The sequence below is a fragment of the Streptosporangium sp. NPDC023963 genome, assembly GCF_040639135.1.
GTDB lineage: Bacteria > Actinomycetota > Actinomycetes > Streptosporangiales > Streptosporangiaceae > Streptosporangium.
The window spans coordinates 49,909-103,640 of record NZ_JBEZZK010000022.1; the positions used below are offsets into that span (position 1 = coordinate 49,909).

Genomic DNA, 53,732 nt, shown 5'->3' on the forward strand with positions numbered 1-53,732 from the left:
GCATTCGACCGCGAAGTACTGCAGTCGATCATGCTCAAACAAGGTCAACGTCGCGAACATCGTTGGAGCTAAGCGGCCTCGGCGATACAGTGACCAGGAAATTCTCCAGTTACTCTCCAGCCTGGCCATGGAGTTGGGGCGCACCCCCAGCAAGCGGGACGTAGACACACGCTTGAAACTGAAGAGCGGCGCGATAGCTCACCACTTCGGCACCTTCAACAGGGCCATTGAGATGGCTGGCCTAGCGCCAAACCTTCCGACACCACCGGGCATTGCTGATGATGAACGGCTGGTCGGATGGGCGCTGCGGTTTCACATCCTCTCTCGCGACGGGTTCAGATGCGTCTACTGCGGAGGAGCGCCCGGTGACGGGTACATCCTGCACATCGACCATGTGACTCCGAAGAGTCGAGGTGGGCTTACAGAGGAAGGGAACCTCGTTACTGCGTGCCATGTCTGCAATATGGGCAAGGGTGCGCAGGTCATCGGGTGGTAGCTCAGGCTGGTAGAGCGCTCGTACAAGCCCGCCGCCGACTCTTGACCTCGGGGAAGAACAACTTGATAGCACCTTCCCGGTGCGACGACAGCGGTTACTTCAACACGGGTTCGATTCCCGCTGGCAAGCTCCCGTAAGGGCTCGCTTCCAGCCGCTCATGGCGAGCAGTCGGCTTCGGCCGATCGAGACAAACCGTCGTCATTTTGATCTCGGGAGGGAACAACTTCAGAGCACGCTCGGTGCGCAGGCAAACGGTTACTTCTCACTGCTAATGAGACATAGGTAGGTTCGACACCTGCACTCGGCTCCGGCCGAGGGTCCTGGGACAAGTCCGTCACCGTCGCCGACTTGATCTCGGGCGTGAACTCTTGAACGAGGCCCCTCTCGAACGACCATGAGAGGGGCTTCGTCATGTCCAAGTTCAACACCACGGCCACCCGCCCGGCAGTCTCCAGCCCGATCACCACCGAGCGCACCCCCTCCGGCCGTACCCACGAGGGCGCCCCCGGATACGCCCGCGACGCCAAGGGCGAGCTCTTCCTCCTCGCGGTGTCGAACATGGTCGGCGAGAACACCTTCTACGAGAAGGCCGGTGACCGCGACGACCGGTTCCGCCGGCTCGTCCACCGGGTCGCGGTCGAGGACGGCGAGTGGATGGCCCGCTTCCTGCCGTGGCTGCGGAACGAGGCGAACATGCGGACCGCGCCGCTCGTCGCTGCCCTGGAGTCCGTCAAGGCCCGCCTTGCCGTGGGCGAGCATGGCCTGAACCGGCAGCTCGTCAACAGCGTCATCCAGCGCGCCGACGAGCCTGGCGAGGCCCTCGCCTACTGGACGTCCACGTATGGGCGGGCGATCCCCAAGCCCGTCAAGCGCGGCGTCGCCGACGCCGTCCAGCGCCTGTACACCGAGCGGAACCTCGCCAAGTACGACAGCGACAGCAAGGGCTTCCGCTTCGGCGACGTCATCGACCTCATCCACCCCACCCCGCACGACGACAAGCGGCTCTGGCAGGGCGACCTGTTCGCCCACGCCCTCGACCGCCGGCACGGCCGCGACAAGCCGATCCCTGAGTCGCTGCGGATGCTGCGCTCCCGCGCGGAACTCCTCGCCCTGCCGGTGGGGGAGCGGCGCGCTGTTCTGGCGAACCCGGAGTGGCTGAAGTCCGCGGGCATGACGTGGGAGGCGCTGGCCGGCTGGCTGCAGGGCCCGATGGACGCTGAGGCGTGGGCTGCGGTCGTGCCGTCGATGGGTTACATGGCGCTGATCCGCAACCTCCGCAACTTCGACGAGGCGGGCCTGCCTGATGAGGTGGCGGACCGGATCATCGCCAAGATCGCCGACGCCGACGAGGTGGCGCGGTCGCGGCAGTTGCCGTTCCGCTTCTACTCCGCGTACCGCAACGCGCCAAGCCTGCGATGGGGCCACGCCCTCGACAAGGCGCTCACCTTGGCGACGGGCAACGTGCCCTCGTTCGGCGGGCGCACCCTCGTCCTCGTGGACACGTCGGCGTCGATGACGTCTGGTGCGGTCTCCGAGCGCTCCACCGTCACGCCTGCCCAGGCTGCGGCGCTGTTCGGGGTGGCGCTCGCATCCCGCGGCGAGCAGGTCGACCTGTACGGCTTCGCTGACGGGGTGTTCCGCCACGACGTCGGCAAGGGCGCCTCCGTCCTGAGGGAGATGGACCGGTTCTGCGGGCGGATCGGCGAGGTCGGCCATGGCACACAGATCGCTGCGTCAGTGCAGCGCACCTACAAGGGTCACGACCGGGTTGTCATCCTGTCCGACATGCAGACCATGAGCGGGTACTACGCAACTGGCGTCACGGAGTCGGCGCCCAATCACATCCCGATGTACGGCTTCAACCTGCAGGGGTACCGGCACGCCGCCATGCCCACCGGTTCAGGTAACCGCCACGAGTTCGGGGGCTTCTCCGACGCGTCGTTCCGGCTGATCCCGCTGCTGGAGGCGGGAAAGAACTCGGGATGGCCGTTCTGACCTGCTGAAACGCCGTACTTGTGACACGGACTTGCAGATTTCGCCGTGACGCGTCATGATCTGTCACGGAGACTTATGCCCCCATCCAGGAGAAATCCCGGGTGGGGGCTTTTTTCGTGTTCGGAGGTGACTCCTTGGCCGAATACGACCCCGAAACGGTGTACGTGACCACGAGCCAAGCGGCCGAGTTGTGTGGCGTGAAACCCGATGCGATCCGCCAATGGGTGCGACGGAAGCATCTCGCCCCGGTCGGCAAGGACGTTCACGGCCAGATGCTGTTCACTCAACTCGACGTCGCCAAGGCGGAGTTCAAGACCCGCAAGCACGCGCGCCGGCACGAGAACGTCGCGGCCTAGATTCCCTTAGATTTCCCGATCGGCGCCCCTCTGGCGGGTGGGCGCCGGGCTCCGCGGTGCTCCCCGTGCCGTGTCGAGCCCCCGGGGTTGGTCGGCTGCGCGCGAGGCGCCGGCCAGCCCCTTCAAGACGCACACCCTTGCCCTGGCGGGTGGGTGTGCCGCGCGACTGCTGAACGTGGGAGTCCCCCGACGAACACGATCGCCGCGCACCGTGGTCCGGCTCTCCTGTGCGGGGGGTCGCCGGAAGAGCCGGACCACACAAACGTCCAAACCCCCTTGGAGAAGCAATGAACGCAGTGAAGCCGTACCTCGTCGTGGGCGTCCCCGAGGACTTCGGCCTCGAAAGCACGCCTCCGTATCTGGCGGTGCTCGACTGGCTTCGGTCGGAAGGCATCGATCCCGATAGCGGCAACCGGTGCGAGGTGTACGAAGGCGGCGACAAGCCGTACGCGAAGGTGACGGTGTTCACCCTCGACGCTGACGGCGAACGAGTCGTAGACGCGGCGCGTGAGGAGTTCGTCACCCACGTCGAGACCGTAGCTCTGTCCTCGCTGCCTCCCGTCCGAGACGAGTGACCGATGCGGATCCAGATCCTTCCCCTGCCCTCAGTCGTCGTCGGCGATGACGTCCAAGAGCCGTTCGCGCTCGTCGTGGACCAGTGGCGGTCGCCGCTTTCGCCCGATGAGTTCATGGCGGGCTGGCACAAGTTCCGCGACGAGTGCGGGGCCAAGGCAGTCTTTGTCACTGAGGACACGGCCGAGGTCGTAGACCGGTACGCAGAACCCGCCGAAGCTGGGTTCGCTGACCGTGAGGTCGCCCGCCTGGAAGACTTCCTCACCTCGCAGTTCCCGCTCCCGCACGGCGTGCCCGGACCTGATGACACCCCGGTAGACGTAGCGATCAACCTCTTGCGGGTGGAGGCGCTCCGGGCGGACTTCAAGAACGTCAGCGAGAAGCTTCGCCCGGTGTTCAAACAGTTCCGGGAAGCTGGGCAGCGGGTCGAGGAATCGAGCGAAGGTGAACCCGTAGAGCTCGCCAGCCTGCCGCCCGAAGTGATCACCCTCACCCGCGCTGTTGACCGGATGCGTGACGAGTGGGCCGAGGCTGACGTCCACGCCCGCTACGAGCTGTGGATGGCAGTGCATGACGCCTCGGACGCCGTCTACAAAGGGCCCTACCGAGAGACGTCGGTTGCGAAGAGACCGCCTGACTACATCGGCCCCGACGGGCGAGAGGGCTGGATGTGAGGCTGTTCCGCCGCCACCGAGGCTCCCAGACCGACGACGTCACCCCGAACTACGAGATCCACGTCGTCCCGCCCAACGGAGATCCCGCCGAGTTCGAGCGGATCGCGAGAGCCGCCTTCGCTCGCCAGAGCCGACCCGCGCCGAAGCAGCCCAGCATCGAGCAGTCCATCAGCGTGCGCTGCTCCTGCGGAAACGACATGTCCCCGTCCGCGCTTCTCTCAGCGACGGAGAACAGCAGAACGGTCCGCATGACCTGCGGCGGCTGCACTGACACGGTGGACATCACCTTCCTGGCGGTGGCCAAGTGAGCGCCAGGACCACCCACCCCGACGAGGACCCGGGCGTGGCATCCAACAGGCTTGCGATGCTCGTCAGTTTCTACCGGGGGCGTCGAAGCGCCCGCGCCGTGACACCGTCGCCCAAGCTGACCGCCCGGCAGGTCCTCACCGCCTCCCTCCGAAAAGCCGACTTCCTCGCCGAGGGCCACGTCCAAGCCCTCGCAGACGGCATCCTGCTCGACCTCGACGAGCACGGGCTGACCATCGTCGCGAGCGGAGACGTCGAGTGAGCGTCCTCCGTCGTGCTTGGCGGGTCCTCGCAGACCCGCCCACCAGCGAAGCCGCCAGCTTCATCCGCGTCATGGTGCCGATCTGGGCCCTCGCGGCGCTGCTCAGCCTCGTACCGGGCTGGCCGGTTCCGCTTGCTCGACTGGTTGATGTGCTGTGGTTGTACGTCGTGCTGGTCGTGGTGAGGCAGCGAGACGAAGCCCGAGCCGACGCCCGCCAGGCTGAGCGATCTGCCTGCACCTGATCCATTTTCCTGGGCATATTGCTCAACCAGAATGCCCGGGAAGCGGTTTTCGGCCCAGTTCGCGGCACCTCGGACTGGTAGAATTTGGACAACAAAAAAGACCCCGACAGGCGTTTGTGATAGGCCGCCCGTCGAGGTCAGTCGCCAACCTGGGAAAGCAGGCTGACGTGCATCAGCGTACTTACTCTCTCGCCGGTGTCGAATGGACGGGCTGGTCCCTTGAGGATGCCCACCCCATCCAGAGTGACCCGCAGCGCAAGAACGCAGGCTTCGTTTACATCGTCGAGTTCAGCGACGGATGGATCAAGGTAGGGCACGCGCTTGATGCGCGACGTCGGCTGGCTTCTTACCCCAAAGAGGCGCACCTTCGTAACGCTCGTGTCAGCCGGGCTTACATCTCCAAGCCGCACAAGGATCGCTGGTCGAACGAAGCCAAGATGATCGACTTCTGTGCCAGGAACGCACGCCCGACCGGTCGGGAGTACTTCCAGGGAATCAGCTACGAGCGGGTTCTTCGGTTCACGGAGGGCTTGCCTCAGGAACTCGCGACCTTCGAAGAGATCGCTGAGAACGAGCGCAAGGCGGAAGCCTTCGTCGAAGGCTTCCAGAGGGTTGCGTGGGAGTCGTCGCGGCCGAAGGATGGCGCTGTCAATCAGTGGCACGGTAATGCAAGTCGGTACATCGCCGAACTCTTCGGGCGACGACCTGATGGTTCGTACAACTACGGTGTGCGCTCTGCCGAGACCGACCCAGGCACCCCCGAAGCAGCGAATGCTCTCTGGGATGCGTTGTGCGAAGTCGCCGACGCCAAAGGATGCTGCCTGGAGTGCGTCCTGGCCATGTCTCCCATAGACATGATCGAAGATCTCCTCATCACGATGGTCCAGACCGAGGCGCTCCGCCTACGCAACCACGCCCGCGAACATGGGCACTCTGGCCCCAACGAGCCAATGGGTGACGCCATCAAGCGGGCGCTCCCTGCCGATGACCCCAGGTTCGACACCGAGCGAGACCCAGACAGCGACTACTGGGACTTCGACCCCGAGATGGGGCACCGCAGGTGGACGAAGCAGGGCGACCTCGTCGAAGTGGTGGAGGAACTCCCTCCCTGCCTCTCCTAGTCGCACGATCTTCGGCCCGACCGTACAGGTCCACATCTGGCGCGGTCGGGCCGAGCAAGTTCCGGGCGGGCGGCAAGGCAGGACACGGATGATCACTAGAAGGTCTTTGTGGCCGTTGCGGCCTTCGCTGGGCTCGCTGCCCGCCCGGCACCACCCCCGACCCCCTGGAGATCGCGATGAGTGCCTCGCATAACCAGACCGCCGAGAACGTCGCCCGTGCCTTTCACGAGGCGTATGAGCGTCTTGCCCCCAAGTTCAACTACAAGACGCGTGAGGCGAGCGCGGTCCCGTGGGAGGACGTGCCAGCCGCGAACAAAAACCTGATGATCGCGGTCGTGGACTCTCTCCTCACTGACGGTCTGATCACGACCGCCCAGAGCGAGCCGAAAAGCTTGAGCGGGGCGGCTTCACCCAAGGTCATGCTGAACATTCAGCCGAAGGAACCCGAGTCCCGGGTGGTCTTCGTGACTGATCCCCGGATACGCGCCTGACCCCCTTCCCGTCCCCCAGGGAGCACGCCCATGACCCGCCAGAGCAGTCCGATCGTGGAGTTCATCACCGCCCGCCTCGACGAGGCTAAGCGGGACATCAAGCAGATCGAGGAGTACGGCGGGTGCTGCTCCGGTTGTCACTGCGGATGCGCTGACCCTGCGCGCCTGCTCCGCGACCTCGGCGCCAAGCGGCGGATCCTCGCTGAGTTCGAGCGGTGCGGCCCGCACACGCAGGGGTATCCCGGTCTGAGGTTCTCGGTGTTGATACTCGCTGAGGTGTGGGCGGAGCACGAGGACTACGTGGCTGCTGTCGGCGCCCAGGACGTGGACTGATGGACGACAGCAGCGTCCGCGCTTACTTCGTGCCCCGGGCACACAACCCCGACGCGCCCACCGTTGAGGAAATCGCCGCAAGCACCTTCCTAGGCGTCGTGGTTGACGATGGTCTCCAGTTCACCCGAGACGAGAGCGCCGACCGCGTACAGGTCCTCACCCATCAGGGACGCCGCTACCGGGTCATCCGCCATCTAGACGGCTCTGTTGACGTGCTCTACGAGGGCACCATCTGACCTCGGCTTTTGTCGGCGCCCACCCATAGTCTGCGCTCGTGGACGAGTCAGGGCTACCGCCGCGCCCGCCGATGGTGTTGTTCCGTGACCGGGTGGCATGGGTGCGAGCCCGCCGCCTGACGGACGCCGACACCTGGCTCGCCCTCATCTTCTGGGACACCATGATCGGCCCGACCCGGCACGTCAACGAGCGGTGGGTACCGCTGGACGACATCCTCCGCTTGCCTGGCGAGAACTACGACCACGTCCCCAAGCTGACCTGACCCGATCCCCCTGAAAGGCCGTCCACTGGGCGGCCTTTTTGTCGTGCGCCGAGGAGGTCCCCGTTGGCTCTCTCGCCCACCGCCTGGACCCCGGAGACGGGCCTCACCTACGCGGAGTGGCTGCGGGACAAGAGCCCGCAGACGCGCCCTCAGGGCTGGAGCAACGCCACCCGAGACGTGGTCCGCGAGGGCTACGGCAAGGACGGCCGGCGCTTCAAGGCCACGACCGACCAGCTCGGTAACGACGTCGTGCAGCACGGCGCCGACCAGCAGTCAGTACGCATCCGATCCGTGGAGACCGTCCACGCCTCCATTCCCGCATCCGCACTCCAAGGGAGCACCGATGTCCAGCGCTGACCGCGCCGCCCAACTGCGAGCAGAGGCCGACGCCCTCGAAGCGCTCGCCGACCTCGAAGCTGACCTGCTGGCCGCTAAGGCGTCCGGCGACAAGGAAGCCGTGAGAGCCGCCGCTGAGGCCCTGCGTGAGGCCCGATCTCTCACCCGCGCTGAGGAAGTCACGGTCGGCGGCGACGCCTTCGTCAGCAACACCACCGAGGAGGGCTGACGGATGGCGATCTCTGCTGGCATCTTCGTCAACAACATCATCGCTGCGCTCGGTTCCGCGAACCTGGACATCGACCTGGAGTCGGAGACCGAACTCAAGGTTGCCCTGTTCACGAACAGTGTGACTCCGGACTTCGACGCATCCACTGCGAACGCCGCGTACGGGGCGGGCGTGTGGAACGCCAACGAGGTGTCAGGCACGGGCTACACCGCAGGCGGCCTGGTCATCACCTCGACCACGCTCACTGGCAGTTCGGGCGTGATGACGTTCGACTCCGCTGACCCGTCCTGGGCGTCCTCGACGATCACGAACGCCCGAGGCGCGCTCATCTACAACAACGTGCTCTCGCCCAAGAGTGGGATCGTCGTGGCCAACCTCGGCGCCGACTACAGCACGTCCAACGGCACGCTCCTAATTCAGGTTGCCGCTGGCGGATGGTTCAACGTCGACCTGGTCCCGTGACCTGCGTAAACGTGTCGTAGCCCTTGCCACCTCCGGGTGGTTTTTTGTTGCCCGGCCCCGAACGGTAGGGGGGTCCGGGCGTGCCCATCGCGATTGACGGATCGTCCCCGGCGATCGTCTCCAACAGCGGCTCGCTGACGGCGACTACGGCGGCGTTCTCCCCTCCGGCGTCCACGGTGCTGGTCGCGATGGTGAGCGCTTTCTCCGGCGTGGCGCCCACCATCACCGGCGGTGGCTTGACGTGGACGCGCCGCCGCCAGTCGGCTGACAACCCGTTCTACTCGGAAGTCTGGACAGCTCCGTGCCCATCTGGCGCCACCAACATCACGGTGACCGCCACAGTGACCGCCGCCGGCACTTCCGCCATAGCGCTCAAGGTTGATGTCGCTACTGGCGCGGACCTGGCATCTCCGGCAGGTAGCGGCGGTACAGGCGCCAGCGGCACGAACAACCTCACCGTCAACGGCTACACGTCCACCGTGGCAGGGTCGCGTGGTTTCGCCGCCGCCCAGGACCACAACGCCCTCGGTACCGCCACCAGCAGCGACGACGAAACAGCCGCGAACACCTCGTCTTTTTCGGCTCTCGCTGTCCGTAAAGCAGCTAACACCGCATCCGCCTCTACTGTCGTTCAGTTCAACTTCGACGCGGCAGGTAGCGGCGGCGCGGACTGGCAGTGGGCGGCGTTCGAACTGCTGGCGTCGGCCAGCACCAGCGCTACCGCCACCCCACCCGTGGTGGTTGCGTTGTCGTCGGTGCCTGCCGCTGCGACCCGCACCGGCTCCGCCGCTTCCCCTGGCGTGGTGGCTGCGACCGCGTCGGTTCCTGCCCCGCAGGTAGCGACTGCGACGATCGCCGCCCCCGCCGTGGTGGCGGCGTCCGCGACTATTCCCGCACCGGCGACTCGCACGGGCTCGACCGCAACCCCATCCGTGGTCGCCGCCGCCGCGTCCATCCCGGAGCCTGACACCTCTGACGGTTCTCTCCCGCCCACCCTGCGCGGAGACGTCATCACCGTAACCACCATCGATGACGTCAGCCCCGTCGGCAAACCCGCCGGAACCACGGAGGGCGACGTTCTCCTCGCCCTGCAAGCAGCTGACTCCGGTGACCTGTCCGACATGCCCGCCCCCACCGGCGGCACCACCTGGCAGCTGCTGGACGACTACACCGAAGGCACGTCCACGCTGCAGGTCAAACTCTGGTGGAAAGTCGCTGGCGCGTCTGAGCCCTCGACGTACGACTTCACGCAGAACTCGGCCGCTGACGGCGTCGTCTTCCTCGCCGCCATCCAAGACGCCGACCCTGAAGCAACCCCGGTAGTCGCCCAGTCCAGTGCGGGCACCGCCACGATCTCCATCTCGCCGGGCATCACCCCAGACGCCGCCCTGAGCTTGGAGTTCCGCTTCGCCGCCGCTATGCCTGAGGTGGGTTCTGAGCCGATCTCGTGGACTGCCCCGGCAGGGTATGACGAGCAGGGCGACGCCCAGTCACGCTCCTACACCAGCGCAGCCGTCGCCACCCGAGAGCTCACCTCGAGCGCTCCGACCGACGACGAGGAGTTCGTCGCCTCGGATGTGATCAGCTACGAGGTTGGTTTCACGGTCGCGGTCGGCGGCGGATCTCCGGCTCCGGTAGACGCGACCGCCACCCCATCGGTAGTCGCGGCCACGTCGTCTGTTCCGGCTCCGGCGGTGTCGGCAGGTTCCACAGCGGCGCCCACCACGGTCAGCGCTACGGCGAGCGTCCCGTCGCCGTCGACCAGGACGGGCTCTTCAGCTTCCCCTGCGGTCGTCTCGGCTGCGGCGAGCATCCCAGCGCCCACCACGGCCACGGGTTCAACGGCGTCTCCGGCCAGGGTTCAGGCCACCGCTTCGGTCCCCGGCCCGTCGGTGTCGGCGGGAACCTCAGCTACCCCTTCGGTGGTTGTGGCGTCGGCCAGCGTCCCGGCTCCGGCGGTCACAGCCGTCAAGACAGCCTCACCCGGCGTGGTGCAGGCTTCCGCCTCCATCCCGGCTCCGAGCGCGTCTGTGGGCGCTACAGCCTCACCGGCCGTGGTCTCCGCGAGCACGAGCATCCCGTCCCCATCGGTTCTCGCCCAGAAGGTCGCCAACCCGGCCACGGTTGCCGCCACGGCTTCCGTGCCGGCCCCGGCGACGTCTACGGGCTCCACCGCCTCACCATCGGCGGTGACCGCCCAGGCGAGCGTCCCGGCCCCGACGACGACCACCGGCGCCTCATCGTCCCCGGCCGTCGTTCAGGCCATGGCCAGCGTCGGCACTCCGACGGTGGAGACCAGTTCGGCCATCACCCCGGCCGTGGTCTCTGCTGCCGCGTCGATCCCGACACCGTCGGTGAGCGCCGCGGGCAACACCACCGCGAACCCTGCGGTAGTCGCTGCCTCGGCGAGCGTCCCGGCGCCCACCGCATCCGTCGGCCAAACCGCAGCCCCGGCAGTCGTCGAGGCTTTGTCCACGGTGCCCGCGGCGAGCACCTCGGCAGGCTCCACTGCCAGCCCGAGCACGGTCTCCGCGAGCTCCTCGATCCCGGCGCCCACTATCGCCTCGGACTCGACCGCCACCCCGACGGTTGTTGCCGCGACAACGTCCATCCCGGCGCCCGGCGTGCAGTCGGGATCCTCGACCACGGCCAGCCCCGGCGTGGTGTCCGCGGTTGCTTCGGTCGGGTCGCCCACCATCACCACAGGGTCTGCGGCCAGCCCGGCTGTGGTCGCCGCTACGGCGTCGGTACCCGCTCCGGGGGCCTCCACCGGGGCCACCGCCTCGCCGCCCGTTGTGGCGGCGTTTGCGCTCGTTCCGAGCCCGGCCTCCACCACAGGCGCCACAGCCAGCCCCGCGGTAGTCGCGGCGACCACGAGCATCCCGCTGCCCGAGGTCACCGCCGACGGCAACACGACCGCCTCACCAGCGACCGTCACCGCGACGGTTGCGATCCCGGCGCCCACCACCTCGGCTGGCGCCTCGATCACCGCCTCGGCCATCACGGTCACGGCGGCGATCCCGACGCCGACCACCACCGCAACCACCATCGTCACCGCCCACCCGGCGACGGTGCAGGCCACGACCACGATCCCCGCCGCGAGCATCACCACCACGGCGAGACCAGCCACGGTCGCGGCCACGTCCACCATCCCCGGCCCTGCGGTGTCCACCACGGACCCCGCAGGCGACATCACGATCCGCCTCGGCCCATCACGCCGAGCCTGGTCCACGACCACCCCACCCCGGCGGGCGTGGTCTGCCCGGTCCTCTCGCAGCTGGTCTGCCGACACGTAGGAGGAGTGCGGTGGCCATCGCGGAGTATCCGAGGGAGTCAGCCGAGTATCTGCCCGTCGTCGTCGACGGAGACGAAGACCTCAACGCCTTACCGGTGGAGATGTCCGTCACCGCATACGGCATCCGCCCCACGTCGTGGGTGGCTGCTGAGTGGGACGTCGACGACGACGGCGCAACGGTCGCGAAAGTCAAGATCGGGCCCGGCAGCTCATTCGACTTCAGCGCCTCACCCGGCACGAAGGTCCCGTGGGTGCGAGTCACCACCTCATCCGAGACGCCAGTCCTTGAGGGCGACCCGATCCAGATCACGTAATCCCAGCTCGATGTGATGCGACCTGCGGCGGAGTCGATAGAACGATCATGAACTGATGTAGAAAACGGAGAACCGCATGAGCATCAACGGACTGTTCACCCTCCTCGCGCTCATCCTCCTCGGAGCCGCCGCCGTCGTCGCCGGAATCCAGAGGTCATGGGTCGCCGCTCTCTTCTGCGCCGCTCTCTTCTGCCTCGTCCTCGCGGGCGGCGCAGACATCATCACCGACTAACCCCCCGACCAAAGGACCCCCGAGTGGCCTGTCAGCCTGCCGCGCCCATCCTCGAAGGTCTCAACCTTCACCTCGACATCGACGAGGGCACTCTCCTCGCCAACGTCATCCTTCTCGCCAAGACCGTGGATGAGAACGGCAACGTCGGCATCTCCATCTCAACCAGCCCCGGAACGAGCTGGCTTGACCAGCTCGGACTCATCACCGCAGCCACCGAGATGACCAAGCCCAGCTTCGCCTGCACCTGCGAAGACGACTAACCCCCGAAGTTCACACGTCCTGCGGCTGATCCCCGCAGGTAGAAGACCCCGAGTCTCCAGGCTCGGGGTCTTCGCATTTCCTGGAGAAGACCATGAACATCCGCCCCATCGACCTACCAGCCCTGCGAATTCAGCTCGCCGACCATGGGCGCAAAGTGACGCCGGAGGGCATCAGGGAAGGGCTCCGGCGCTCGGGCAGCGGCAAGATCTCCGACGATTGGGTCGAATACACGGTCCGCGAGAACCGGCAAGAAACCGACCGCTTATCGGCCGCTGACCTCTACTTTGTCAGCGGAGATATGGCAGACCTGGCGTCTTCCGCAGCTGACAGCATGCCGGATTTCACGCTCGCACACGAAGATGTTCCGTCGCGGTGCGGCTTCATCTACTTCGAGTCGCCGCTTCTCTTCCCGGGAAATCCAGATGGTGTTCAGACGTGGGCCGCGTCATGGGGGCCTCTCGCACCTGTGTACGGCGGCATCCCCGGAATTTGGATCACATGGTTCAGCGGCAAGTCCAAGACATTTACCTCAGCCATCGAGGCGGTGAACCCCTTCCTTGCAACCGCCATGGCAAGCGTGCCGCGCCTCCTGCCACTGAGCAACGCCCAGGTCCCGTTCGGAGACGATGGCGCGTACGGAGAAGCACGGGAGGGTGCGCCTTACAACAGCGCACGTAGGGGATGGCTGAGAATTCTCAAGGCCACGTGGCTGTTGATGGAGCAGCCCATCGCCAGCGTTGAGGACGCCAGATACGACCGACCGGCGCGCAGAAGACTCCAGAAGCAGGGTTACGAGCCGCCGCGCGTTCGGGTGATCACCCTTCGGAGAGCGAAGTCGAGCGCTGACCATGGCGAGTCGGACCGCGAGTACCACCATCAATGGATCGTCCGAGGCCACTGGCGCCAGCAGTACTACCCCTCGCGCGGCGTTCACCGCCCCGTGTGGATCGCCCCGCACATCAAGGGTCCCGAGGGTGCTCCGCTGATCGGCGGCGAAAAGGTCTACGCGTGGACCCGCTGACTACTTGCCCCCACCACCAGAACCCTCCGGCCGTACACCGGAGGTAGAGGACCCCGAGCCCTCCCGGACCCGGGGTCCTCGCCCACACCCGGGAGACCCCCATGCACCTCAGTCCGCCTGCCGAATCCCCTTGGAGGTGAGCCGTGGAACGCCAACAGTGCACGGCCAAGTCCAAGCGCTCAGGGGAGCAGTGTCAGAACAAGGCGCTTCTCGGTAGGAAAACCTGCCGGATGCATGGCTCCACTACCGCGAGGTCGAAAGCTGCCGGCGAGCGCCGCGTTGTCGAGGCCGAGGCGGGAGCCTTGGTGCGGAAGCTCCTCGCCGATCCGGACGCGTCTCCTGTGGAGAACCCGGTGCTGGAGCTGATGCGGATCGTCGGCCGGATGCGTCAAGCCGTTGACGTCCTGGGCGAGTGGGTCAACGAGATCGAAGCCGAAGGCCGACTGGAGTACACCGACGGCAACCTCGTACGACGTATCCATGTCCTCGTTGAGGCGTGGGAACGGATGATGGCCGAGTACCGTCGGGCGCTCACTGACATGGCGAAGCTCGGCATCGAAGAGCGGCGAGTGAAGCTCGAAGAGGACCAAGCTCGGCAGGTGTCCGCAGCGCTGCGGGCGGTGTTCGACCGACTCAACCTCACGGCGGAGCAGCGTGCCTTGATCTCGATCGTGGTGCCCGAGGAATTCCGGCGTTTCTCGGTCATGAACTGAGAGTCACGCTGTGACCATCCTCATGGAAGGTGTGGCCTCGGACTTCGAGGAGCGGCGCCGGCGCTGGGCCACCCCTGGATTCCTCGCCCGAGATCTCGACCCCAAGACGGTTCAGACGCCCGCCCTTGACCTCATCGACGAAGCGCTGGTTGACGTGGCCGACGGTCTATGTGACCGCCTCATGATCAGCGTTCCCCCGCAGGAGGGGAAGTCGGTTCGCATCTCGCGCCGCTTCCCTGAATGGCTCTTGACACAAAACCCAGAGCTGCGACTGGCCATCGTCTCCTACGCCCACGGGGTCGCTCGACGGCACGGCCGAGCTATCCGCGACGACATCACCAGCTACGGCACAACCCTCGGGCTCGCGGTCAACCCCAACTCCTCCGCCGCCCACGAATGGGAAGTGTCCGGCCACCAGGGCGGCGTCTACTGCGTCGGAATCAAGGGCTCCTTGACCTCGCGCCCTGTGGATGGGCTCATCATCGATGACCCGTACAAGGACGGCGAGCAGGCCGACTCCGAGGCGTGGCGGGAAACCGTCCGCGACTTCTGGACCGAGGTCGCGATCCCACGCCTCGGCCCCGGCGCGTTCGTCGTCATCGTTCAAACCCGGTGGCGAGACGACGACCTAACCGGCTGGCTGAAAGCCGAAGACCACACCGGCCGGTGGCGGGTCATCAACATCCCCGCCCAAGCCGACCACGACCCGAACAAGGGCGAGACGGATCTCCTCGGCCGCGAACCAGGGGAGTATCTCCGATCGGCGCGCGGCCGAAGCTTCGACGAGTGGGAGACCAAGAAGCTCGAAGTCGGTTCCCGCACGTGGAACGCCCTCTACCAGGGGCGCCCTTCTCCTGCGAGCGGCGACATCTTCCTGCGGGAATGGTGGCAGGAGTACCACGGGCAGCGGTGGATCGTCCGCCCTGACGGCTCCCGCTGGGTGGCTGGCGCGGACGAGGTCTGCATGAGCTGGGACATGGCGTTCAAGGACACCGCAGCCAGCGACTACGTGGTGGGGCAGGTCTGGGCCCGTTACGGCCTGGAGCTGTTCCTGCTCGACCAGGTCCACGAGCGGCTGTCGTTCGTCGACACCTGCAAGGCTCTACGCCAGCTCGCCGCGAAGTGGCCACAGGCTTCTGCGAAGTACATCGAGGACAAGGCTAACGGCACGGCGGTCATCAACTCGCTGAGCCGTCAGGTGGCCGGCCTGATCCCGGTTGAGCCGGATGGGTCGAAGGAGTCCAGGGCCCGCGCGGTGACGCCGTTCATCGAGGCCGGTTCCATCTACCTGCCCAGCCCTGAAGTGTGCCCGTGGGTGGGCGCATTCCAGGACGAGCATGCCTCGTTCCCGAATGGTTCCCACGATGACCAGGTGGACGCATGCTCGCAGGCCATTCACCGCATGCTGCTGGCTCCGATCCTGTCCGGCTCGCTGATCATCGAATCCGACGATCTCGACGACGACACGAGCGGATACGAAATCTCCCCGTATTGATCACCCGAGGAGGCGACTGTGGGCTTTGCCGCCTCCTTACGTGAGGGAATCGCTGGACCGATCAGGGAGACCTGGTATCGGGCCACTGGACGGGTTGAGCTGGCCGAGCAGGTGCGTGCCGAGCGGATGATGGTTGATCACCTGTCGGAGTCGCTCGCTGATCTGCAGGCGCGGATGAGTGAGCCGGGCTGGCAGCGCATGACGGCCCTCGCGGAGCAGGAGTTCACGCGGGAGGGCTTGCAGCAAATCTCCAGCGTGTGCCGCATCATGGCGATCAAGAACCCGCTGTTGCGTCGCGGCCTGTCGCTGCGGACGAGCTACGTGTGGGGTCAGGGCGTCAGCGTGAGTGCCCGGGCGACGGGCGAGCAGGAGCAGGACGTCAACGACGTCATCCAGAAGTTCCTCAACGACCCCAGTAACCGGCGCACCCTCACCGGCGACCAGGCACACGAAGAGCTCGAACGTGGACTCTTCACCGACGGCAACGTCTTCCTTGCCCTGTTCACCCGGCCCACCACAGGCCGTGTGCAGGCGCGGACGCTGCCGTGGGATGAGATCACCGACGTCGTCTGCAACCCCGAAGATCGGTCCGAGCCGTGGTTCTACCGCCGCGAGTGGTGGCAGGACCGCCGCACCGGAACCGGCATCGTCCAGGAACGGAAGATCGCCTACTACCCGGCGCTCGGCTACAACCCGGCACTCAAGCCCCGACGCCTGTCGTTCCCCACCTACGGGGATACGGTGCTCGCCGAGGTCATGTGGGACGCCCCCGTCTACCACGTGCGCGTCAACTCCCAGTTGGGCTGGAAGTTCGGCATCCCCGACGCGTACGCCGCAGTCGACTGGGCGCAGGCGTACCGCGAGTTTTTAACCGACTGGGCAAAGCTGATCAAGAGCTTGTCCCGGTTTGCCTGGAAGCTCACGTCGCGCGGCAGCAAACAAGCCGCCGCCCGGACCCGCCTCGCTGCGGCGCCGGCCACGGACCGCTACTCGGGGGAGCCGCAGCACGCTGGCGCCACCGCTCTCATGACACCGGACATGATGCTGGAGGCCGTCCCCAAGTCGGGCGCCTCGATCGACAGCGAGTCCGGCCGGCCGCTGGCTGCGATGGTCGCTGCCGCACTCGACGTGCCGGTCACGATGCTCCTCGGCGACCCGGGCACCACCGGCGCGAGGGCGACCGCCGAGACACTGGACACGCCGACCGAGCGCAGCATGGAACTCCGCCGATCCGTGTGGGGCGAAGCCATGCGGCAGATCCTCGACTACGTCATCGACCAAGCCGTCAAGGCACCCCAGGGAAGCCTCGACGGGGCAGTCATCCGCGACGAAGACGGCCGCGAAATCGTTGAGCTCGCCCAGGACACCGACCGCACCCTCGACGTGTCCTTCCCCGACATCGACGACCTCGACCCATCCGCGGTCATTGAAGCGATCGTCAAGGCCGACGGCACCGGCTACATGCCGCCACTCGTCATCGTCCGCCTCCTTCTAGAAGCGCTCGGCGTACGAGACGCAGACTCCATCCTGGAGACCCTCACCGGGGAACGCGGAGAGTTCGTCCCCCCTGAAGGCGCAGCGAAGGGCACCGGCCAAGCCGCAGTAGATGCCTTCCGTCGAGGTGAGGACCCGGCTGCCCTGCTGGCAGGCGAACCTCCCACTGAGGACCTCGACAACGAAGAGCTAGAGCTGGAACCGGCCGAGGCGTAAGCGGGGTGGTTATGGCCATCACCCCCGAAACGCTCGCCCTGGTCGAGCAGATGCGCCGCGCTGTCGGATCCATTCTTGACAGCATTACCCGCTCCCTCGTTGAGGCGTGGGTTCGGGCTTGGGATCAGATGGCGGTGGAGGTCGCCGCGGGCATCGCCGAACTCCTCCAGGTAGGTGACGGTCAGTGGCCATCGCGTCGCCAGATTGAGCAGACTGCCCGCGCGATGTCCGCTCTGGAGGTCATCGCCGCGGCCCTGGCCCGGCTCGCTGCTCTGGTGCGTAACCTGACAGTGGCCGGCGCCGCGGAGGCCGCGCGCCTGGCCTTGGACGGGCAGGGCGAGTTGATCGCCTCACAGCTTCCGTACGGTTCCACGCTCGCGTCCGCGGCCCGGTACCGCCGCCAGCAGCCCGACACCGTAGACGCCATCGTCCGCCGCACTGCGGAGCGCATCAACTCTTCACGTTGGCCGCTCGCTGATGAGGCGACCGCGGCGATGAAACGGGAACTGATCCGCGGCGTTGTCGTGGGGGATAACCCGCGCACCGCCGCGGCCCGAATGGTCCGTAACCTCGAAGGCGAGTTCAATGGCGGCCTCACCCGGGCGCTGAACCTCGCCCGAACCGAAGTGCTCGACGCTCACCGCCAAGCCGCTGAGATCGGCCAGGAAGACCACGGCGCGATCCTCGACGGCTGGGTGTGGCACGCCGAGCTTCACCGGGGCACACGTACCTGTCCGTCGTGCTGGGCGCTCCACGGCACCGTGCATCCGCTCAGCGAGCCAGGGCCGATCGATCACCAGCAAGGAAGATGCAGCCGCACACCGAAAACGAAGAGCTGGGCGGACCTCGGGTTCGACATCGACGAACCTGCGGACGTCACCCCGGACGCCCGCGAGGTCTTCGACTCCCTTCCCGACGCTGACCGCCTCGCCATCATGGGCCGCCGGCGCCTCGAACTCCTCGACGCTGGCGCCATCGAATGGGCGGACCTGCCGCAGCTCCGCACCACCCCCGAATGGCGCGATTCCTGGGGCGTCCGCCCTGTACGTGACCTCGAACGCATCGCCAAGCAGAACACTGCCTGACCGTCGACTCGCCAGCAAAGGGGGGCCGACGTGTATCAGGGCCGTTCTCTCGTGGACATCTGGAACCTCGTGGAGCGCGCCTGGCGCGAAGACCTCCACCCGCGGGCATCGGATGGGAAGTTCGGGTCTGGTGGGCCGTCGCCCAAGAGCAGCACCGCGAAGACGAGCACACCCGCCGCCGGCAAGTCCGCTGGCAGTAAGCCAGCCGCACGCAAGACCGCCGCGGGCACGTCGGCCGGCAGCAGCGCCACCCCTGCGGCGAAGAAAGCGCCCGCGACCAAGAAAACACCTGCCGCGAAGGCATCCTCTCCGGCAGCGAAAGACAAGACGTGGCAGGACAACCACTACGCCGAGTGGAAGCAGCGCCTCACCCCGGCGCAGAGCCGGGCAATCAGCGGCTACCAGGGCGCTGACTACGGCGCCATGAACGCCCAACTCCGCTCCCAGGGCAAGAACGGCGTCAAGGACGACAAGTACAGCGACGAGGAGATGGCGCAGGCCGCGAGAGCGAACCGGCAGCTGATCGACGCCATCCGGAAAGCGCCGCCGACGACTGAGCCAATGACGGTGCACCGCACGATGACCGCGGCGATGGCTGCCGGCCTGAAGCCAGGCGCCACCGTGGGTGACAAGGGGTTCGTGTCCGCTTCGTTGTCGCCGAAGAAGACGTCCAAGGGCGCCACCGTGGAGATTGACCTTCCCGCTGGAACCAAAGCTGCGGTCGGCGCCAACGGGGAGATGATCCTCCCGTCGTCTGGCCGCTTCCACGTTGTCTCGGTGGAGGACGGGCCGAACGGTCAGCCGCATGTGCGGATGGAATTCGTGCCTCACGGCTCGAAGGCCACGCCTAAGGCTGATGCGGCGCCGAAGAAGTCGGCCGCGAAGACACCGGCCAAGGCTGCTCCGGAGACTCCGGCTGAGCCGAAAGCCGCTGACTCCAAGGCGGACACGCAACCGCCCGAGGCGCCGGCCGCTCCCGAAGGACAGCGGCGGCCCGGTATGCGGGACGCGACCCGCCACACCACGCACAGCGAAGGCGCCGAGTGGCTCGAAGAGAAGATGCCCAACCCGAAAAAGAAGCCGTTCACGGCTGCTGATCGGGCTGCGGTGAAAAACTACACCGGCAGCAACTACACCGCCATCAACTTCGCTCTGCGTAACCCCGACGCTGAGCGGGATCCGAAAACCCAAAGCATCATCGACGGCATTGACGCGGCCATGGCGAAATCGACGGTTCCTGAGGACGTCATCGTGCACCGCGGCGTCGGCGCTGACTACGTGCAGCGGCTCGGCGCTGACCTCGGTAACCCCGCCAGCATGCGGTCCCTGATCGGCAAGGTCGCCACCGAAGACTCCTACCTCAGCACGTCCACGGGCGGCAAGGCAGCGTTCGACGACAAGCCGGTCCGTCTCATGATGCGCGTCCCCAAGGGACACCACGCGATCAACGCCATGCCCATCAGTAAATACCCCGACGAGCGGGAACTGCTGCTGGACCGCAACACCTCCCTGTTGGTGCATGACGCCTACGAAGTCGACGGCAAATGGCATGTGGAAGTCGAAGCCGTTCCCACCGGTTTCCAGCCCGGACCGGACTGGAAACCTGATCCGGCAGGGGACGCCCAGACTGGATACGCTCCGGGCGCCGAATGGGGAATCCCCTCGGCAGGTAGCGGTGACAGCGCTCCCGTCGGTAGCGTGGACAGCCTGCCTGACGACGGCATGACCGACGCTGACTATGCCGACTACGCCGCGTACCTCGACTCCGGCGGCTACGAGGAGGACCTGTGAGTGACGAGCACCCCCGGTGGGGTGATGACGGCCTGACCGGGCGCGTCACTCACGCCCCGAACATCTACGACTACCAAGCTGCGGGCCCGGTCCGCCGAGCCGCGCTGAACACCCCTGGCGGGCACGTGCTGGGCCACGTGTGGACCGACGACCGAGCCGCGGCGGGATTCACGCCGGCCGAGGTCGCTGGGGCCGCCGGGCGTAAGGCAGGTTCGGCTGTGTGGGCGATCCACCGCGACGCCTACGCCAAGAACGTCCCGGCGTCCGACCTGCTCGATCCCAAGTTGTACGCCTCCGTCGGCACGCTCCAGGAACCGGCCGCAGGACCCGACGCCTGACCCTCCCCCCGCACGTCCGACAAGCCCCGAGCCACTCACGGCCGGGGCTTTCGCGTTTCCACCTCCGATTGGAGTGCCCGTGGTTGACCGATTCGCGTGGGGCGCGGGCGAACTCGTCCCCGGCGACGAGATAGACGAGGAGCAGGTGTCCGAAGCCGCTCTGAGCGAGCAGGTCTCTCTCACTGAAGCCGCCGGCGGGCAAGCACCTAAGGGTCGACGGTTCCGTGCCCGCTTGATCGCTGGCGATATTCAGGGCAGCTCCGGCTACTACCCGGCGTCGATGCTCACCCAGCACGCCAGCGTGTTCCGCGAAGGGCTCCCGGTGTACCTCGATCATCCGGGTGTCACCGAGGCGTACGAACGCCCTGAGCGTTCCGTCCGCGACCTCGCTGGGCGGCTGGCCAGCCCCGCCACCTACCAGGGGGATGGCCTGTACGCGACCGTTGAGGTGTACCCGCACTGGGCGCCCGTCATTGAGGCCATGGCTGACGACATCGGAATGAGCATCCGCGCCACCGGCACCGTCGAAGCATCCACGGTTGAGGGCGTCCGCGGCCCGATCGTCACGAGCCTCACCGAGGCCGCCTCAGTCGACTTCGTAACCCAAGCAGGAGCAGGCGGGAAACTCGTCGCTCTGTTGGAGTCCGCCCGAGCAGCAGGGCTCGCTCCGCCCTTCAAGAAGAAGGACGACGAAGACGACGCCCCGGCTGAGGATGACGAGACCGAAGACGACGACGAGGACGAGGACGAGGACGAGGACGAGAAGAAGAAGGGCAAGTTGCCTGCCTTCCTCAAGGCCAAGGAGTCCAGCAACGTCGGCGACTGGCTCGAATCGCGCATCCACCTCATGTTCACCAGCCTCGCCGACGACATGTTCGGCGACGGACGCCTCACCCGAGACGAGCGACTCGCTTTGTCTTCCGCGATCGGTGAGGGCCTGCAGGCTTTCACCTCCCGCGTTGAGGCCGATTGCCCCCACCTGTACCAGCGCGATCCCTGGACAGACCCCGTAAAGGCTGACCAGGCCGCGATGACCGAGAACACCACTATGGAGGGAGCCCCGATGACCGGGAGCACCAACAAGGAGCAGGCGCCCCCGGACCGGGGTACCGACGTCACCGAGTCCGCGCGTGAGCGTGAGCTCACCACGCAGCTCGCCGAAGCGACCCAGGCTGCCGAGGCCGCGCAGGCGGCACTCACCGAGGCCCACGCCGCGACCGCTGCCCGTGTTGCCGCCCTGGAGGCCACGCTCGCCGAGGCCGCGAAGCAGACGCAGCGCCTGGAGAACGACCGCCAGGCCCGCGCCGCTGTCGCTGAGGCGCTGACCACGTCGGGTCTGCACACGGTCTCTCACGGCCGGGTCACCGAGTCGATCTGCCGGGACCTGCCGACGACCGACGACGGCAACCTCGACACCGTCAAGCTCGGCGAGGCCATCAAGCGCGCCATCACCGACGAGGCGACCTACGTCGCCACCCTGGCCGAGGCCACCGGCGCGGGTATGCCCCGCGGTCTGGGCGCTACCGACAGCCGTGAGCTGTCCGAGGCCGACATCGACAAGGAGCTCGCCGGCGTGTTCGCCGGTATGGGCATGGCTGAGAGCGCCGCTGTGACGGCTGCGCAGGGACGGGGCTGATCCAGTATGGCGACCAACATCATTTTCGACGAGGGCGTGCAGCTCCAGCTCGCCGTCACCGACCCCGCCACCCCCGCCTCGGGTGACCCGGTCGTCATGGGCCAGCTGCCCGGTGTCGCGCTCATCGACGAGCAGCCCGACGGTCTGACGACCATCAAGACCGACGGCGTGGCCACCCTGTCCGTGAAGGGCACCAACGGATCCAACGCGGCGATCAACGCTGGCGACATCCTCTACTACGTCGCCGCCAACACTCCGAAGCTGTCCGCGACCACGTCCGGGGTTCGCTTCGGCTACGCCCTCGAAGCGGTGAGCTCCGGCGCGACCGCCACCATCCGGGTGAAGATCGGCTACTGAGCCAACCAGGCACCCCACGGGGTGCCCCGCACTTCCCCCTTTTTCTTCAGCCCCCGAGCCACATGGCCGGGGGCTTTCGCATGCCCGGCGCGGAGCGCCTGAGAGCAAGGACCAAAGATGCAGCTCCTCGACCTGATCGAGACCTACACCGCCCAGGACGCCAGCGCCGAGCGACTCTACGCCCGCGAGGGACGCCGAGTCCGCGGTGGACGCAACACCCCGCAGTACAAGACCGCGCTGCTGGAGGCCGCCCGCCTGTATGAGGGCGTTCTGGCTGGCCGTCTTCCTGGCCACCGCCTGTCGGAGGCCATGACCACCAGCGACTTCAGCTACCTGTTCGGCGACATCATCGACCGGCAGATGCTCGCGGCCTACCAGCACATGCCCGTCATGTGGCAGAGCATCGCCAAGCGCGGCCGAGTCCGCGACTTCCGCACCGTGACCCGCTACGCACTCGACGGCGGCGAGGCCGTCCTGTCGGAGGTCAAGGAAACCGCGGAGTACCCGGCCGCGTCCGTCTCCGACTCCCGCTACGAGTACAAGGTCAAGAAGTACGGCAAGCGGCTCCCGTTCTCGTGGGAAGCGTTCGTCAACGACGACCTCGACGCCCTGCGGGAGATGCCGCAGCGCCTCGCCAACTCCGCCCGCTTCAGCGAGGAGCGGTTCGTCGCTGACCTGTTTGCCGGCGCCACCGGCCCCGACAGCACGTTCTTCTCGGTCGGTAACGCCAACGTCGTCACCGGCAACCCGGCCCTGTCGGTCGCCGGCCTGACCACAGCGTTCAACACCCTCGCCGCGCAGGTCGACACCGACGGCAACCCGATCTACCTCGGCGGCGTCGTCCTGGTTGTCCCGCCCGCGCTGAAGATCACCGCGAACAACATCATCAACGCCACCGAGATCCTCGCCGCAGACGGCGGCGGCGACGGCACCGGCAACAACCAGCTCCGCGTCGCCAACTGGCTCCGCAACGACGTCACCGTCCTGGTCAACCCCTGGCTGCCGATCGTCTCCAACTCCAGCAACGGCAACACGAGCTGGTACCTCATCGCGGACCCGAACGTCGGCCGCCCCGCCATGGAGATCGGCTTCCTGTCCGGCCACGAGAGCCCCGAGCTGTTCATGAAGAGCCCCAACGCGACCCGCGTCGGCGGCGGTCTCATCGACCCCATGGACGGCGACTTCGACACCGATTCGATCGATACCAAAGTGAGACATGTTTTCGGGGGAACTCTGCTGGACGCGAAGAGCGCGGTGGCGTCCAACGGTAGTGGTTCCTGACCATGGCTCTTCCGCCGCCGATCAACGGCACGGAGACGTACCTCGCCGCGGTCTACGAACGGCTCGGCGAGGTACTGGAGCGCATCCCCAAGCGGTCCTCTCCTGAGGAGGTCACTCCCGCAGACGGCCCGAAGACGGTCGAACTGCGAGAGCCCACCACCTCGACGGAGGAGCCCGCTCCCGAGGCGGAAGCGCTGGCCGAACCAGCGCCTCCTGCCCGAACCACCTCCGCGCGTAAGCGCACGAACAGGAAGGGCGGCACCTGATGGGCGCCACCGCGAAGGGCGCGGCCGGCGGCCTCGCCTCCCTCAACGCCTCAGGGCGAATCCCGGCAGCGCAGAAGATGCTCGTTGCCACGGCGACGCTGGACTTCGCGTCCATCGCCGCCGGAGCGGTGGGCACGCTCACCGCCACCGTGACCGGCGCGGCCACCGGCGATTTCGCCATGGTCGCCCCACCCGGCAACCTCACTGCGGGCCTGGTCCCCAGTGCGTTCGTCAGCTCGGCGAACACCGTGACGATCCGCATCATCAACGGCACCGCCGGCGCGATCGACCCGGCGTCGGCGACGTGGGGAATCGCAGTCATCCCCGCCACGTAGGAGGCGACGATGCCGATCGACTACAGCACTGACGTCGGCCAGGTGCGGCTCCTGATTGCGGACACGGATCCGACAGCCCAGCTGTTGAACGACCCGCAGATCGAGGCGTTTCTGTCGTTGGAGGGCTCGGTCAAGCGGGCCGCGGCCCAAGCCTTGGACGTGATCGCCTCGTCTGAGGCGCTCGTGTCCAAGGTCATCTCGATGAATGGGCTGAGCATCGACGGCACGAAGGTCGCTGCGGAGCTCCGCGCGAGGGCATCGGAGCTCCGCCGCCAACTCGACGACGGAGACGGCGACGACACGGTGGGGCTGGCGATCGTGGACTTCGACCCATGGCGCGGACACCTCGGCTACGTCCCGTAGAGGGGAGGCGCCCATGTCTCCCCTCGCAGGACACGGCCCGATCCATCCACGCTGGTCCGAACACCACCGGCGCACTGCGGTAGGCACCCTGACCGGCACCTGCCGCATCACCCGCGGCGGCGGCGAAGGAACCGTCGACGACGACAACGTCTGGCATCCGCCAGCGTCCACCGTCGTCTACCAGGGGCCCTGCCGCATCACCGCACCCCCGGGCATCAGCAACCCCGTCGTCGGAGACCAGCCCACCGGCATCGGCGACTACAAGGTCGCGATCCGGTGGGACGTCGTCGAGATCCTCGAAGGCGACATCGTCGAGGTTCTCACCGCCGCCGACCCACGACTACCCGGCCGCCTCTTACAGGTGACCGACACGCTCGGCGGCGGCGGAACCGAACAGTGGGAACGCGTCCTCACCGCCACCGAGGACATCACCCACCGGGAGGCGCCGTGACCGACTTCGACTTCTCCGAGATCGCACGCCTAGAAGTCGTCTTCGACACGGCCAGCGCCAAAGCCGAACAGATGACCAAAGCCGCAGTGCAGAAAACCGGCCTGGACGTCGTGGCCGGCGCGCAAGCGCTCGTCCCCGTGGACACCGGCAATCTGAAGAACAGCATCGGCGTGGACTTCGACCTCGACGAGTTCGGCTTCACGGTCGTCGCGACAGCCAACTACGCGGCGTTTGTGGAGCTGGGGACCAGTCGAATGGCTCCGCAGCCTTACATGGGGCCCGCGTTCGAGGCTGCGGTGGAGCCGTTCGTGAAGGCGATCGAGTCCATCGGCGGACGGGTGCTGGAGTGACCGTCGCAGCGGCCAGGCCGCACACCACCGCCGTCATGGGCCTGCTCACCGCTGCCAGCGTGCTCGTAGACCGGGGCAAAGCCCCAACGAACGGCGGATGGCAAGGCAACCCTGGTACCTCAACGTTCAAGGGCTACACGGTCCTCTACCCGTTTACCGGCCTGGACGAGCCGGCGTCGCTGGCGCTGTTTCACGACAGCTTCGACTTCACTTTCCAACTCACCTGTGTAGGCGCGACGCAGGACCAGGCCGCGGGTGTCATGGACGCAGTCCGCGCCGCGCTGATCGGCGTCACCCCTACCGTGGCCGGCCGGATTGCCTACCCGATATACCCGGTGCCGCTCAACCGGCCTATAGCCCGCGATGACGCAGTGGCGCCGCCGGTCCACTACGGCACCCTCCAGTTCCACTTCAAGTCAGACCCGACCTGACTTTCCCTGCCTGATCCAGCCCGCCACCGTGCGGGCTTTTTTCGTTCCCGAAAGGAGCCCGCGTGGCTACCTATTCCGCCGAGGCGATCAGCGCCGCCGGCACGGTCCTGACCGAACGGACCGCTGCAGCCGGCGACAAGCTCGTCTACGACACGAACGCGGTCCTGCGCATCATCAACGGCTCCGGCGGGTCGATCACCGCCACCATCACCGTCGCCGGTAACAACTCCTACGGGCAGCCGAACCCGGACCCGGTGATCACCGTGGCGGCCGGGGCGACCAAGGCCGCGATCATGCTGCCGCAGTACGTCGACCCCTCCGACAACCTGATCGCTCTGACGTGGTCAGCCACCCCCGACGTCACCTTCATCTACGAGCGGCACTGACATGGGCCGCTACGTGATTGAGGATCCGTCGACTCGCCGGTTCGAGATCGACGAGAGCGCCCTCCCTTTCTGGGAGCACCGCGAGGGCCACAAGGTCATCGGCCCTGCGCCGGAGCCCGGCGAAGAGACCGCGAAGCAGGACGACGAGATCGAGCCTGCGCAGTCCGCCGTGATCGTCCCGCCCCAGTCGGAGGAGTCCGGCATTTCCAAGCCCAACAAGGCGGCCTCGCGGCCTGCCCAGATCAAGGAGTAGGCCGTGAGCAAGCGTCTTTCTGACGGAAACACCAAGGCCACGTTCGTGCCGGCCATCGCGTCCATCTCAGCCCCGACCGTAGCTGAGCTGACCGCCGCCGGCATCGTCGTCTGCGAGACCAGCATCACCGCGGACGGCCTGAGCATCAGCATCGAGCAGGGCGCCGTTGAAGGTGACACCCTCGCCTCCACCCAGACGTTCCAGGGTCCTGGCCGTACCCAGGCGCAGATCGAGTTGACGTTCTTCCGCGACTCCTCGCCTGCTGCGGACCGCATGTGGTCGGTGATGACGAACCAGACCGAGGGCTACCTCGTGGTTCGCCGCGGTGTCGCGTTCTCTACCCCGTACGCCGCCGGGCAGAAGGTCGCCGTGTACACCGTGACCTGCGGTGAGCCGTCCGAGCTGGCGCCGGAGGCGGAAACCTACGACCGCGCCATGGTCAACCTGTACCCGTCTGGCCCGTACAACCGTGAGGCCACGGTGGCGGCCTAATGGAGTTCGCTGACATCAAGGGGCGCATCAAACTTCCCGAGAAGACCGTCTCGATCTGCCTGCGAGGTGACCTGCAGGCTGAGTTCGAGGGCTTGGAGCGGGATCTTGCCGCGGCCCGGTCCAAGCCGAAGGCGGTGACCCTCAGCGGCGGCAACGAAGAGGCCGAGACGATCGCGCAGATGATCGCCGACCTGAGTGAGGAGATGCGAGAGCACTCCACGGTGTTCCGGTTCCGCGGCCTGACGAAGCGCGCCTACTCGGACCTGGTTGCGCAGTACCCGCCGACGCGTGAGCAGGAAGAGAAAGGCAACGACGTCAACTGGGAGACGTTCCCGGTGGCGCTCATCGCGGCGTGTGCGATCGAGCCAAAAATGACCGAAGCTGAGGCTGGCGAGCTGAACGACATGGTCACTCAGGCTCAGTGGAACGCCATCTACATGGCCGCGTCCGCTGTGAATGCGGCCAAGTTGGACATCCCAAACTCGTCAGCCGCCTCCGCAGTTCTGGCGAGCTCCAGGAGGAGCTCGAAGTAGCTCACGCTTGGGGTGCTCCCCGGAGTGAGGTGCTTGGGCGGCAAGCCGAAGCAGTCACCGAGTACGTGTACGACGATGACGGCCGGTTGTCTCACACGGTGACGACGTGGGCGCCGCGCTGGCTGGAGGAGGACTACGCCTGGGCGGCGGCCTACCTTCGATGGCAGGCAGGGCAGTGCCCCGCCTGCAGGCTCCAATTGTCGGACACGACGGCGATGCGCGACGGGGAACCGGTCCATTCCTACAAGGTTCCTCCGCCGCGCCGCTGCCAGGCATGTGACGAGTTGATCAAGGTTCAGCACGCGCATTCCAAGAAGGGCTCCGTGCGCGAGGGTGCCCTGCTCTGGCACATCGAGCAGACGTCTTAGCTCTTCTTGCCGCGCGTTGCCAGCTTGACGCCGAGGTAGACCGCGGCGACGACCGCGATGAACAGGATCAGGCCGATCAGCATCTGTGTGGGGCCGATGTTGGGCATGGCGAGGGCTCCTTTGGCTGGCTGAGATCCCCCGATCTGCTCGCAGAGCATGACACGCAGACCTGCCTGCGCGAGGCGAAAACGACTCAATCCGCAACATGCAAGGGGTGAGTCGTCTTGGTCGATCGCTCGGTTTCGGTCGCCCTTCGGGCCCGCGTTTCACACTATGTCGCGGGCATGGGGCAGGCGAAGACCTCCACGCAGGACCTGTCTCGGCAGATGCAGCAGACGGGCGCTTACGCGGATGCGTTCCGGCAGCGGCTGGAAGCGGCAACAAAAACGCTGCCGAAGATCACCATCGATGCGGACTCTTCTCCCGCTGAGATCAAGTTTGCGGAACTCCGCGCGCAGATGGAGGCGCTCGCTGACAAGAAGATCGGCATCGATATCTCTTCGGCGGACGCCGTCGCGCAGATCCGAGAAATTCAGCGCGAGTTGGAACAACTTCAGCGCGACGAGACATCCATCGACGTCAAGGCCGACATCGGCTCCGCGTTGTCTGAGCTGCAGGCGCTCAACTCAGAGGTCGAACGGGTCGACGGCCGAACCGCGCACGTCAACGTCAACGCCAACGTAGGCGGGGCGCTGGCCAACATCGCCCTCGTCGGCGCCGCTCTAGCCGCTCTGCCCGCAGCTACAACCATCGGTGTCGGCGTGGCTGGCCTCGGCGCCGCGTTTACCGCTGCGGGTGTAGGGGCGGCCAGCTTCGCGGCTGTCGCCGTGCCGGGCATGACCCGCGTCAACGAAGCCCTGAAAGCTCAGGAGAGTGCAGCCAAGGCCGCCGGCGGTGCTACGGGCGGCGCCGGCCAGTCCGCCGCTCAGGCCGCCCAGCAGGCCATGCAACTGGAGCAAGCCGAGAGGCGACTCAAGGACGCGCAAACCGACGCAAGGTCCGCACAGGAGGACTTGACGCGGGCGCGTGAGGCCGGTCGGCGAGCCCTCGAAGACATGAATTTCTCGCTTGACCGGTCAATTCTCAGCGAGAAGGACGCGGCGCTTGCGGTGAAGGAGGCCGCGGCCCGGCTGGCGGAGGTCAACGCGGATCCGAAGGCGTCCGACCTGGAACGCGAGCGCGCCGCCCTGTCGTACGAGCAGGCGTTGCAGCGTGTCGAAGAGCAGGAAGTCAAGACCGCGCGGGCAAAGAAGGACACCGCCGCGGCGAACAAGGCCGGCATCGAAGGCACGAAGGAATACCAGCGAGGGCTGGACGACCTCAAGGCTGCCCAGGACAAGGTCGCCCAGGCCGAAGACCAGCTCAAGCAGCTGCATCTCCAGCAGCAGGCCGCTATGTCTAGCGGAGGCGGGGCGGCGGGCAAGCTCAAGGATGCTTTCGCTGACTTGTCCAAGGAGGAGAAGGCCCTAGCGAAGGACACGAAGGCGTTCTCGGACGCTTATCTGGCGTGGCAGCGCGGGCTGCAGCCAGATGTTTTCCCGGTCATCTCCCAGGGGCTTGGCCTCATGGAGCGGACGCTGCCGAAGCTGACTCCGATGGTTCAGGGCGCGTCGGGCGCGTTCGGCACCCTTCTTACGGAGGCAGAGGCTGCTCTTGCAGGGCCGTTCTGGACGCAGTTTCTGAACAACGTGGCCGTGGAGTTGCCTGGCGCGATCCTCGGATTGGGCCGGTCCTTCGGCAACGTCACGACAGGTGTTGCCGGGATCATCGACGCTTTCTTGCCGTTCACGCCCGTTGTTGTTGGCGGGCTCGACGCCGCCACTACGGCGTTCTCCAAGTGGGGGCAGCAGCTCAACGACAGCCCGGAATTCCACGAGTTCCTACTGTTCGTGAAGCAAAACGCCCCCGACGTGTGGGAGCTGATCAAGAACCTGGCGTCGGCGCTGGTCAACGTCGGCGAAGCGGTCGGACCGCTCGGCATCGGCTCCATGGCCGGCCTCAACCTGCTGGCGCAGATCGTCGCCGGAATGGACCCGCAGCACATCCAGCTCATCGCTTTGGCGATCGTGGCGATCAAGACCGCGCAGGCCGGGCTCGGGGTCGCGTCGTTCTTCACTGAGATGCCGGGCAAGCTCGACCGGATGCGCGACGGATTCGACCGCGTCAAGGGCAAGACGAGCGACTTCGGGTCTGCCCTCACTGGCTTGGCCTCTGGGCTCGGCGGGGTGGCCGGCATCGTCGGCGGCGCGGCTCTTGTCGGCGGGCTGTTGATCCTGGAATCGCGGCTCTCGGACAACGCCAAGGCGGCTACGGAGTTCCAGCAGAAGATCTCTGCGGTGGCGGGCGGCAACGTTGATGCGGAGATCGCTGCGTTGACGAAAGCCATCGCTGATCAGCGCGCCCAGATCGGGTTCGCGATCTTCGACACGATCTATTTCTCGGACGCTCAGCGTGAGGCGGCCGACAAGGTCGAGTCGCTGGAGAGTCGCCTGGGTGAGTTGAAGCACCAGAAAGAGTTGGATGCGATCGCGTCCAAGGCGGCTGGTGACGCGGCGGGAGAGCACGGCAGGAAGGTCGGCGAAGTCAACGCCGCACTCGACACTTTCGCCGGGAAAACCGACGCCTACCAGGCCATACGCAACATGGAGCAGGCGTATAAGGACGCGTCCGCGGCGCTGCAGGCGAGTAACGGCAAGTTGTCGATCAACAAGACCATGACCGACGCGCAGCGGGACGCGGTCATCGCCGCTCGTGAGAAGTTTGCCGGCTACACTCAGTCGGTCAAGGATGCGGCGGACGGTGCGGCGGCCCTGAGTGGCAAGACCAGCGACGGCACCAAAGCGGTGCTGGAGCAGCTGCCGCGGCTGGGAGAACTGGCAGGCAAGAGCAGTGAAGCCAAGTCGCAGATCTTGCTGCTCGCGCAGGCTTACGGCATCTCCGCGCAGGATGCCCAGAAGGCAATGAAGGGCGGCAAGGATCTCAAGGAGGTTCTTGCTGAGCTGAAGAGCAAGTCCATCAAGATCGATATGGATACGAAGACCGCTCAGGCGAACTTGGACAACATCAAGCGAACCTTGATCGACATTGCCAGGCGGACCGACTTGGCGATGAAGGGCGGGTTGAACTCAACCAGCGCCCGCGGCAACGCGTGGGGCGGTATTCAGAACCGCAATGGCGCGCCGGACTACATGGCTCAGGGCGGCATCCGGTCGTTGGGCGGGAACCCGTCGGCGATGATCGCACGGAAGCCGTATCACATCGCTGGTCGCGGCGGCCCTGACGTGGTGTTCGGTGAGGCCGGTTACGAGGCGTTCATCCCGCTCGACTCGTCGAAGCGTGCCCGCGGCCTTCAGATCCTGCAGGAAGCTGCGGGGCTCATGGGGATGGCGGTGGTGCCGGAGCAGGTCCGCGCCGACACCGCAGGGGCAGCCGCAGGCGCCAGCGGAGGCTCGTTCTCCGGGAGCGCCGGCGGCGGTGCGGCGTCGGTGACGGTCACCGGCATCGACGCGCTGCACTCCGCTTTGACCACCACGGCGCTGAACCTGACCGGAGGGCTCGCCGGAGCCACATCCACCCTGGACGCCACCCTCGGAGACGCCGGAACCCTCACCCAGTCTCTGACCGGCGTGGGAGAGATCACCGGGCACCTCGCGGACGAGGTCACCGGGTGGGGCGAGGTCATCGCCGTGGAGGTCCCTCCGCTGACCGAGGCAGTGACTCAACTCGGGGACGCAATCTCCGCTGCGGCGTCCGGCGACTCCAAGGGCAACACCGGGTCGAAGGGCGACGAGCGTAGTCCCCGCTCGTCTAGCGCGAAGAAGGCGGCGGCGAAGAAGCAGCCGGTCAAGCAAGAGATTTTGGGCGCGACCAGCGGCACCGTGGGTGTGGCGATGCCGGGCTCCACGAACTGGTCGCGCACGTCACGACCAGTGCAGTCGTCCTACAGCGGCGGCGGGTCCGCAACACCAGCGGCGGCTGGCGGGTCTTCTTCGCCGGGTACCGCTGCCGGCGGTTCTGGCGGGGCGCCGGTGGTGGCTATGTACGGCGCCACGATTCGCTCTGAGGCGGACCTCGACGAGTTGGCTGCGCGGGTCTCCATACGGCGCCGCGGACGCGGCTGAAGCCGCCTCTCACACCCATTCAGATAGGAGGCGGCTTCAGCCATGCCTTGGGACGAAACATCCGGTCAGACGTTCGGCGAGTGGGCCAGAGGCGGGGAACCGCTCGGCCAAGGACGGGGCCCTGACGTCGTCACCGACGAGCCGACGTGGCTGACCCGCGACCAGGTGCGTGAGGAGCGGCGCGAGGACGGCTCCCGCATCCAGCGCATCCAGACGCAGCAGGGCCACGTCGTAACCCGAGAGACCACCCCAGACGGGCGTGAACGGCAGCACGCCCGCGTCAACTTGGCCTAGGAGGCACCGGTCGTGGCATTGCAAGACGGCTGGTTCAGCGACACGTACATCAAGGCGTTGTCGAATGACATCGCCCTCGACCTTTCCGACGTCACCCCCGGAGCGTTCAAAGGAGCTCTGTTTGAGGGCACCGTGGCGGGCGGCACGATCGACTTCGACCAGTCCAACCCCGCCTACGGGTCCGCACCGTTCGACGATGACGAGTCCAACGGGCCCGGCTACACAGCGGGCGGGACGGACATCACCGTTACCTCGTGGGCGGTACTGGTCGGCTCAGCGAACAAGGTCGGTTGGAAGATCAACACGTTGGAATGGACATCCACCACGATCACCGCTTCCGGCCTGCTCATCTACGCGCCGGACCTGTCCGGCCGGGCCGTGCTGTTCCGGTCGTTCGGGCAGGCGATCCCAACCAACGACGGTGATTATTCGATTGCGTTCCATGCTGATGGCGCTTTCCGGCAGAAGCTCCGCGCCGCCGCCTAACCCCTGATTCGACCTTCCACCCTCGCCAGCGTGCGGGGGTTTTTCCATGTAAGGAGGCCGATCAATGGCCAAGAGCGGTTACGTGATCACCACGGGCGGCACGGTGTCCCTCACCGCCGCCACGGCCAAGTCGATCCTCGGCGTGAAGTCCGGGGCGACGACCGCCAACCACGGCGTGGACCTGAAGAAGATCCGCGTCTCGTTCCCTGGCGTGACAGCGTCCGAGGTGCCGGTGCTGATCGAAGTGTGCCTGTGCACGTTCGGCGCGAACCCGCCGGGCACGGCCTCCAGCAGCGTCACGCCAACCCAGGTGTACGGGCGCACCGCGTCCACCGGCTTCACCGCGGCGAAGACGTGGACGACCGAGCCGACGGCCATCACGGTCGTGGAGGAGTTTCTCCTCACCCCCAACGGTGGCCTCCTGCTGTACGACTGGCCGCTGGGAGACACCCCGGACTCGCCACTGGGCGAGGGCTTCCTGCTGAGGTGCACGGCGCCGGCGACAGCGAGCGTCCGGGCCGCCATGTGGTTCGAGAGGGCCTGAGGTGCCGACCCCCACGCTGGTGGGGTCGGTGACGTCGGCCACGTCCTCCTCCACCTCCTACTCCTGCAACAAACCCACTGGTGTGGCCGCCGGGGATCTCCTGCTGAGCCTGCAGTGGTCGGCGGGCACGATCGGTGCGGTCCCGTCCGGGTGGACGCAGTTGGAGACGCAAACGTCCGGCGCCACCTCCCGTGTCGCTTACCTCGCTGCTGGCGGGTCAGAGCCGGGCAACTACACGGTTACGCAGACCGCGCAGCCCGGCGGCACCATCATCATCGCTGTGGCGGACGCGTCACTCGCGGCTCCCGTATCGAACTCGTCGAGCATCGCGGTTGGTTCAGCCGTCAGCACCCCATCGGTGACCCCAGCGGGGCTAGAGGATTTTGAAGTCCGGTTCGCTGTCGCGTTGAACGCCGGGCAGTCGTTTGAGCCCGCCAGCGGGTTCACCGAGCAAGTGGACGTCGCCGACACCGGGGAGGGCGGCGCGATGTGCGCCACCCGCGTCCTGGCCAGCGGCGCAGCAACCGGGACGCATACCTTCGGCACCTCGGGCACGCCGTCGGCGCCGCACGGCTACACCATCGCCATCACCGAGGCGCCCTCCGGTCGGCCCCGCATCGTCGCCGCCACGTTCACCGCTGTTCACCGCGCCGCATCCTGGTAAGAGAGGCGGTCGCGCATGGCTCGCGCTGGTCGTGGGTATCCCAACCGGCCGATCATCGTCAAGGGCCGCTACTACCGCCCGGCCGCCCCGGTCCTCGGCCCGTTCGAGATCGAGGTTGAGTGGCCTGCCCTATCGGTGATCACGCCGAACGCGCGGGTCCTGCTTGACGAGTTCGAGATCGAGGTCGAGTGGCCGCCGGTCACTCTCTTCTATGGGCAGGGGCTGGTCCTCGACCCGTTCGAGATCGAGGTCGAGTGGCCTGAGCTGTCGGTCACGACACCGATCCGGCCCGGTGACGCAATCACCCAGGCCGGTCAGGTCGAGTGGAACGGCACCGTGTGGGGTCCGGGTACGGACGTTGCGGTGCTGGTGCCGATCGAGGGCTGGCGCAGCATGCCGACGGTCGACAACTTGAACGTCAGCAAACCCAACCAACACGGCAGCTGGAACGCCCGCAAGTTGGCGCAGCAGCGGCTCGTCACGATCCGCCTGCAACCCAACTCCGCGAGCGCCCCGGAGATGATCGACGATCTCCTCGACGAGATCGACGCCGTCACCGGCCTCGCCGACGACGACACCCCGCTGCCGCTGGTCATCAAACCGTACGGGGTGCCGCAGCTCGCGTTCGGGCAGATCATCGACCGCGACATTGACCTCGACGGCGCCTACAACGTCGGCATCCCCACCGTCACGATCCTTATCGCGTGCGGAGACCCACGCCGCTACGGCATCGACCGGACCGGCGTATCCATTCCGGTCGGCGGAACCGTGCAGGTCATCAACGCGGGCAACACCGGCACGCATCCGATCATCCGTATCCCGGGCCCGGTGACGAATCCGACGCTCGTCAACGCCGCGACCAGCCGCATCTTGGGTTTCGCCACGACTGTGGCGGATGGCGCACAGCTGGAGATCGACACCGACAAGGGCAACGCCACCGTGAACGGCGACTCCGTCATGTCGACCCTCACCGGCGCCTCCGCCCCCGTCCCCGGCTGGGTCATCAAGGCCGGCACCAACGCCATCACCTACACCGCGAGCAGCGGCGGGGACTCACCTCTCACCCTCCTGTATCGCGACGCCTGGATCTAACCGAAGGACGGGTGACCGGTGACCGCTTCTTTCCGCTCGTCAACCGCCGCCGCTGGAGACGCCGCATCCTTGCAGGTCGCTCGCCCCTCCGGCGTGATCGCAGGCGACCATCTGTGGGCCATCCACATCGTGTTCAACTCCTCGCTGGCGGCATTGACAGCCCCGTCGGGGTGGGCTCCAGCCAGCAGTCGAGACGGCGAAACGCTGACGGTGCGGGTGTGGCGCAAGACCGCCACGAATGCGGAGCCCGGCGCCTACTCGTTCGGGCAGGACAACCACGGCACCATCCACCTGCTGGCGTTGAAGGACGCGAGCAGCACCGCGAACATCGTCATCGCTGAGAGTTTCGGCACCTCCACCACCACCCCGCCGGTGACTCCGGCTGACTCGGCGGCGGTAGAGATCCGTGTCGCTGCGGTCTACACCTACCCCACGGTGATCACGTCGTGGACGGTACCCAGCGGCTACAGCTCACGCGGGCAAACCCAGTCGCAGGACCTCCTCGCGTCGGCCGCGGTGAGCCGTCAGACGAACTCGTCGTCCTCGTCCGGGGCGCAGACGTTCAGCTCCTCACCCGCGGGTATCCGTGAGGGCGTCGGCGTGTCCATCAGCGTCGCCTCCGCGGTCACGGTCCCTGACGTGGACCCTCCTCCGCCGTTCACTCCTGGTGTCGGCGACGCCCTGTATCGGTACAAGTTCCACCGCTTGAGGGACGGCCAGTACCTGGGCGACCTGGAACTGGTCAACGTCAACTTCGACAAGCGGATCTTGCAGCCGGGCACTTTCAGCGCGACGATCGCGATCCCAGACCGGGACGTGGGCGCCCTCGTCAAGCACATCATCCCCGAGGACGAAACCGTCCTGGACCGGGGCCCGGGTGTGATCACCTGCCAGGTTCTCCGAGGCGGCGAGTACTGGGGCGAGTACTGGATCACCGGGGCAACACCGGCGCGCAGCGGCAAGGGCACGCCGACGATCGCATTGAGAGGTTCGACGCTCGATGCGTACTTTCTGCAGGTCGAACTGCAGGAAACCCTGCCGACGTTCACGGCTTACGACCAGATCGACATCGCCCGCGAGCTCCTGAACCACATGCAGTCGCAGCCGTACGCGAACCTCGGCCTAGTGCTGCAAGGCGGCGTGTCCGGCGTCGAGCGGGACCGCACATACGCCGCGGACGAAGCGACGTACGGGCAGCGGCTGACCGAGCTGGCGCAGGTTGATGGCGGCTTCGAGTGGGCGATCAACATTCTGTCCGGTCCCGCCGGCCTGGAACGCCACTGGGTGTGGGGCATGCCCCTCGGCACCCAGGACCCCGCGCCGCACGTCTTCAGTGACGACCCGGGCGGCGGCATCATCTCCGGCTGGTCCGAGCAAATCGACGCCCTCCGCGGAGCGACCCGGTGGCGGGCCCGCGGCGACCGCATCAGCACCGACGCCTCCACCTCGTCAACGCCGCTGATCTCCGCCGCGGCCGAGGCGACCGCGCACCTCGCCGCAGGATGGCCGCGACTGGACCGCACCATCAACTACTCGTCAGTCACCGAGATGGCGACGCTGGAGGACTACGCGGCGTACTGGGCGGCGACCGCTCCCGGCGCCCTGCGGGTGGACTCCGTGACGCTGACGCTCGGCGCCGAGCCCTCGTTCGACATGAACAGCCTCGGCGACACTGCGCGGATCCATCTGGACAACGAGTGGCACAACCCGCACTGGCGGACCCGCCGCATCATCGGCATCGGCATCACCCCGACCTCGCGTAACGACGGCAAAGAGACCGCCCAGCTCATCCTCGAAGGGCAGGAGGCCGCCTCTTGAACCGTTTCCCAGCTGACGATGAGGGCGACTTCAGTGACCTGCGGACCGCGGTGGACGAGATCCAAGCCCTCCTCCGGACGCGGGCACCGCTCATCGAAGCGAGCCGCGGCTGGATCCTCCGCCAGATGGGCACGCCAAGCATCCCGCCATCCGGGGACGTCCACATCTATGCCAGCGGGGGCCGGCTCCGCGCCCGCTCCACCCTGGACGATGTGCCGCTCGTTGACCGCCAAGGCGGGCCGGTGGCGATCGCGGCGAACATGACCGCGGGTCCGATCGCGGGTTCGCCGACGATGGCGCAGTACAACGCCCTGTACAACGACGTCGTCGAGGTGCGGGCCCAGCTGAACGCGCTGATCAACAGCCTGCGAGCGGGCACCGTCATCCTCACCTGATCATCATCTGGCCCCTCCGCAGAAAGGCTTCGCCGTGCCCACTCGCCCCACATGGCTATGCCGGGTCCGACATCGCGTCGGCGTCCGCGGAGAGTTTCTGCTGGCGCTCGCACTGATCGATTTCGTCCAGTGCTACCGGCTGTCGTTCCCGTCGCAGGAGACGCTGGCGTCGGCCACGACGCAGTTCCTCGCGTCGGTGTTGCCGCTGCCGGTGTGGGGTGCGATCTGGGGCGTTGTAGGCGTGGTTCTCCTGGTGCAGGCGTTCCAGGTCGCGGACCAGTATGCGTTCGTCGCGGCGAGCATGCTCAAGGTCGGTTGGTCGATGGTGCACATCGGGGCGTGGGTGGGGGGTGTGCCGCAGGCGTGGTGGTCAGTGGCGATCTGGCTCGTGTTCGCCCGGGTGGTGCATACGTTCGCGAAAGTCCCTGAGCGGCCTGAACCGGCCGCTCCCCCTACTCCTTTGGCGGTGCACCCTGAACGCGATCTGGCTGGTCCTGGCGTTGAAGCCGGCGGAGAATTGGACGTCAGGTAACACCGTCGCGACAGTTGCGGCGGTACTGGCGTTGATCGGTACCGTGGTGACCGGCATTATCGCTGGTCGGACCAGCGTCAAGGCGAACAAGGTCACCGCGCAGTCGAATGAGCGGGTGGCCGAACAGACTGCGGCGACTGAGCGGGCCCGGGTCGAGTCCGAGGCTTTTCAGCGGGCCAAGGAAATCTACGACCACGCCATCACTGAGCTACGCGAGGAGCTCGACCGGGTCCGCACTCAGCATGAGCGGACCCAGGAGCAGCTCGACAAGATCAGCGAGAAGTTACTGAGCGAGCGGAACGCCTCTCAGGAGATGCGTGACCAGTTGCGGGACGCGCAGCGGGAGATGGCCGAGATGTCATCCCGGATCGACTACATGGAACGCATGATCGCGAACTTGCGTCAGCAGATCATCACCGCAGGGCTGCAGCCCGATGAGCACATCATCCACCGAGGAGGCTCACCGTGAAGTTCATCTCTCGTTCCGGCTGGGATGCCCGAGCTCCGAAGAGGATGACCCGCCTGACCTCGGCCCGCGGCGTGAAGGTCCATTACGTGGGCTCACCGGTCACGTCTGTGCCGGCGGCGAAGTGCTCAACGGGTTGCCGTAACAAGGTCCGTTCGATTCAGCGCCAGCACATGGACTCCAACGGCTGGTCCGACATCGCCTACAACCTGCTGGTGTGTGAGCACGGCGTGGTGTGGGAAGGGCGCGGCGCCCGAGTGATGTCCGCGGCGAACGGCGAAGGACTCAACAGCGGCCACTACGCAGTCTGCGCACTGCTCGGCAACAAGGGCCTGGTGGAACCGTCCAACGCGATGCTGAACGGGCTACGAGACGCGATCGAGTACCTGCAAGAGCGCGGCGCCGGCAAGGAGATCAAGGGCCACCGTGACGGCTACTCGACCAGTTGCCCTGGCGAGCCCCTGTACGCGTGGGTGAAGCGCGGAGCCCCCCGTCCGAAGGCGTCCGCCCCGGCGAAGCCGCCAGCCAAGCCTGTGAACCCTACGGAGGTCATGGTGAAGCAGCTACCCACCCTGAAGATCGGTGATGGCCGTAAGGACAACGACCCGCTGAAGTGGGACGTCAAGACGCTCCACTACCTGCTGCTCGCGCGAGACTATGGCGGGCTTGAGGGGCTCGACGACACCGTGTTCACCGAGGCTCACGCGAACGGCGTGAAGGGTCTGCAGGCCGCGGCGGGGCTGAAGCAGGACGGGATTTGTGGGCCACTGACCTGGGCCGTGCTACTTCGGGTGTGATTTGCCCATAAATACCGGCCTGATCTGCGATAATGAACAGACATTCGAAACCCGGGCGGGTGCTGGTAACACCCCCCGGGCGTGGAGAACACCTTTCTCGGAGGTGCCCTCATGGGCGATCGTATCTGCACGTCCGAAGGCTGCAACGGCAGGGTCGTTGCACGTGACATGTGCACCAAGCACTACCAGCGTTGGGTGAAGGACGGCAAGCCGGGCTACATCCCGAAGAGCCAACTCCCCGTCGTTCTCTGCGCGGTGGATGACTGCGACCGCCCGATCAGGAAGCGCGAGTGGTGCAATCGGCACTACGAGAACGTTCGCCGGTACGGCCGTGCAGTGCCTGTGCGAGACCTGCCGTTGAAGGAGCGTCTCGAACTAGTCGGCTGGGATGTCACGGAATCGGGCTGCTGGGAATGGCGCGGCGTAAGAAACGACAACGGGTATGGCCTGCTCTCGGCTCCCCGCCATGAGCTAGATCACGCCCGTGTTCACCGGCTCATGTATGAACTCCACGTCGGCCCTCTCGGTGAGCTCATGGCCTGCCACCGCTGCGACAACCCGCCGTGTGTAAACCCCTCACACATCTTCCCCGGCACGGGCGCCGACAACATGGCTGACATGTCGGCCAAAGGCCGTCACTGGAAGCAAGGGAGAACCGAATGCCCCAACGGGCACGACCTGACCCTGCCAGACGCGACCAGAATGGTTGCCCGCGCTGGCAAGGCTGGCCCCATCTGCGTCCCCTGCGATCGAGCACGTAAGCGCCGATGGGAAGAAAAACAGCGATCCGCCTAACCGGCCCGGTCTGTCCCCGAGAGGCCGTCATGTTTCGACATGGCGGCCTTTCTTGTGGGCCGCTGACCTGGCCTGTGCTGTTGCGCGTTGCGTAGCAGTGGATGTTCTGCACGCCCTACTACTGCCGTACCTCGTGCGAGCGTCAGATCGAGGAGTTGAACGCGGCGACGTCGACACGCTGCTCGCTGACGGGCAGGACGCGGCTGAGGAGTCCGGCATCGGCGAGTGACCCGATGCGGGAGAGCGGGACTCCGCTCAGGTCGGCGATGCCGATCTCGATGGCCTCAGTGGCGTCAACGCTCATACCCGCACAGTAGCGGAGCCCGCCCAGCGCGAGCCCGTTTTTAACCAGCCCCGAGCCGACCAGCCGGGGCTTTTCTCATGCCCGAACTCCGGGCGCCTACCTACCTCCGGAGGTCGCCCATGTCCATGTCCGGCCGCGCTTTCGAGGCGCGGCAGACCGCTCTCCTCGCTGCTGCTGCGCTGCACGGGCCGCTGGTCCTGGAGCTCGGCGTGGACCGCGAGGTCACCGAGCGCACCGCACAGGAGAGGATCCGCCGGCTTGCCGACGGTCTCGCCGCGTACGTGCTCGGCACCGCTGACTTCCGCCTGATCCCTGGCCCCGTCGTCGACGAGGGCGAAGACGTGCCGTCTGGCACACCCCACAGAGAAGGAATCGACATGACGCAGATGAACACCGGCCACAAGTTCTCGCTGTCCATCGCCGCGAAGGACGCCGCGGGTTTCGCGACCACGCCCAACGTGCAGTGGACGATCGACGACCCGGCGGTCGCGGAGCTGCAGGTGTCGGAGGACGAGCAGACCTGCGTCGTCGTATCCGGCGCCCCGGGTTCGGCGGTGCTGACCGTCACGATCGAGGGCGAGAACGAGGAGGGTACCGAGCCGCTGTCCGTCACCCACGCCGTCGACGTCGTCCCGGCGGGCACGGCGACCATCGAGCTGGTGGCCGGCGACGTGGTCTCCGAGTAGTCGATGACTCTCAACGACATCTCGGGCAAGAAGCCCGTCACGCTGTTCGGCCAGGAGCCGGCGGTTATCCTCTACGTCGCTAACGCCCTGGTCGCGTTCCTGGTGACGGTCCCGCAGTTCGGCCTCACCGAGGTCTCCGCTGGGTACGTCATGACGATCGTGTCCGGCCTGGTTGCGCTGGCCGTGGCGTTCCTGACCCGCCCGTGGGTGGTGTCGGCTCTGACCGGCGCCCTGTCCACGATTCTCGCGGGTCTGGCGTCGTTCGGTTTGCCGCTGACTGAGCAGCAGTCGGCGACGTTCGTGATCCTCGTGAGCGCCGTTCTCGGCCTGGTGCTGCGGGCGAACGTGTCGCCATCGGCGGGCCCGGTGCAGCCGACCGCGCTCGTCGAGAACGTCACCGTCCAGCGCTAGCCTGAGCACGCTCCTCGTCGTCCTCCGGGACTGGCGGGGGATCGCTCGTCTGTTCGCCCCCTCGTCTCCGGACGAGGGGGCGTTCTTCGTTTCCAGACCGGACACGGCGCGCGTAAGCCGCATACGCGAATACTGGCGACAAATGACCATTGGCCCGGTCCAAAGAACCTACTTCTGCCAATCTGGTGCAGCCGCGCCACGGCTTCCCCTCCCTTCCCTGGAGTCTCCTGATGCGTCTCAGAACGCCCGCTGCTTTACTCGTCACCGCTGTCCTCGCGACCGGCCTGTCCAGCGTCACGACCGCTTCGGCCGCGCAGTCGGCTCCCGGTGATGTGGTGCACTCCTGCGTCAACAAGAAGACGCGTTACACGCGCATCGTGAACGCTTCGGCGAAGTGCCGCACCACCGAGTTCTCCTTCTCGTGGGGCGGGCAGGGGCAGACCGCGGTGAACAGTCCCGGCCAGCAGGGTCCGCGCGGCGCGACTGGGCCTCAGGGCCCGCAGGGGCCGAAGGGTGACCCCGGCCAGCAGGGGCCGCGCGGTCTTCGTGGCGTCCCTGGTGTGGCCGGTCCGACCGGGGCCCCGGGCAAGGACGGAGCTCCCGGCAAGGACGGAGCGGATGGCAAGGATGGCGCCCCGGGCAAGGACGGAGCGGGTCTCGACGGGCCGTTCGTCCTCGACATCAACGGCGTCCAGAGCCTCTGCAAGTGGGACGGCACCGTGAAGGGCTACCCCCGCCTGAAGTGCAAGCTCGGTGTCCCCAACAGCCCGACGCCGACGCCGACGGCCACGCCGACGGTGAACCCCACCCCGACTCCCTCCCCGACGAGGCCGACTCCGACGCAGAACACCGCGTCGTAGCCCGCACACACGAGAGCGCCGCCTTCCCGTCTGGGAGGGCGGCGCTCTTTCGTGTTTCCTGGCCGCAGGGTTGACCGGCGGGGCACTTCGCCCCCTTCGTGGCGCCTCTCGTAGGATCCTCCCGGACCGCACCACAGATTTCGAGCCAGGGTGCCCCGTCGTTCACGGCGGGGGTGAATGGTGTCCATCCGGTTTTGTCAGTCCTTACCGATAAATTTGATCTCGTGTCCCGCTACCGACTTCAGCCTTCGCGCGCCCAAGAGGCGGCGCTGCTGGAGCACTGCGGACACGCCCGATACGTGTGGAACCTCGCGGTCGAGCAGCACGCCCACTGGCGACCTGGCATCAAGTCCGCGCCGGGATTCGCCGAGCAGTGCCGTCAACTCACTGAGGCGCGCGCCGAGTTCGAGTGGCTGCGCAACGGCGCACAGGTCGTTCAGCAGCAGGCGCTCAAGGACTTCGCGCAGGCCATGGCGGGCTTCTTCAAGAAGACACACAAGCGTCCGACGTGGCGTAAGCGCGGGCAGGGCGAAGGGTTCCGTATCGTCGGCAGACGGGGGCCCAACTGGGATGTTCGCCGGGTCTCGCGCAACGTTGGCGAGGTCAAGATCCCCAAAGTGGGCTGGGTACGGTTCCGCTGGTCCCGTCCCGTAGCCGACGACGTGAAATCCTTCCGCATCACTCGCGACGCGGCTGGCCGCTGGCACCTGTCCTTTGCTGTGGCCCCAGAGCCGATTCCCGCACCGGGTACGGGTGAGGTCGTCGGTGTGGATCGGGGCGTCACCGTCAGCGCCGCGCTGTCCACAGGTGAACTGCTGACCGCGCCTACCCTGCGTGGCGCGGAGAAGAAGCGTCTGCTGAGGCTTCAGCGGAAGCTCGCCAAGGCCAAGCGTGGTTCGAACCGGCGCGACAAGGTCAAAGCCGCAATCGCCCGCCTCAAAGCCCGTGAGACAGACCGCCGTAAGGACTGGGTCGAGAAGACCAGCACTGACATCGCGCGTCGTTTCGACGTCATCGCCGTCGAAGACCTGAAAATCCGCGACATGACCCGGTCGGCCAAGGGCGCCGTCGAAGCGCCCGGGAAGAACGTCCGCCAGAAAGCCGGACTCAACCGGGGCGTCCTCGCCGCCGGGTGGGGCCAACTCGTCGAACGTCTGGAGCACAAGGCTCCGGGTCGCGTTCAGAAGATCAACCCGCGTTTCACGTCGCAGACCTGCAACGCTTGTGGGCATCGCGCAGCCGAGTCGAGAGAGAGTCAATCTCGATTCGTCTGCGTCGCCTGCGGGCACCAGGCGCACGCCGACGTCAACGCGGCGAAGAACGTTCGAGATACGGCGGCAGGGCATGCCGTCGCTGCACGGGAAGGCCCAGCATTGGCTGAGCCTGTGAACCGTGAACCTCAACGCGACCTCCTCCTCGTGAGGTAGGAAGCGTTGGAATCCCCCGCCTGAAGGCGGGGGAGGATGTCAACTGGGGGAGACCGCGCCATGCCCGACTACGAATTCCCGCCCGACCTGCTCGACGCGCAACGCGCCTACAGCGAGGCCGACCGCCGCGTCCAAGAGGTGACAGACGCGCTGCCGACGGCGCAGGAGGTCATGGAGGGGGCCATAACCGACGAGCAGCGGGCCGAACTGGTCGAGGCGCGTGAGGCCCGCCTGACCGCGTTGGAGGCGCTGAACCGGCACCCCTGGTGGGAGCAGCCCGAGCAGCGGGATCGGTACGCCGCGTGGAAAGCCCTCCAGGCGGCAGCCACGGCCCGCCAGGAAGACGCCAAAGACTGAACACGCGAACGCCCCGCTCGTTCTCCTCACGGAGAGCGGCGGGGCGTTTCCATGTTCACCGGGTGCCGCTGCCCTTACACGGCCGGCACGACACCCACACTTCAACGACGACGGTTCCGCCGCTCGCGGTCTTCTGTTCCTTCTTCTCGTTGTAGCCTCCCGCACCTCCGCAGTTGGAGCACGTCTCCTTGCCTGCGGTCACGGACTCGGGAGGAAGGGGCGCGGGGGAGAGGTTCTCAACCGCGGCGTCGCGCTGCTCGACGGTGAGGAAGGGCAGCGTCACTTTGCTGCCGCGGGGCGTGGTGTACGTGATCGTTTCTAAGCCGTCGGGGGTCATGAACCCACGGTAAACACGGCGATGCGGGCGTGTCAGGACATCGGTGGGGTTCGGGTCCCGCATCTGCCTCTCAGCTGGTGCGGTACTCCACCCACGCCCGGCACGCCGCCGCAGTCCGCAGCCGCTTCTCTCGTAGGTGAGCTGGTCCGGTGTCGGCCATGTGGGTAGCGAACATGAGGCGGGTGGCGGCCAGCGCAGTCACCGCATTCGCAGGTGCTGAACTCCACGCGGGCACCCGGGCGGCGGCGGCCTCAGCTTCGGCGGGTGTGTGGCCGGCGTCTATCAGCCGCGGCACCAGCAGAGCCACGTCCACCCAGTCGGCGCCCCGGCACGCCATCGACCAGTCGATGACCTGGCAGCGGTCGACGTCGACGAGGATGTTGCCCGCGTGCAGGTCCGCATGCAGTAGGGCCGTTCCGTCGAACTCGTCGAGGTCGAGGGCTTTGACGAGCGGCCCGTAGCGGGCGTACTCGGCCGGAGAGTCCGCTAGGAGCGCTTCGGCCTGGCGGAGCAGCGCGGCGACCTTGACCGTCACGGACGGCGCCTCGGGCCACGGGCAGGGCGCGGAGAGGGCGGCGACCGCATCCACGACCGCGGAGATGTGCAGGGAGCCGGGGGACAGGTTCGCCTCCTGGCCGGGCGCGTGCTCGAACAGCAGCACATGCCAGCCGTCTACGTCCGCGGTCCACAGCAGGTGAGGCGCGGGGATGGTCGCGGGGAGAGCCTGGTTCGCAGCTCGTTCACGCAGCAGATGGCTGGCGACCGGCGCAGCGGCGGGGGCCGCCTTCACGAAGAAGACGGCCCCCTGGGCGGTGGTGATGTGCGCGGCGACCCCGGAAGTCAGCCCAACCTCAGCCGACCGGACGTCGACGGCTAGGCCGGTCTGCTCCTCGACGGCAGCACGGGCAGCTTCGGGCAGGTCAGGCCACTGCCTTCTTCGGTGAATCGGCGCACCCCGCATGGCACTGGTTGCATTTACCGCTGCTGCACTTGTCGTTGCTGCAGTCGGCCGAGGTCGGCCACACCACCGGGTCCACCCGGTAGCCGGCCGCCTCCATCGCTTCGATCGTAGCCGCGAGGCCGCCGCCGGTCCCGGATTCGCCCGGCACGTCGTCGGGCACGTGATGGATGAACCGGCCCGCGGTCTCCTGGCAGAACTCGGCGTACTCCCTCGTGTAGAGGATGAACGTGTGCCAGCCGACGTCGACCTGCTCGGACGGGCCGAGGCCAGCGCCGGGGTTGGCGGCGCAGGTCGCGAGGAACGCGAGCGCCTGCTCCATGATGACGTCGGCGTGGTGGGCGTGCTCGGGGTGGTCGACGATGATCCGCGCGGTCAGCCGGTCGAACAAGGCGGGGCTGACGAGGGTGCGGGCGGTGGTGGTGGGCCGGTCGAGGATGACGGTCATGGGGTCCTCCGAACGGAGATGGAGCCCTAACCCTGCGTTAAGGGCTGCTACTCCTTGACGTTCCTCCGGTCGAGGTCCATCGTCGAGAGCCCGACGATGTGAACGAATGTGAGACCTGCCATGGCTCCCAAACGTGCACGTCCGATCGCCAACCCGGCACTGGCCGCGGCGATCGAAGCAACAGGATGGACCCGCGCGCAGACAGCGCAGCACATCAACGCCGTCGCCGCAGAAACCGGCTCCCCGCTGCACTACGACCACTCCACCGTTGGCCACTGGCTGACCGGAACAACCCCACGCGCGGAGGGTATATGTGCCGGGGTGGAGGCGTTCCGCCGCGGACTCCACCGGCCGGACTTGACGCCGGCGGATCTCGGCTGGCCGGACGTTGCCGCCGTGCCGGGAGCAGCAGATGATCCATGGCAAGGTGATGCGGTCGCCCGGCTGACCGCCCTCGGGGAGGACGACATGTTGCGTCGCCGTACCGTGCTGACCGTGGGCGCGTTCTCGCTCGCCGGCCTCGCTGCCCCTCCGCCACCGCCTCGGCCGGCTGGGGCTTCAGCGCGCCGAGGCGGGTCCGGGGACGTAGCCCGTATCCACGACGCCACTCGTCGTTTCGGAGACCTCGACGACTTGTATGGCGGCGGACATGCCCGCGGCGCGGTCGCCGCTTACCTGGTGCATGATGTCGCTCCGCTGCTGCACGGCACCGCGGGCCGGGCCCGCCCGGACCTGTTCCGCGCGGCGGCGGAGCTCACCTATCTCGCGGCGTACATGGCGATGGACGCCGGCGAGGCTGGGCTCGCGCAGCGCTGGTACGTGCAGACCGTCCGGCTGGCGGATGAGGCAGGGGATCGGGTGCTGCGTGCGACCGCGCTGCGCTCCATGGCGGTCCAAGCGCGCGAGCTTGGGCATGACCGTGAAGCACTCGCCTTGGCCGACGCTGCGGCGTCGGCTCTCGGCGGCCGAGCTCCAGGCAGGACGGTCGCGTGGGTGACGGGCATGCAGGCCGAAGCGCACGCCGGGGTCGCAGACCGGCAGGACGCGCTGACCCTGCTGCGCCGCACTGAGGCGCAGTTGGAGCGGGTGGATTCGCTGCCGGAAGCGGAGTGGACGGGCAACTACCGGCGCGAATCGTTGGAGCATCAGACCGGGCTCGCGCTCACCGCGCTCGGAGACCACGCCGCCGCGGCGACGCACTACGCGGCGTCGATGGAGACACGGCGGCCAGTGGAGCGCCGTACCCGCGCCGTGGTGGGGCTGCGCTGCGCCCACGCGCACCTACAGGCCGGGGATGCGGAACGGGCCGCGGTGGCGGTGCTGGGACTGCGTCAGTGCCTGGAAGGGGTCGTATCAGCGAGAGTCCGCGGCGAGCTGAGGGCGCTGCGGCAGGGCTGGGTGAGGTGCCGAAGCGACGCGCATGTCGCGGAGGCCGACGTCCTGGCTGCGGGCCTGCTGCGCTGACGGCGGGTCCCGGCTCCCCCTCGCGGGAGTCGGGACCAACGACCAGAGATCGCCTCGGGAGCATCAGGAGTTACCGGGCATAACAGGGCGGTATGGAACAGCAGAAAGCCCCCACCCGGAAAGGGTGAGGGCTTTTCGTCTGTCCCCGCGAGAGCGGGGCCGACTGCCGTCCAAGACATGGACATGGAGCATCCCCGCAGAAGCGGGGCCAACGGTATAACTACCTGGGTCCTGGGACCATCCCCGCCGGTGCGGGGAGCACTGCTACCAAAGTTCCGCGTAGGGAACATCCCCGCGAGCGCGGGGAAGGCGAGAAATTCCCTGCCTACGATGGTTCATCCCCGCTGAAGCGGGGAGCACATGCCCAAAGCTGACCTTGGAGGGTCAACCCCACCGGGGTGGGGAGAGATTCAGCATGCCCTGCAGCAGCGGGGCGCCACAAGTCGTTCAGGCAGAGTCGAGCGCTTTTTCCAGCAGGCGCCGGATCGCTGCCGCGCGGGATTCGCCATTTTGTCGGGCCGCGTCGACCTTCTTGGTCAGATCTTCGCCGAGGCGGACATTGGTGGCTGCGCCGACCTCGGGGCGACCAGGACCACGCTCCTCTTCCAGCTCACCCCAGTACTTTTCAACGATCTCGTCGTCGCCGTCCTTGATCAGCCAGTCGCGGGCCTGATCGTCAGTAAGGAACTCGTAGTACTCGGGACCGTTGTACTCGCTGCTGAAGTTGTAGTAGCGGACCCACCTGCCACCTTTGGTGCGGTAGAGGCGTTCGTAGCCGACCTGGCCGCCGCTCATGATGCCGATGTGGTTATTGCCGTTCCAGCGGGTCTTTTCGTCGATGTTCTCGACGCAGGTTGCGGGGTCGAACCAGCCCAGCAGCGTCTTGTCCTCGTAGGGGTCGCGACTGTAGACGTTGACTCTCGCCATGATGATCTGCCCTTTCAGATGGTGATGGTGATGACCCAGCGGCCCTGGTCGTTCTTGCGGGCCTCGACCTTGCCTGTGGCGGCCCACCGCTGCACGGTCCTCACGGACACGCCGAGCGCCTTGGCCGCTTCCTGCGTGGTGGTTTCGGTGCCCTCCGGCTCCGGAAGGAGCGCGTCGATCTCCGCGAGGCGGGCGAGCAGCTGCTCCCGCTCGGTCAGTAGCGCGTCCACGTCGACCTCGCCGCACGTCTCGTCGACGATCTCGTAGCTGTCCTCCCGCTCCAGGTTGAGCGTGGTGCGGGGGATGTCGCGGACTTCCACGATGACGTCGTCACCGGCGCTGATCTGCGGGTAGCGCATCGACCCGCCCGTGCTGGGGAGCTTGCCCTCAATGAGGACTACGTTCACGGCGAGGCGGACGGCGCTGTCACGGCCGGGCCTGGTTGCGATGCGACGACCGGCGAACTTGGCGTCGGCTCCGTCGCGGTAGCTGACCTCGTGGTCGGCGAGGCGGACCCGCACGGTGACGAGGTCGGCATCGTCGACCGGGGATCCGTCGGTGCCGTAGACCTCGCGGAGCAGGTCGCGGACGCGGTTCTCGTCGCGAGCGTCGAACTGCCACGCCTTGGCGGGGCCGTTCCATCGGCCGCCGATGGTCTTGGCCTTGGTGACGAAGGTGGTGTCGTAGGGGGAGCAGACGCTGGTCTGGCCGTTCTCCGTCGTGACGGTGATGTCGCTCATGTCCACTCCCTCATGCCATGATTTCCGATACCGTTAATCTATGGGCCATCGAAGGAATAAGCAATACCGTTTATTTGATTGGTTGGAGCCCCAGACGCAACGAAGCCCTCACCCAGACGGGTGAGGGCTACTTCATCTTCCGAGCGACCGCCTCCCGCTGGAGGCGGCCACCCCGGAGGAGGCGCCGGCCGGTCAGCCGCACGCTGACGGGCCTCAACCTGTAAGACGCCAGCCGGGGGCGGGTGGTTGCCCAGAACCCGAATCGGGCTCGGACGCAACGAAGCCCTCACCGGGAAAGGCGAGGCTTCACCCGCCGCTGGCTCCGCTCGTCAGCTCTATCGCCTCACGCTGCCACGTCACGTCAATCGGTTCCCCGCGCAGGTCGGCTAGTTTCGCCAACAGATGCATGATTACACGCATGTTGGCACTGTGTAGCGCGGCAGGCCCCATACCCATGACCGGCCTGGTCAAGTCAGGAATGATGTTCTCAACGAGGTCGGACATTTCCTCTAGGTCGCTTCTGGACTTGATATTGGCGGTAAGACTGATCATGCCAATAAGGGCGAGGAGCTTGAAACGCGCCATGGCGTCAAACTCCTCGTACTCCTCTGCCGTGAACTCGCTCATGGAGGTACTCCTCAGGGTGGGGGTGAGCGTACGACGCGCAAGACGGGCATCAGGTTGTCGGGCGATTCAAGGCGAGGGAAGCCGCCCGGTCTGCTGATCGTTCGCAGGCAGACACGGCGACGCCCCCACCCCGAAGGGCAGGGGCGACCACACGATAGGTGAATCGGCGGTAACATGACTGCTGACTAGGTAGAACGTTCTGGCTGGCATAGATCAGCTGGCACTGGAAGGCCCCCGTCGCACTTCGGTGCCACGGGGGCTTTTCTGCGTAGAGGGCAACTTGGCGACTGGGCGAACCCCGCAGTAGGCAGCTACGTCGCGCTGCGGGGGTTGTTGAGGATGGTGGCGGCCTTCGCTGTGCAGGCGTCTCGGCCGCTGCTGTCGCCGTTCGCGAGCGACTGCATGCCATCGATGAACGTCCTCACGAGTTGCTCCATGGCGGCGTCCGTAAGTTTCTGACTCTCGTTCACAGCGTTCTCCTTGTGATGTGAGTTAACAATGAAGGCCGTGCAATTTGCAGGACGGTAAGGACCGAATGGGGTTCAGTGGGCGCTCGGCTTCAAGATCGCTGCGACCCATACATAATCCTCGTTATGACCCGGTCCACGTCAGGACCTTCGCAACTCGGACCGAAGGGTCATTCTCTATCCGCTTCGGCGCGTGAAGATAAATCTCGGTCGTTGCGGCGGAAGCATGACCAAGAGCGTCTTGGATCTCACGAACGGACGCACCGCTCTCTTCGGCCACCGTGGCGAAAGTATGGCGAAGAGTATGCGGAGTGACCCTTTCTGGCATGAACAGCCCAGCTTGCCTTGCGATCCGCGAAACAAGATCCACAACGTCGCTTCTGCGCATCGGCTTGCCGCCCGCCGTCAAAAACAGCGGTCCCGGAGTGTCACCCCGCTCGGCGAGATACGCGTCCAAAAGCTGACCCGCTTCCGCCGGCAGTTGCCGAGTCCGGATCTTCTCGCCCTTCCCGACGATCCGAACCGTCCTCATGCCCCGCTCGTAACCGAGTGACTTCAACTCCAGCGTGACGACCTCAGCCACGCGAGGACCAACCGAGATCATCAGGCCGATGATCGCCGCCGTCCTCAACCGCTGCCGGTGCTTGTCGCGGATCGAGGCCCGCACCATCGCCTCCGCCTCCGACCCCGTCAACCCGACCGTCTTCGACTCCTTGCGGTTCGTCTCCGGCCGGTTCGCCCCACCGAACTCATTCGCCTTGATGATCCGCCGGCGAACGAGGTAGGTGTACCACGACGACACCGCGGCGAGCTTCCGAGCCGCCGACCGAGCCGACAGCCTACGCACCTGGAGCGAGCGGGCGTACACGTCGCCGTGGCCGACGTCGACCGTCAGCGGATCAAGGTCGAACTGGTTGCAGAACGCCAGCCACTCCCGCAGGTCTCGGCCGTAGGCGGCGCCGGTGTGCGGTGACTTCTGCCGGCTGAGCCACGCCCACACCAACTCCTGAACCGACGGCTGCAGGAGCGCCATCTCGCTGCGGAGCTGCTGCTTCCACAGCGGCTCCTTGCCCTGCGCTGATGGGGTGAGAGCGGAGTCGACGATGTGACCAACAAGGACCGTCATACGGATTTCCTTCGGGGAGATAGAGGGGTGTATCTCAGGCGAGGGTGTAGAGGCCGCGTCCCATGCGGGCGACGTCGCCGCGGTCCGCTAGTCCGCCGAGCTCGTTGCGGACAGTGCCGATCTTGACCGGCTTGCCGCCGTCCTCCAGTACGGCGGCCAGAACGTCGTCAGCAGTCATCGGCTCCTCGGCGCCCTCCAGGACGACCAAGATCCGGTCGCTCAAGCGGGGTTTCGCGCTGCGGCGCGGCTGGCCTGCGGAGGTCGAGCTGCCTGCACTGGGTGCATTGGCGGTGCTGCCGCTGTATTCCTCGCGCAGTTGCTGGCACAGCGCCTCGAACGCCTCAGGGTCATGGCGGGCGGCGTAAGCCGGGCCAGCGGCCTCCCACGACTCCTGTTCGAGGCCGACCGGTTCCTCGTCGCCATACAAAGCGAGGATCTCCGGATCCAGGCCACGCAGAGGGACGATCGACCCGCACCGCAGGTGCCGCATCAGCGAGGTAGGGCGCGGCCCCGACAGCACATACCCCATGCCCTGGGTGCCCGGTGCCTCCTCCTCGTCGTCGTAGTCGAGCCAGGCGTACGGGTCGATCAGGTCGATCGCCCGCATCCGAATCTGCTTGGTGATCGGCGCCAGCTGCACATCGGCCGGCAGCAGTCCGTCGGACACCAGCTGGCGCATCATGCTGCTGCTCCACCGCAGCAGGGTGATCTCGCCTTCCTTGAGCATGGCGCGCAGCGTGTCGGAGCCGCCGAGCTCTTCCAGGTGGGATGCCTGGGCTGCCAGGTCGATGCCGACGCCGACGCTTCTGCCGGTGCGACCCAGCTCCTTGATCAGGTAGGTCCCCTCGTCCCGGTAGGGGGCGCCACGCTCCAGCAACCGGTTGACCTCATCCAGGTGGACGTTAAACAGCGGGTCGCCGGCGCCCAGCCAGAACGACGTGCGGCCCGCGGCGGCGTAGCGGCGCATCCGGGCGTGCGCGACCGCCACCGCCGAGCGCAGCATCAAAATCGCGCCCTCCTGGCTGGAGGTGTGGAAGGCGACGTTGTCGCGCGCCTCGGGGACCGACTGGCCCTCCTTCAGGTCCGCCAGCGCCGTGCAGATTCCGTTGATCTTCTCGGCGATCAGCTGGAGCTGTAGCGCTCTGGACTTGCCGGCGCCGGTCGTGCCGAACAGCAGGAAACGTTGCGCGCTGCCGGTGGTGGGGTCATACAAGCGGCGCCGGGCCGGCCTGCCGTCGTGATGTACCCCGATGACGATCCGGCCGTGCCGGTCCATCGTCAGGTCCTCACGGGTGACTGCGCGCACGGTGGCCAGTGGGTTGGTCGGGTAGATCGTGACGACCGCGTGGTTGCCGCCGTCGGTGTCGACGACGACCCGGGTGGGGTCACGGATGGCGAGCGCTGACAGCAGCGCCTGCATGTTCCACCGGATCACCTCGCCCGGTTCCGCCTCCAGCAGCAGCTCGATTACCTCGTTGTGCGTGGACGCCTGGCGCACGGTGCTGCGGACCTGCTCGCGGGTCTGCGCCCGGGGCGGGCGAGCTTGGGTCAGCATCACTGCTCTCCGTTCGGATCAACCAGCTGAGGCGATGGGAGTTGCCGGGTACGCACACCGGCCAGCCGGGTGCCCGGCATCGCCTTCGGCGCGATCTTCTTCTCCCAGTACGTCACCGGGTCGTCGATGGCGATCTCGTCCGGGCCGATGCTCAGCTGCCGCAGGCCCGCCCCCCGGCCGGACACTCCTCTGATGTCGATCTCGTCCTCGGGCACGTCCATGAGCGCTGACAGCCGCTTGGTGGAGATGTCAGGGACTGGCTGGGTTGGGTCAGCCGAGCGGATCACGGCCCGCATCGACTTCTCTCCGGTCTGCTCGATGTCGCCCAGGAGTGTGCCGGGTGCCGCCCCGCCGTCAACGGCGACGCGCTCCGCCCACCATCGAGCAGCCGGATGCTCGTCGACTTCCTCCGCCAAGGCCACCTCGACCGTCGGTGCGGGGGCCGGTGGCGGGCAAAGCATCCGCCGGGCCATTCGTGCCGGGCGCAACGCCCAGGTCGCGGTCGCCCAGACGGTTAACGCCAGGGCCTCGCTCCAGTGTGGTCCGGTAATGAGCCGCTCCATGAGCAGCAGCCCCGTCAAGCCGGTTCCGGGCATCAGGTACAGCACGCTCGCGGTCGCCCGCTGGTGGCCGGCAGGCCGCCACGCCCGCAAGGTCACCAGGCCCGCCGCGGTCGTCGTGGCCACCACGGCTAGGCCCAGACCGGTGGTGGCCTGGTCAGCAAGCAGCCCAGACCCGCCGAGGGCGACCCCGGCGACGGTTGCGACCCGGCCGGTACCACTTCGTACGGCATCCACGCGGCGACGCGCCCGCTGCACCGCAGGCCAGTCCGGGAGCTCCACCTCCAGCGGAGGCAAGGCCGGCGGGGTCCGGGTCATGGTCATCTCCTCAGGTCAGCGGTT

73 protein-coding genes (2 of these 73 only partly in view) are annotated in these 53,732 nt (G+C 66.9%); 58 read left to right on the top strand and 15 right to left on the bottom strand.

Annotation, left to right across the window (positions count from 1 at the left end; genetic code table 11):
- The 16 genes from AB0F88_RS40000 to AB0F88_RS40075 form a co-directional block, all read left to right on the top strand.
- Window positions 1-496, top strand: the 3' portion of a protein-coding gene (locus AB0F88_RS40000) for an HNH endonuclease (protein ID WP_362696543.1). 53 nt of this gene lie to the left of the window's left edge; the window shows 496 of its 549 coding nt (coding positions 54-549); the start codon falls outside the window, past its left edge; the stop codon is at window positions 494-496.
- A 411-nt stretch (window positions 497-907) separates the two neighbouring features.
- On the top strand, window positions 908-2,491 hold the full coding sequence (locus AB0F88_RS40005) for a TROVE domain-containing protein (protein WP_362696545.1): 1,584 nt from the start codon (window positions 908-910) through the stop codon (window positions 2,489-2,491).
- 134 nt (window positions 2,492-2,625) lie between these two features.
- Window positions 2,626-2,847 (top strand): helix-turn-helix domain-containing protein, encoded by a 222-nt coding sequence (locus AB0F88_RS40010; protein WP_362696547.1) that lies wholly within the window; start codon window positions 2,626-2,628, stop codon window positions 2,845-2,847.
- A 287-nt stretch (window positions 2,848-3,134) separates the two neighbouring features.
- Complete coding sequence (locus AB0F88_RS40015; RefSeq protein ID WP_362696549.1) at window positions 3,135-3,422, top strand: hypothetical protein; 288 nt, start codon at window positions 3,135-3,137, stop codon at window positions 3,420-3,422.
- Between the two features lie 3 nt (window positions 3,423-3,425).
- Window positions 3,426-4,094: a hypothetical protein gene (locus AB0F88_RS40020; RefSeq protein ID WP_362696551.1), complete on the top strand. Its 669-nt coding sequence runs from the start codon at window positions 3,426-3,428 to the stop codon at window positions 4,092-4,094.
- Window positions 4,091-4,402: a hypothetical protein gene (locus AB0F88_RS40025; RefSeq protein WP_362696553.1), complete on the top strand. Its 312-nt coding sequence runs from the start codon at window positions 4,091-4,093 to the stop codon at window positions 4,400-4,402. The genes AB0F88_RS40020 and AB0F88_RS40025 overlap by 4 nt, the downstream gene beginning before the upstream one ends.
- Window positions 4,399-4,662, top strand: a complete 264-nt coding sequence (locus AB0F88_RS40030; protein ID WP_362696555.1) for a hypothetical protein — start codon at window positions 4,399-4,401, stop codon at window positions 4,660-4,662. The genes AB0F88_RS40025 and AB0F88_RS40030 overlap by 4 nt, the downstream gene beginning before the upstream one ends.
- Entirely contained in the window at window positions 4,659-4,904 is a 246-nt protein-coding gene (locus tag AB0F88_RS40035; RefSeq protein WP_362696557.1) for a hypothetical protein, read from the top strand. The genes AB0F88_RS40030 and AB0F88_RS40035 overlap by 4 nt, the downstream gene beginning before the upstream one ends.
- Window positions 4,905-5,071: 167 nt before the next feature.
- Window positions 5,072-6,025: a hypothetical protein gene (locus tag AB0F88_RS40040; protein ID WP_362696559.1), complete on the top strand. Its 954-nt coding sequence runs from the start codon at window positions 5,072-5,074 to the stop codon at window positions 6,023-6,025.
- 176 nt (window positions 6,026-6,201) lie between these two features.
- Window positions 6,202-6,516 (top strand): hypothetical protein, encoded by a 315-nt coding sequence (locus AB0F88_RS40045; protein WP_362696561.1) that lies wholly within the window; start codon window positions 6,202-6,204, stop codon window positions 6,514-6,516.
- 30 nt (window positions 6,517-6,546) lie between these two features.
- Entirely contained in the window at window positions 6,547-6,849 is a 303-nt protein-coding gene (locus tag AB0F88_RS40050) for a DUF6221 family protein (protein ID WP_362696563.1), read from the top strand.
- Entirely contained in the window at window positions 6,849-7,085 is a 237-nt protein-coding gene (locus AB0F88_RS40055; protein ID WP_362696565.1) for a hypothetical protein, read from the top strand. Before AB0F88_RS40050 ends, AB0F88_RS40055 begins: the two co-directional genes overlap by 1 nt.
- A gap of 38 nt (window positions 7,086-7,123) precedes the next feature.
- The gene (locus tag AB0F88_RS40060; protein ID WP_362696567.1) at window positions 7,124-7,348 is read left to right on the top strand and encodes a hypothetical protein; all 225 of its coding nucleotides are present in this window, start codon (window positions 7,124-7,126) and stop codon (window positions 7,346-7,348) included.
- Between the two features lie 63 nt (window positions 7,349-7,411).
- Window positions 7,412-7,705, top strand: a complete 294-nt coding sequence (locus AB0F88_RS40065; protein ID WP_362696569.1) for a hypothetical protein — start codon at window positions 7,412-7,414, stop codon at window positions 7,703-7,705.
- Entirely contained in the window at window positions 7,692-7,913 is a 222-nt protein-coding gene (locus AB0F88_RS40070) for a hypothetical protein (protein WP_362696571.1), read from the top strand. Before AB0F88_RS40065 ends, AB0F88_RS40070 begins: the two co-directional genes overlap by 14 nt.
- Before the next feature lie 3 nt (window positions 7,914-7,916).
- Window positions 7,917-8,375: a hypothetical protein gene (locus AB0F88_RS40075; protein WP_362696573.1), complete on the top strand. Its 459-nt coding sequence runs from the start codon at window positions 7,917-7,919 to the stop codon at window positions 8,373-8,375.
- A 631-nt stretch (window positions 8,376-9,006) separates the two neighbouring features.
- On the opposite strand, the gene AB0F88_RS40080 is transcribed toward AB0F88_RS40075, so the two are convergent.
- The 3 genes from AB0F88_RS40080 to AB0F88_RS40090 all read right to left on the bottom strand — a co-directional run bounded on the left by AB0F88_RS40080 (window position 9,007) and on the right by AB0F88_RS40090 (window position 11,517).
- Window positions 9,007-9,330 carry a hypothetical protein gene (locus tag AB0F88_RS40080; protein ID WP_362696575.1) on the bottom strand — a complete coding sequence of 108 codons (324 nt, stop codon included), beginning with the start codon at window positions 9,328-9,330 and terminating at the stop codon, window positions 9,007-9,009.
- A gap of 906 nt (window positions 9,331-10,236) precedes the next feature.
- Window positions 10,237-10,605, bottom strand: a complete 369-nt coding sequence (locus tag AB0F88_RS40085; protein WP_362696577.1) for a hypothetical protein — start codon at window positions 10,603-10,605, stop codon at window positions 10,237-10,239.
- A gap of 27 nt (window positions 10,606-10,632) precedes the next feature.
- A complete protein-coding gene (locus tag AB0F88_RS40090) occupies window positions 10,633-11,517 on the bottom strand; it encodes a hypothetical protein (RefSeq protein ID WP_362696579.1) in 885 nt (294 codons plus the stop codon).
- A gap of 164 nt (window positions 11,518-11,681) precedes the next feature.
- Here AB0F88_RS40090 and AB0F88_RS40095 point away from each other — a divergent pair, with 164 nt between their 5' ends.
- The 36 genes from AB0F88_RS40095 to AB0F88_RS40270 all read left to right on the top strand — a co-directional run bounded on the left by AB0F88_RS40095 (window position 11,682) and on the right by AB0F88_RS40270 (window position 40,136).
- Window positions 11,682-11,984 carry a hypothetical protein gene (locus AB0F88_RS40095; RefSeq protein ID WP_362696581.1) on the top strand — a complete coding sequence of 101 codons (303 nt, stop codon included), beginning with the start codon at window positions 11,682-11,684 and terminating at the stop codon, window positions 11,982-11,984.
- A gap of 76 nt (window positions 11,985-12,060) precedes the next feature.
- Window positions 12,061-12,216 (top strand): hypothetical protein, encoded by a 156-nt coding sequence (locus AB0F88_RS40100; RefSeq protein ID WP_362696583.1) that lies wholly within the window; start codon window positions 12,061-12,063, stop codon window positions 12,214-12,216.
- A gap of 23 nt (window positions 12,217-12,239) precedes the next feature.
- Window positions 12,240-12,476: a hypothetical protein gene (locus tag AB0F88_RS40105; protein WP_362696585.1), complete on the top strand. Its 237-nt coding sequence runs from the start codon at window positions 12,240-12,242 to the stop codon at window positions 12,474-12,476.
- 92 nt (window positions 12,477-12,568) lie between these two features.
- Window positions 12,569-13,498 carry a hypothetical protein gene (locus tag AB0F88_RS40110; RefSeq protein WP_362696587.1) on the top strand — a complete coding sequence of 310 codons (930 nt, stop codon included), beginning with the start codon at window positions 12,569-12,571 and terminating at the stop codon, window positions 13,496-13,498.
- A 143-nt stretch (window positions 13,499-13,641) separates the two neighbouring features.
- Window positions 13,642-14,211 (top strand): hypothetical protein, encoded by a 570-nt coding sequence (locus AB0F88_RS40115; protein WP_362696589.1) that lies wholly within the window; start codon window positions 13,642-13,644, stop codon window positions 14,209-14,211.
- Between the two features lie 10 nt (window positions 14,212-14,221).
- The gene (gene terL / locus AB0F88_RS40120; protein ID WP_362696591.1) at window positions 14,222-15,706 is read left to right on the top strand and encodes a phage terminase large subunit; all 1,485 of its coding nucleotides are present in this window, start codon (window positions 14,222-14,224) and stop codon (window positions 15,704-15,706) included.
- A gap of 18 nt (window positions 15,707-15,724) precedes the next feature.
- Window positions 15,725-17,416 carry a hypothetical protein gene (locus tag AB0F88_RS40125; protein ID WP_362696593.1) on the top strand — a complete coding sequence of 564 codons (1,692 nt, stop codon included), beginning with the start codon at window positions 15,725-15,727 and terminating at the stop codon, window positions 17,414-17,416.
- Window positions 17,417-17,427: 11 nt separating this feature from the next.
- Window positions 17,428-18,501 carry a hypothetical protein gene (locus tag AB0F88_RS40130; protein ID WP_362696595.1) on the top strand — a complete coding sequence of 358 codons (1,074 nt, stop codon included), beginning with the start codon at window positions 17,428-17,430 and terminating at the stop codon, window positions 18,499-18,501.
- Window positions 18,502-18,552: 51 nt separating this feature from the next.
- On the top strand, window positions 18,553-20,292 hold the full coding sequence (locus tag AB0F88_RS40135; protein ID WP_362696597.1) for an ADP-ribosyltransferase: 1,740 nt from the start codon (window positions 18,553-18,555) through the stop codon (window positions 20,290-20,292).
- Window positions 20,289-20,630, top strand: coding sequence for a hypothetical protein (locus AB0F88_RS40140; protein WP_362696599.1), 342 nt, complete (start codon window positions 20,289-20,291; stop codon window positions 20,628-20,630). Before AB0F88_RS40135 ends, AB0F88_RS40140 begins: the two co-directional genes overlap by 4 nt.
- A gap of 79 nt (window positions 20,631-20,709) precedes the next feature.
- Window positions 20,710-22,266, top strand: coding sequence for a hypothetical protein (locus AB0F88_RS40145; protein ID WP_362696601.1), 1,557 nt, complete (start codon window positions 20,710-20,712; stop codon window positions 22,264-22,266).
- A 6-nt stretch (window positions 22,267-22,272) separates the two neighbouring features.
- Window positions 22,273-22,623: a DUF2190 family protein gene (locus tag AB0F88_RS40150; protein WP_362696603.1), complete on the top strand. Its 351-nt coding sequence runs from the start codon at window positions 22,273-22,275 to the stop codon at window positions 22,621-22,623.
- A 117-nt stretch (window positions 22,624-22,740) separates the two neighbouring features.
- Window positions 22,741-23,904: a hypothetical protein gene (locus tag AB0F88_RS40155; protein WP_362696605.1), complete on the top strand. Its 1,164-nt coding sequence runs from the start codon at window positions 22,741-22,743 to the stop codon at window positions 23,902-23,904.
- 2 nt (window positions 23,905-23,906) lie between these two features.
- Window positions 23,907-24,170: a hypothetical protein gene (locus AB0F88_RS40160; protein WP_362696607.1), complete on the top strand. Its 264-nt coding sequence runs from the start codon at window positions 23,907-23,909 to the stop codon at window positions 24,168-24,170.
- Complete coding sequence (locus AB0F88_RS40165; RefSeq protein WP_362696609.1) at window positions 24,170-24,505, top strand: hypothetical protein; 336 nt, start codon at window positions 24,170-24,172, stop codon at window positions 24,503-24,505. Before AB0F88_RS40160 ends, AB0F88_RS40165 begins: the two co-directional genes overlap by 1 nt.
- Before the next feature lie 9 nt (window positions 24,506-24,514).
- Window positions 24,515-24,868 carry a hypothetical protein gene (locus AB0F88_RS40170; RefSeq protein ID WP_362696611.1) on the top strand — a complete coding sequence of 118 codons (354 nt, stop codon included), beginning with the start codon at window positions 24,515-24,517 and terminating at the stop codon, window positions 24,866-24,868.
- Window positions 24,869-24,881: 13 nt separating this feature from the next.
- Entirely contained in the window at window positions 24,882-25,319 is a 438-nt protein-coding gene (locus AB0F88_RS40175; RefSeq protein ID WP_362696613.1) for a DUF6093 family protein, read from the top strand.
- Window positions 25,316-25,669: an HK97-gp10 family putative phage morphogenesis protein gene (locus tag AB0F88_RS40180; protein ID WP_362696615.1), complete on the top strand. Its 354-nt coding sequence runs from the start codon at window positions 25,316-25,318 to the stop codon at window positions 25,667-25,669. The genes AB0F88_RS40175 and AB0F88_RS40180 overlap by 4 nt, the downstream gene beginning before the upstream one ends.
- Complete coding sequence (locus tag AB0F88_RS40185) at window positions 25,666-26,100, top strand: hypothetical protein (protein ID WP_362696617.1); 435 nt, start codon at window positions 25,666-25,668, stop codon at window positions 26,098-26,100. Before AB0F88_RS40180 ends, AB0F88_RS40185 begins: the two co-directional genes overlap by 4 nt.
- A gap of 62 nt (window positions 26,101-26,162) precedes the next feature.
- Entirely contained in the window at window positions 26,163-26,486 is a 324-nt protein-coding gene (locus AB0F88_RS40190) for a hypothetical protein (protein ID WP_362696619.1), read from the top strand.
- 1 nt (window position 26,487) lies between these two features.
- Complete coding sequence (locus tag AB0F88_RS40195; RefSeq protein ID WP_362696621.1) at window positions 26,488-26,739, top strand: hypothetical protein; 252 nt, start codon at window positions 26,488-26,490, stop codon at window positions 26,737-26,739.
- Between the two features lie 3 nt (window positions 26,740-26,742).
- Complete coding sequence (locus tag AB0F88_RS40200) at window positions 26,743-27,231, top strand: hypothetical protein (protein WP_362696623.1); 489 nt, start codon at window positions 26,743-26,745, stop codon at window positions 27,229-27,231.
- Complete coding sequence (locus tag AB0F88_RS40205) at window positions 27,231-27,764, top strand: hypothetical protein (RefSeq protein WP_362696625.1); 534 nt, start codon at window positions 27,231-27,233, stop codon at window positions 27,762-27,764. The genes AB0F88_RS40200 and AB0F88_RS40205 overlap by 1 nt, the downstream gene beginning before the upstream one ends.
- Before the next feature lie 98 nt (window positions 27,765-27,862).
- Window positions 27,863-28,132: a hypothetical protein gene (locus AB0F88_RS40210; RefSeq protein ID WP_362696627.1), complete on the top strand. Its 270-nt coding sequence runs from the start codon at window positions 27,863-27,865 to the stop codon at window positions 28,130-28,132.
- 284 nt (window positions 28,133-28,416) lie between these two features.
- The gene (locus AB0F88_RS40215; protein WP_362696629.1) at window positions 28,417-32,253 is read left to right on the top strand and encodes a hypothetical protein; all 3,837 of its coding nucleotides are present in this window, start codon (window positions 28,417-28,419) and stop codon (window positions 32,251-32,253) included.
- Between the two features lie 42 nt (window positions 32,254-32,295).
- The gene (locus tag AB0F88_RS40220) at window positions 32,296-32,547 is read left to right on the top strand and encodes a hypothetical protein (protein WP_362696631.1); all 252 of its coding nucleotides are present in this window, start codon (window positions 32,296-32,298) and stop codon (window positions 32,545-32,547) included.
- 12 nt (window positions 32,548-32,559) lie between these two features.
- Entirely contained in the window at window positions 32,560-33,033 is a 474-nt protein-coding gene (locus AB0F88_RS40225; RefSeq protein WP_362696632.1) for a hypothetical protein, read from the top strand.
- A gap of 64 nt (window positions 33,034-33,097) precedes the next feature.
- Complete coding sequence (locus AB0F88_RS40230; protein WP_362696634.1) at window positions 33,098-33,577, top strand: hypothetical protein; 480 nt, start codon at window positions 33,098-33,100, stop codon at window positions 33,575-33,577.
- 1 nt (window position 33,578) lies between these two features.
- Window positions 33,579-34,241 (top strand): hypothetical protein, encoded by a 663-nt coding sequence (locus AB0F88_RS40235; protein ID WP_362696636.1) that lies wholly within the window; start codon window positions 33,579-33,581, stop codon window positions 34,239-34,241.
- 15 nt (window positions 34,242-34,256) lie between these two features.
- On the top strand, window positions 34,257-35,333 hold the full coding sequence (locus AB0F88_RS40240; RefSeq protein ID WP_362696638.1) for a hypothetical protein: 1,077 nt from the start codon (window positions 34,257-34,259) through the stop codon (window positions 35,331-35,333).
- An 18-nt stretch (window positions 35,334-35,351) separates the two neighbouring features.
- Window positions 35,352-37,151 carry a hypothetical protein gene (locus tag AB0F88_RS40245; protein ID WP_362696640.1) on the top strand — a complete coding sequence of 600 codons (1,800 nt, stop codon included), beginning with the start codon at window positions 35,352-35,354 and terminating at the stop codon, window positions 37,149-37,151.
- Window positions 37,148-37,546, top strand: a complete 399-nt coding sequence (locus AB0F88_RS40250) for a hypothetical protein (protein WP_362696642.1) — start codon at window positions 37,148-37,150, stop codon at window positions 37,544-37,546. The genes AB0F88_RS40245 and AB0F88_RS40250 overlap by 4 nt, the downstream gene beginning before the upstream one ends.
- Window positions 37,547-37,580: 34 nt before the next feature.
- Window positions 37,581-38,078 carry a hypothetical protein gene (locus AB0F88_RS40255; protein ID WP_362696644.1) on the top strand — a complete coding sequence of 166 codons (498 nt, stop codon included), beginning with the start codon at window positions 37,581-37,583 and terminating at the stop codon, window positions 38,076-38,078.
- Between the two features lie 31 nt (window positions 38,079-38,109).
- The gene (locus tag AB0F88_RS40260) at window positions 38,110-38,547 is read left to right on the top strand and encodes a hypothetical protein (protein ID WP_362696645.1); all 438 of its coding nucleotides are present in this window, start codon (window positions 38,110-38,112) and stop codon (window positions 38,545-38,547) included.
- The gene (locus AB0F88_RS40265) at window positions 38,544-39,341 is read left to right on the top strand and encodes an N-acetylmuramoyl-L-alanine amidase (protein WP_362696647.1); all 798 of its coding nucleotides are present in this window, start codon (window positions 38,544-38,546) and stop codon (window positions 39,339-39,341) included. Before AB0F88_RS40260 ends, AB0F88_RS40265 begins: the two co-directional genes overlap by 4 nt.
- Window positions 39,342-39,452: 111 nt before the next feature.
- On the top strand, window positions 39,453-40,136 hold the full coding sequence (locus AB0F88_RS40270; protein WP_362696649.1) for an HNH endonuclease: 684 nt from the start codon (window positions 39,453-39,455) through the stop codon (window positions 40,134-40,136).
- Between the two features lie 142 nt (window positions 40,137-40,278).
- Here AB0F88_RS40270 and AB0F88_RS40275 read toward each other — a convergent pair whose 3' ends face one another.
- Entirely contained in the window at window positions 40,279-40,440 is a 162-nt protein-coding gene (locus AB0F88_RS40275; protein WP_362696651.1) for a hypothetical protein, read from the bottom strand.
- Between the two features lie 119 nt (window positions 40,441-40,559).
- Here AB0F88_RS40275 and AB0F88_RS40280 point away from each other — a divergent pair, with 119 nt between their 5' ends.
- From AB0F88_RS40280 to AB0F88_RS40300, 5 genes are all read left to right on the top strand, one after another.
- Window positions 40,560-41,126, top strand: coding sequence for a hypothetical protein (locus AB0F88_RS40280; RefSeq protein ID WP_362696653.1), 567 nt, complete (start codon window positions 40,560-40,562; stop codon window positions 41,124-41,126).
- A gap of 3 nt (window positions 41,127-41,129) precedes the next feature.
- Window positions 41,130-41,537 (top strand): hypothetical protein, encoded by a 408-nt coding sequence (locus tag AB0F88_RS40285; RefSeq protein WP_362696655.1) that lies wholly within the window; start codon window positions 41,130-41,132, stop codon window positions 41,535-41,537.
- Between the two features lie 230 nt (window positions 41,538-41,767).
- A complete protein-coding gene (locus AB0F88_RS40290; protein ID WP_362696657.1) occupies window positions 41,768-42,397 on the top strand; it encodes a hypothetical protein in 630 nt (209 codons plus the stop codon).
- Window positions 42,398-42,621: 224 nt separating this feature from the next.
- On the top strand, window positions 42,622-43,824 hold the full coding sequence (locus AB0F88_RS40295; protein WP_362696659.1) for a transposase: 1,203 nt from the start codon (window positions 42,622-42,624) through the stop codon (window positions 43,822-43,824).
- Between the two features lie 60 nt (window positions 43,825-43,884).
- Entirely contained in the window at window positions 43,885-44,181 is a 297-nt protein-coding gene (locus AB0F88_RS40300) for a hypothetical protein (protein ID WP_362696661.1), read from the top strand.
- A 55-nt stretch (window positions 44,182-44,236) separates the two neighbouring features.
- On the opposite strand, the gene AB0F88_RS40305 is transcribed toward AB0F88_RS40300, so the two are convergent.
- The 3 genes from AB0F88_RS40305 to AB0F88_RS40315 all read right to left on the bottom strand — a co-directional run bounded on the left by AB0F88_RS40305 (window position 44,237) and on the right by AB0F88_RS40315 (window position 45,924).
- The gene (locus AB0F88_RS40305) at window positions 44,237-44,518 is read right to left on the bottom strand and encodes a hypothetical protein (RefSeq protein ID WP_362696663.1); all 282 of its coding nucleotides are present in this window, start codon (window positions 44,516-44,518) and stop codon (window positions 44,237-44,239) included.
- 70 nt (window positions 44,519-44,588) lie between these two features.
- Window positions 44,589-45,479: a phosphotransferase gene (locus tag AB0F88_RS40310; protein WP_362696665.1), complete on the bottom strand. Its 891-nt coding sequence runs from the start codon at window positions 45,477-45,479 to the stop codon at window positions 44,589-44,591.
- Window positions 45,439-45,924, bottom strand: coding sequence for a hypothetical protein (locus tag AB0F88_RS40315; RefSeq protein ID WP_362696667.1), 486 nt, complete (start codon window positions 45,922-45,924; stop codon window positions 45,439-45,441). Before AB0F88_RS40315 ends, AB0F88_RS40310 begins: the two co-directional genes overlap by 41 nt.
- Before the next feature lie 120 nt (window positions 45,925-46,044).
- On the opposite strand from AB0F88_RS40315, the gene AB0F88_RS40320 reads away from it, so the two are divergent.
- On the top strand, window positions 46,045-47,388 hold the full coding sequence (locus tag AB0F88_RS40320) for a hypothetical protein (protein WP_362696669.1): 1,344 nt from the start codon (window positions 46,045-46,047) through the stop codon (window positions 47,386-47,388).
- Between the two features lie 447 nt (window positions 47,389-47,835).
- On the opposite strand, the gene AB0F88_RS40325 is transcribed toward AB0F88_RS40320, so the two are convergent.
- The 8 genes from AB0F88_RS40325 to AB0F88_RS40360 all read right to left on the bottom strand — a co-directional run.
- Complete coding sequence (locus AB0F88_RS40325; RefSeq protein WP_362696671.1) at window positions 47,836-48,315, bottom strand: CopG family transcriptional regulator; 480 nt, start codon at window positions 48,313-48,315, stop codon at window positions 47,836-47,838.
- A gap of 14 nt (window positions 48,316-48,329) precedes the next feature.
- Window positions 48,330-49,055, bottom strand: coding sequence for a helix-turn-helix domain-containing protein (locus AB0F88_RS40330; RefSeq protein WP_362696673.1), 726 nt, complete (start codon window positions 49,053-49,055; stop codon window positions 48,330-48,332).
- A 306-nt stretch (window positions 49,056-49,361) separates the two neighbouring features.
- Window positions 49,362-49,682 carry a hypothetical protein gene (locus AB0F88_RS40335; RefSeq protein ID WP_362696675.1) on the bottom strand — a complete coding sequence of 107 codons (321 nt, stop codon included), beginning with the start codon at window positions 49,680-49,682 and terminating at the stop codon, window positions 49,362-49,364.
- 311 nt (window positions 49,683-49,993) lie between these two features.
- Window positions 49,994-50,152: a hypothetical protein gene (locus AB0F88_RS40340; protein ID WP_362696677.1), complete on the bottom strand. Its 159-nt coding sequence runs from the start codon at window positions 50,150-50,152 to the stop codon at window positions 49,994-49,996.
- 121 nt (window positions 50,153-50,273) lie between these two features.
- Window positions 50,274-51,275, bottom strand: coding sequence for a tyrosine-type recombinase/integrase (locus AB0F88_RS40345; protein ID WP_362696679.1), 1,002 nt, complete (start codon window positions 51,273-51,275; stop codon window positions 50,274-50,276).
- Between the two features lie 34 nt (window positions 51,276-51,309).
- Window positions 51,310-52,830 carry a hypothetical protein gene (locus tag AB0F88_RS40350; protein WP_362696681.1) on the bottom strand — a complete coding sequence of 507 codons (1,521 nt, stop codon included), beginning with the start codon at window positions 52,828-52,830 and terminating at the stop codon, window positions 51,310-51,312.
- Window positions 52,830-53,708, bottom strand: coding sequence for a hypothetical protein (locus AB0F88_RS40355; RefSeq protein ID WP_362696683.1), 879 nt, complete (start codon window positions 53,706-53,708; stop codon window positions 52,830-52,832). Before AB0F88_RS40355 ends, AB0F88_RS40350 begins: the two co-directional genes overlap by 1 nt.
- Window positions 53,709-53,723: 15 nt before the next feature.
- On the bottom strand, window positions 53,724-53,732 hold the 3' end of the coding sequence (locus AB0F88_RS40360) for a hypothetical protein (protein ID WP_362696685.1). The gene runs 420 nt beyond the window's last position; only the last 9 of its 429 coding nucleotides appear in the window; its start codon lies beyond the right edge, outside the window; its stop codon occupies window positions 53,724-53,726.

What these genes read in the sequence shown, in the direction of transcription:
- AB0F88_RS40005 (WP_362696545.1), top strand. Translation starts at nt 908, where the DNA reads ATGTCCAAGTTCAACACCACGGCCACCCGCCCGGCAGTCTCCAGCCCG.
- AB0F88_RS40015 (WP_362696549.1), top strand. Translation starts at nt 3,135, where the DNA reads ATGAACGCAGTGAAGCCGTACCTCGTCGTGGGCGTCCCCGAGGACTTC.
- AB0F88_RS40020 (WP_362696551.1), top strand. Translation starts at nt 3,426, where the DNA reads ATGCGGATCCAGATCCTTCCCCTGCCCTCAGTCGTCGTCGGCGATGAC.
- AB0F88_RS40045 (WP_362696561.1), top strand. Translation starts at nt 6,202, where the DNA reads ATGAGTGCCTCGCATAACCAGACCGCCGAGAACGTCGCCCGTGCCTTT.
- AB0F88_RS40050 (WP_362696563.1), top strand. Translation starts at nt 6,547, where the DNA reads ATGACCCGCCAGAGCAGTCCGATCGTGGAGTTCATCACCGCCCGCCTC.
- AB0F88_RS40055 (WP_362696565.1), top strand. Translation starts at nt 6,849, where the DNA reads ATGGACGACAGCAGCGTCCGCGCTTACTTCGTGCCCCGGGCACACAAC.
- AB0F88_RS40070 (WP_362696571.1), top strand. Translation starts at nt 7,692, where the DNA reads ATGTCCAGCGCTGACCGCGCCGCCCAACTGCGAGCAGAGGCCGACGCC.
- AB0F88_RS40075 (WP_362696573.1), top strand. Translation starts at nt 7,917, where the DNA reads ATGGCGATCTCTGCTGGCATCTTCGTCAACAACATCATCGCTGCGCTC.
- AB0F88_RS40080 (WP_362696575.1), bottom strand. Translation starts at nt 9,330, where the DNA reads ATGGACGCGGCGGCGGCGACCACGGATGGGGTTGCGGTCGAGCCCGTG.
- AB0F88_RS40100 (WP_362696583.1), top strand. Translation starts at nt 12,061, where the DNA reads ATGAGCATCAACGGACTGTTCACCCTCCTCGCGCTCATCCTCCTCGGA.
- AB0F88_RS40110 (WP_362696587.1), top strand. Translation starts at nt 12,569, where the DNA reads ATGAACATCCGCCCCATCGACCTACCAGCCCTGCGAATTCAGCTCGCC.
- AB0F88_RS40130 (WP_362696595.1), top strand. Translation starts at nt 17,428, where the DNA reads ATGGCCATCACCCCCGAAACGCTCGCCCTGGTCGAGCAGATGCGCCGC.
- AB0F88_RS40150 (WP_362696603.1), top strand. Translation starts at nt 22,273, where the DNA reads ATGGCGACCAACATCATTTTCGACGAGGGCGTGCAGCTCCAGCTCGCC.
- AB0F88_RS40155 (WP_362696605.1), top strand. Translation starts at nt 22,741, where the DNA reads ATGCAGCTCCTCGACCTGATCGAGACCTACACCGCCCAGGACGCCAGC.
- AB0F88_RS40160 (WP_362696607.1), top strand. Translation starts at nt 23,907, where the DNA reads ATGGCTCTTCCGCCGCCGATCAACGGCACGGAGACGTACCTCGCCGCG.
- AB0F88_RS40165 (WP_362696609.1), top strand. Translation starts at nt 24,170, where the DNA reads ATGGGCGCCACCGCGAAGGGCGCGGCCGGCGGCCTCGCCTCCCTCAAC.
- AB0F88_RS40170 (WP_362696611.1), top strand. Translation starts at nt 24,515, where the DNA reads ATGCCGATCGACTACAGCACTGACGTCGGCCAGGTGCGGCTCCTGATT.
- AB0F88_RS40175 (WP_362696613.1), top strand. Translation starts at nt 24,882, where the DNA reads ATGTCTCCCCTCGCAGGACACGGCCCGATCCATCCACGCTGGTCCGAA.
- AB0F88_RS40195 (WP_362696621.1), top strand. Translation starts at nt 26,488, where the DNA reads ATGGGCCGCTACGTGATTGAGGATCCGTCGACTCGCCGGTTCGAGATC.
- AB0F88_RS40205 (WP_362696625.1), top strand. Translation starts at nt 27,231, where the DNA reads ATGGAGTTCGCTGACATCAAGGGGCGCATCAAACTTCCCGAGAAGACC.
- AB0F88_RS40215 (WP_362696629.1), top strand. Translation starts at nt 28,417, where the DNA reads ATGGGGCAGGCGAAGACCTCCACGCAGGACCTGTCTCGGCAGATGCAG.
- AB0F88_RS40220 (WP_362696631.1), top strand. Translation starts at nt 32,296, where the DNA reads ATGCCTTGGGACGAAACATCCGGTCAGACGTTCGGCGAGTGGGCCAGA.
- AB0F88_RS40230 (WP_362696634.1), top strand. Translation starts at nt 33,098, where the DNA reads ATGGCCAAGAGCGGTTACGTGATCACCACGGGCGGCACGGTGTCCCTC.
- AB0F88_RS40240 (WP_362696638.1), top strand. Translation starts at nt 34,257, where the DNA reads ATGGCTCGCGCTGGTCGTGGGTATCCCAACCGGCCGATCATCGTCAAG.
- AB0F88_RS40270 (WP_362696649.1), top strand. Translation starts at nt 39,453, where the DNA reads ATGGGCGATCGTATCTGCACGTCCGAAGGCTGCAACGGCAGGGTCGTT.
- AB0F88_RS40275 (WP_362696651.1), bottom strand. Translation starts at nt 40,440, where the DNA reads ATGAGCGTTGACGCCACTGAGGCCATCGAGATCGGCATCGCCGACCTG.
- AB0F88_RS40280 (WP_362696653.1), top strand. Translation starts at nt 40,560, where the DNA reads ATGTCCATGTCCGGCCGCGCTTTCGAGGCGCGGCAGACCGCTCTCCTC.
- AB0F88_RS40285 (WP_362696655.1), top strand. Translation starts at nt 41,130, where the DNA reads ATGACTCTCAACGACATCTCGGGCAAGAAGCCCGTCACGCTGTTCGGC.
- AB0F88_RS40290 (WP_362696657.1), top strand. Translation starts at nt 41,768, where the DNA reads ATGCGTCTCAGAACGCCCGCTGCTTTACTCGTCACCGCTGTCCTCGCG.
- AB0F88_RS40300 (WP_362696661.1), top strand. Translation starts at nt 43,885, where the DNA reads ATGCCCGACTACGAATTCCCGCCCGACCTGCTCGACGCGCAACGCGCC.
- AB0F88_RS40305 (WP_362696663.1), bottom strand. Translation starts at nt 44,518, where the DNA reads ATGACCCCCGACGGCTTAGAAACGATCACGTACACCACGCCCCGCGGC.
- AB0F88_RS40310 (WP_362696665.1), bottom strand. Translation starts at nt 45,479, where the DNA reads ATGCGGGGTGCGCCGATTCACCGAAGAAGGCAGTGGCCTGACCTGCCC.
- AB0F88_RS40315 (WP_362696667.1), bottom strand. Translation starts at nt 45,924, where the DNA reads ATGACCGTCATCCTCGACCGGCCCACCACCACCGCCCGCACCCTCGTC.
- AB0F88_RS40320 (WP_362696669.1), top strand. Translation starts at nt 46,045, where the DNA reads ATGGCTCCCAAACGTGCACGTCCGATCGCCAACCCGGCACTGGCCGCG.
- AB0F88_RS40325 (WP_362696671.1), bottom strand. Translation starts at nt 48,315, where the DNA reads ATGGCGAGAGTCAACGTCTACAGTCGCGACCCCTACGAGGACAAGACG.
- AB0F88_RS40330 (WP_362696673.1), bottom strand. Translation starts at nt 49,055, where the DNA reads ATGAGCGACATCACCGTCACGACGGAGAACGGCCAGACCAGCGTCTGC.
- AB0F88_RS40335 (WP_362696675.1), bottom strand. Translation starts at nt 49,682, where the DNA reads ATGAGCGAGTTCACGGCAGAGGAGTACGAGGAGTTTGACGCCATGGCG.
- AB0F88_RS40345 (WP_362696679.1), bottom strand. Translation starts at nt 51,275, where the DNA reads ATGACGGTCCTTGTTGGTCACATCGTCGACTCCGCTCTCACCCCATCA.
- AB0F88_RS40350 (WP_362696681.1), bottom strand. Translation starts at nt 52,830, where the DNA reads ATGCTGACCCAAGCTCGCCCGCCCCGGGCGCAGACCCGCGAGCAGGTC.
- AB0F88_RS40355 (WP_362696683.1), bottom strand. Translation starts at nt 53,708, where the DNA reads ATGACCCGGACCCCGCCGGCCTTGCCTCCGCTGGAGGTGGAGCTCCCG.